Consider the following 56,728-nt stretch of genomic DNA (forward strand, 5'->3'; position numbering starts at 1 on the left):
GCTACCCAGTCTGTCTATCTGCATCATAACTCTCGGCCGGCTTGAGACAGACGGTCGCTGGGTCGCCGCGGGCCTGATCGGTGGTTTGGTGTCCATGACGTTTGTTGTCGCCATGGTTTTTGCCACAGCCAAGCTGCTGACGATGGCTTTTGGCGGATGACACTTACCTGGACAGCGCAAAATATGGCGCATAGATGAAATTTACGGTTTTTCGCAAAGGGGCATGGAATGACATCACGTAGGGTCTGGCTGATCAGACCGCCCAAGGTTGGAAACTACGACGAGCGCGCGATCGACAGCGGTGTGGTCACGGGTGAGTTCAGTGTGCGCGAAGACCTTTCCGATCATCTTGATTATGAGATGATCCTTGAAGAGGTCGTCGCTGCCAACCCACGTGAAAAGACAGGCCGCATCGAGAACCTCGGCAAACAGCTGCATTTGCTGCTCAACGAAATCCAGGCCGGTGATCTGGTGATGCATCCCCACAACCAAAGGAAATGCGTTGCGATCGGCATTTTCAGGTCAGGTTCTGTTGCTGATGATGACGGACGCCCCGGCCGAGAGGTCGAATGGCTTCGCAAAGGAATTAGCAAGACAGATCTGCATCCCGACTTTCACCATTCTATGTCGGCCGGAAACCAGATCTGCGAACTCTCCCGCAACAATGCTCTTGCCCGGGTTGAGGCGCTGGTTGCAGATGGCAAGGATCCCGGTCCAGCGGGCACGCGCGACAGCGCCGCGGCGCAGAGCATGGATCCCGACAGCATCTTGCCCATGCTGGAAGCACGTATGCGTGCTCAAGTGGGCTCAACCTTCGCGGGCCATGATCTTGCACGCCTGGTGGGCGCACTACTGGAGATCGAAGGCTATAAGGTTACTGTCGCCCCGCCCGGACCAGACGGGGGGTGTGATCTTCTGGCAGCCCGTGGAGGTCTCGGTATTGAAGGCCCCACAATTGCCGGTCAGGTCAAGTCTGGGGACATCGTGGTAGATGAACCCACGCTACAGGGTCTCAGAGGCGTTATACAGGCCCGTGGGGCCGATAAAGGCCTTCTGGTATCCTGGTCTGGCGTAACACGGCCTGTGGCACGTGAGCTCTCTAATTTGCAGCTTCAGATCGCATATTGGGACGCCACAGAGATTTGCAGTCGCCTGATCCAGAACTATGACAGTCTCCCCCTGTGGATCCGCGACCGGCTCCTCATTCGGATGGTGCCCCTTCTGGAAGCTGTCTGATTACATTGTGAGTGCGAGATCATCTTCTGGGACAACGTCCATCTGACGTCGAATTGCCTCCGCCGTGAAGCTCCAGCGCTTCTGGTTGTCGATATTGCGCACGGACTTCTCCAAAGCATCCATTGAGCCCACCATGATCCCGAGCTTTTTCGCACGCGTCAGGCCCGTATAGATTAGATTGCGCTGCAGCATGTGATTGAATTGGTCCACGACAGGCATGATCAAGACCTTCGATTCAGCCCCTTGAGCCTTATGAACCGTTGTCGCATAGGCCAGCTGGAGATCACGGATCTGCTTTCCCTCCATTTCCACGTGATGCCCATCGAAGTCCACCAGCAATCTGCCATCGGGGTCCAGATCAATGATCAGACCGATATCGCCGTTCACGATTTCTGCATCGGTATCATTGACCGTGTTCATGACTTTATCACCAATACCGTACGCCACGCGGAGTTTTCCGGAGCCATCCAGCACATCGAGACGCTTGTTTGAACCGACCTCAGGGAGGGGGTTAAGTCTCTGCCGCAGCTTGAGGTTCAGTGTATTCACCCCCGCCTCACCTTCTTTCATTGCGGAGATCACCATCACATCGCGGATTGGATCAAACCCGTCGGACAGCAAAGGATGGTGTTGCAGTCTTTCACAGACCATCTCAATGATGGCTTCCTGCGTGGCCCGGGGGTTCGACTTTCTCAAGAAGAGATAGTCCTGCTCTGCCTTTGGGATGTCGCTCGGCGCCGGCGGCGGCAGTTCGCCGCGGTTCATCGCATGGGCCGCCTGGATGATCATCGATTCCTTGCCTTGCCGGAATACTTCCGTCAGCCGTGAAACGGGCATCGCGTTGGACATGATCAGGTCATGCAATACCCGGCCGGGCCCAACAGATGGAAGCTGGTCGACGTCCCCCACGAAGAGCACCGATGTGCCATCGTCGACGGCCTTGAGCAGACTCTCTGCCAAGTTGATATCAGTCATCGAGAACTCATCGGCGACAATGAGGTCTGCCTCGATCGGGTTGCTTGCGTTGCGCCTGAACCCTCCGGTTTCCCCTGAGACCTCCAGCAAGCTGTGGATCGTCGTAGCTTTGCGGCCTGTCATTTCCGACATGCGCTTGGCGGCCATATTCGTCGGCGCACAGAGGGCGATTTTGACGCCGTAGTTAGAGAGGATATCAAGCGCGGTCTTGAGGGTCGTGGTCTTGCCCACGCCTGGCCCACCAGTCATGACAGACATACGGCTGTTAAGGATCGTCCGGACGGCCCCGCGCTGCTCTCCGCCCAAGCGGAAGCCAGTCATTGCGGATTGCTCGTCAATCTCGGCATCCGCATCGATTTGCCGCCAGGCCGGGGCGCCATTTGAGATATCAGAAATATGCTCCGCAAGGCGCCGCTCGGTCGCGATCACATGTGGCAGGTAGATGACGGCTGTGTCTTCGACTTCCTCGCAAACGAAGTGGCCTTGATCGATAAGACCATCAACGAACCCGATAACTTCTTGGGCCGGCAGTTTCAGCTTATCGATCGACTTTTCCAAAAGCTCGACCCGCGGCACCCCGCAAATACCCTGAGACAGGGCATTGGACAGGATCAGGTCTACCAGCGCTCTTTTTCGCACGTCGCTCTGCGGGTCGATCCCAAAGCGCCGCGCGATTGCATCTGCGCGATCAAAACCAAAGCCACTCACAGCCCGGCACAACACATAGGGGTCCTTTCGGATCCTTGCTTCCGCAGCAAACCCGAGCGCTTCGCGGATTTCATGCACTTTTTTGACCTGGATGCCTGCGTCGATCAAAAAGAGAACAAGCTCGCGGTGGGCGCCAATGCCCTTCCAATTCTCCTTCAGATAATCGATCGTCTCCTCTTTGACCCGTGGCACTTCACGCAGTCTCTCTGGGGTGCGATCAATGACACCCAGCGTGGTTGGACCAAAGCGGTCGGTGATATGCCGTGCGATCGCTGGTCCGATCCCCGGAATGCCCAAGGCTCCCAGGTAGGATGCGATCCGATGTGGATGTGTCGGGCGATCCGGCTCGATATAAGCCGCCCTGAACTGCTCGCCATGGGTCTCATTATGCTCATAGACCCCATGCACGATGACATCTTGTCCTTTGGGGTTCTCATGATAATTGCCGAGGATCTTCACCTCTTCCCCAATGATCGATTCAGCGCGCATAATTGCGAAGCCGTCTTCTTCGTTGTAATGCATCACCGCCGTGACGGTGACCTGAAGTGTCTCGCTCTGAGCGGCGTTATCTTTGGGCATGGCAATATTCCTGTGGGAAACTTCGTTCCAGAACGATCATTCAAGCTCACAGGATAGAAACCGTTTGCGAAAAACCCTAGTGTAAGGAAATCTTATCACCAACCAGGTATGCGTTATCGTGACTATGGAATTTCAGAAAACAGCAGCCACTCCGGCCACCGGTGGCACCCTTCATGACAAGGGGTCTTTGCATGCGAAATATGTAACGCCTGTCCTCTTTACCCTCTCCATCTTGCTCTCTGCAGGGCTTTTGTTTTTTGTGCAGCCTTTGCTGACTCGACTGGTCACGCCGAAGATTGGGGGCGCAGCTGGAGTTTGGACAACGGCCACCCTCTTCTTCCAATGCGTCATGATCGGCGGATACCTCTATGCGCATCTTCTGACCCGCCTGCCGAGGATCAGACACCAAATCGGCATCCATCTTCTGTTGTGGCTGGTCGCAACGACATTCCTGCCAATGGAGGTCGCGGCCGACTGGGCGTTGCAGACCGGAACTGCGATCCAGACGCAGACTCTGATCCTCTATGGGATCACTGTCGGAGCCCCGTTCTTCTTCCTCTCGGCCAACGCACCCTTGATCCAGACCTGGTATGGGCGGACCCGCGGTCAGTCCTCACATGACCCCTACTTCTTATATGGCGCCTCCAATGTCGGTGCCCTCATTGCCTTGATCGGCTTTCCGCTGGTTGCTGAGCCCTTCTTTGGCATCTCGGCCATCTCCATGGGTTGGAGCATGGGGTTCATCCTTCTTGGGGCGCTGCTGTTCATCTCCGCCTTCTGGACGACACATGATCACCCAGATGCCAAGACAGTCCTGAGGATCAGCGACAAGAAGTCTGATATGCGTATCATGATGCGTTGGGCGGCGATCGCCTTCGTGCCCTCCTCCCTGATGCTGGCGCTGACCACAAAGGTCACCACGGATTTTGGCTCTTTCCCTTTGCTTTGGGTCATCCCGCTTGCGCTCTATCTCATGACATATGTGGCCGGCTTCCAAAGCAAGGCCCTGCTTTCAGACAAGACCATGGTCTGGCTCTACCCCTGTGCGATCGCCGTTCTTGGTGTCACGGGCATCGCATCCTTCGCCAATCTGCTGACGCTGGAAGTGGCTGTGGTCATGGCTCTGGCCTTCACGGTGGTCAGCCTGCATCTCCATCGTCGCCTCTACAAGCTGCGCCCGGATCCATCTCGATTGACCGTCTTCTATCTTACGATCTCGATCGGTGGCGCAGCTGGTGGTTTTTTCAATGCGATCATGGCGCCCGGCCTGATGGGCGGCATGTATGAGTTTGCGCTGACCGTCCTGGCCGCCGCGGCCGTATTGCTTCTGCGCCTTGATGGTGAGCTGCGCAGCGCCAGCCCGTTTATCTCGGCCGCATTGGTGACAGCGATCATCTTCATCCTGGCGGTTGATGGGCAATATCTGCAGATGGTCGCCACACCCTACAACCTTACGGTGGTGACTTTGATCTCTTGCATCCTCTTGGCCCTGGTAAAATACCGGACTGTCGGAGTGCTCCTGCTCAGCGCTGTAACTGTTGCCACAGTGGCGCTCGATGGCAGAGGTGTTTCCATTTATGAGGAACGCAATTTCTTCGGTCTGCACCGGGTCGCGGATAATGGTGAGCTTCGCGTTTATATGAACGGCACCACAATCCACGGTGGGCAGATCTCTGGCGATACGATTGATCCCGAGCCGATCTATTACTACCGTCGGGATGGCGCTCTGGGCGAGATCGCCTCTTCCGCTTCCTGGAAGGATGCAGATCAGGTCGGCATCATGGGTCTCGGCGTCGGTGCCATGCTGGCTTATCGCGCGCCAGACCAGAAAATCGATGTTTTTGAGATCGATCCGGGTGTGGTGCAGATCGCGAAAGATCCCAAGCTGTTCAACTTCATGTCCAGCTATGGTGAAGATGCGCGCATCTTTGTCGGAGACGGGCGTATCCAGCTTGAGAAGCGCAAATCCGACTATGGTGTCCTTCTGATCGATGCCTACAGCTCGGATGCCGTGCCGATGCATCTGTCGACCGTAGAGGCGATGGAGGTCTTCATGGAGGATGTGTCAGAGGATGGAGTCCTAGCCTACCATATTTCGAACCGATATTTCGATCTGCGTAAGCCGCTCGGCGCCGCCGCCGCCCATCTGGGGCATCGCGCTTTCTATATCTACGATGAGCCTGCAATGGGTGCGGCCGCGCATGAGGTCGCCATCCTGGCTTTGGTGGTTGTACGCAACGGTCAGATGCCAGACTTCTTGCAGGATCCTGATACAAGATGGGAAGAGATCAAAGTTGATCCAGCGCACGCCTGGACAGACGATCGATCAAGCCCGTTCACCTCGCTGAAGTAACCTCTACCCCACCAGACAAAGTGGTGGGGTATTGCCTGCAATGATGCTCGGGCTGGTGATAGAGACAGGGGCCTGATTGAGCATGGTCACCCGTTCTCCGTCACGCGTGAACAAGGCGCGCTGTGTAGAGACAACAAGGTCACCCTCTGATTGCCAGGCGTTCATGCTGGAGCGCACCATGCTCTGCTGATCCGGGCAGTGGTGCCCTTCGATGATGAAGTTCGTGCCCGGTCCCACGGCCTCAATCAGAAAATCTTCAACATCGCTAGAGGGGGCCTCCAGACCCTCCTCATCAAGGAAATACCCCTTAACGCCCTCCCCGGCGCAAGAAATCATCACCCCAAGCATTGTTGTCGAGCAAACTCCGCGCTCATTCGAGGCGCCTAAGTGAAGTCCATAGCGGGCCAGAAGGCGTGCGATTTCCTCAGGTCCAGTTAAAAAAGGACCAACGCGCAGACGCCCATCAGGGTACTGGGCAAAGTTACTGACTTCCTCGAGAATCGTTACCAATTAAAAAGCTCCCCTCATCTAAGTAATGTCGGTCCGAGGTAGCATGTTCTGCTTTTGTTCTCAACTGTTCTCACGGCAGGGCAGCCATGCAAAATAAATGGGGCCGCCAATCGACAGCCCCATTCTTCTAAGTCTGTTCCAGGTTTACTGAACCGGATCTTCCGGGAAGAAAATGGCCCGATAGCCTTCCCCTGCGGTCTCGATGAGCTGGAACCCCCCATCTGGGAGTTTATAGACAGAGGGATGGGTGAAGGACCAACCGCTGTGAATAATCTCACCAGAGGCCGTCGTAAGCACATATGGCGTCGCACCGTCATCCCCCCGCCAGTAGTGCTCCCCCATCAAAGAGATAAGAACCTCATCCCCAGGATGCTGCGAGATGTTCATAGTCAGGCGCGCCATGTCTTCGAGGTAGACCTCACCCACGCCGGAACCATCAAACAATGGGGTATCAAGAGCCGAGCCGGGGTGGATGGTATCAACGCGCGCGGCCACCATATCACCAAAGGGCCGCATCTTCCCTTTGTAGATAAACCAAAGGCTGCCATCAGACATGACCGCGCTGATATCCTGATCACCGGTAAGCTGCGTCCGGGTGCGAACCACCTCGATGTCGGTCCCATACCAGGTCCCCAATTGCACCCCCATGCCGTCTTGCATGTCGATGACGCGCCACTCACGGAATTCCGGGTCGTTCGCATCGGGGCCCATCATGGTTTTCACGACAGCTTCAGCCGTACCATCCCCATCCAGATCGCCATAATGCACCCAGTCGACCAGCTTCTCTTTTTCAAGCCCGGCGATGACGGCAAGGATGCTGTCATTTACCTCTACGAACTCGGGATCGCCCTCGGCGCCAAATGCCGAAGTGGCCAGTCCTGTGACAGTCATCGCCATAATCAGGCTTCGAATGGTCTTCATCTTGATCTCCCATGTGTGGGCCGCGGGGCGGCGATACGCGATTATAGGTCGGGGCAATATTTTTCGCAAACCGTCATGTGTCGCTAAGCGATGGTGGTGAAATCAAGACGCGCCTGATCGAGGATATAGCCGAACTCCGGGTGAAGATGGGAGATCCAGATCTCTTTCTTGCCCTCGACAATGGCATCCCTGAACCTCAATTCGGTGGCGAGCATTTTGGGAACCGGCCCTTTGATCCGAATGATCAGCGCCATATCCGTTGTGAAGAGCTCAGCCTCGTACACACTACGTGTGATATGGGCGTCGAATTCACCAGGTGGAACAAAGATCGTCACGCGATCTTCTGATGTTACGCCCTGGAAGTAGGTTACATTCTGTGCTGCCATTTTATGTCTCCGCATTTTTTGTTCTTCGTTCCCTCCTCATCTAGGCGCTCAAGAATAGTCCGTTCGGTTTTTCGTGAAGAAAGGCGATGATTATCCACAATAAAGGAGACATCCATGCCACAGATATCGGTGCCGAAGGAATTCTTCCGCTCAGAGCGCGATACCGTCTATGCCGACTGGCGCAGCGCCTTCTGGCGGGAGTTCATTTCGAACTCGGTGGACGCAGGCGCCAAGTCGATCAAGATCCGCACCCGCTACGCCGATAATGGAGACCTGCGCGTCGATTTTGCCGATGATGGTTGCGGGATGGACCGGGATCTCATCGAGAACGTCTATATGCGCCTGGGCAGCTCAACCAAAGCCGGGACCGACAGTGTCGGCGGTTTTGGCCGGGCGCGTCTCCTGACGTGCTTTTCGCATGAACGCTACAAAATCCGCAGCTGCAATATCGTGGTGGAAGGCGAAGGGGCGGATTATACAATCCGGGAGACCCAGACCCATGTGCGCGGCACCGCTGTCAGCGTCGACCTTGAGGCCAAGCACAGCTACGGCCTTATGCGCGGTCTGCGCAATGTGCTTAAACAGTCCTCGATCCGCCTACCCATCGTAATGGACCTTATTGGATCTGATCCTTCTGGCGCGCCTCTTAACCCTTTTCAGGATGACGAGATCCAAGCGCGTGACAGCGGCGCCTTCCGCTTCACAGGATGGTCCCGCAAAGGCAAACATTTCGCCGATCTTGCTGACGATAAGGGTCCTTGGGCCCATCTTCATGTCTCCCGGGGCGCTACGGCGGTGAAAAGCCGGGCCGTGGTCCGGGTCGACGGGATCGCCATGTATGACGAGCATATCTCGGCCCCCGTGCAGGTCACCGTTGATCTTGTGCCAGACCGGTCGCGCGAAGTGCTGACAGCTTCACGGGATTCCATTCGAGGTGAGTTCCGCACAGAGCTCATGAAATTCTTCTCGCAAGCGGCCGCGGATCATGAAACGGTTTTCCGCGAGAAGTCCAAGACCCCGGAGACGCATCTGCTTGGTGTGGCCGGCATCGGTGCTGGTTTTGCGATCCCAAAACGTAAAAGCCGCGAAACGCCTACGGATGTGGCCGAAACGCTGCCGGGTAATCAGCTCGACCGAACTGCCCGTATGCAGCGCAGGGAGGTGGCGCCCAGCACCTCAGCGCAAGCACGGGAGCAACGTCCCGAAGAGCGCCTGCGCTTGCCGGTCGCGCTTTATATCGATAACCCTTCCTCCGCACAGCGTGCCACCATCGCCAGGTATAGACCGGATACATGGTCAGAGCCCGGCGGCACCGGCCGCAATGCCGAGCTGCTCCATGCAGCCTGGACTGGCGCTTGCCGCTACATGCTGGAAAAGCTTTCCGAGCTCGATCCTACCTTCGGGGCATATGGGGAGGAGAAATGGGTCACTGGTTTCATTTTCGACGAGAACCTGCGGGGACTGCATAAGGCTTTCGATGGGGTCCGTCACGGCATTCTGATGTCTCCCGTCGATCGGGATGGACGACAGGCCTACAAGCTCTCAGATCCCGCATCTCTGAAACGTCTTGGGATACTCGCCGCGCATGAGGTCGTGCATTGCGTCAACGACTGGCATGACGAGCGCTATGCCACCCTCTTCACCAATCTGGTGGCGGAAACATCTGATCGCGACATGCTCAAGGCAATGGGTGATGAAATGTCACTAACCCGGGATTGGCAGAAGGCTCGATCTGAACCGCAACAGCAAAAAACCGACCCAGAACAAACCGGGCCGGTTGAGATGCAGCTTCCTTGAAAAGGGCGGCAAGTCAGAAGTCTTGCAGCTTCCGCGCGTGCGTGGGTCGGCGTTAGCCGCGCATCTTGCCTGCTTCACGCGCGATGCGCGCGATGTCGCCGCGGTAGATACCGATGTCATTCAGCTCATGATCAGACAAGCGTGCAAGATCGAGGTAGGTGGTGCGCTCAATTTTGCGCGCTTCGAAAGCGCGACGCATTTTCGAGAAGATGTGGCTGAAGCGACCGCCCTCGGACGGGACGTTGATTGTAGTTACTGACATTGTGGGTTCCTTTGGTTTCCCACCTATCAATACAACGGCGGGCACGTTTCTGCAGTGCAGCGAATATAGGATTCGAGTGCGAAACTTGGTAGCGCACAGATCGCAACACGGATCTGCGCTGTCGGCATAGCTCATTTTTCGCAAGACTTCCTGTCGCGCTGTTTTAGAACGTTATCTACCTTTGGCAGACTTCAAGCTTCACCTTCGCCATCTCGATCAGATGCTCTGTCAGATCATCGAACCGTTCCGGCGCGAGCAAGCGCGTGGCCAGCTCATGACCAAATCCAAGACAATTGGATTCCTCTTCGGTCAACATTGTTGGCGCGCTGACCTCAGTGGCAAAGTTAATTAGAATGCGCGACAGACGGGGATGATCCATGCTGATGCTTTCACCCCACCGACGCACAGGCTCACAGCGTGCCACATGCCGCGCACGGGACTGCCTTTCGGTCTCTTGGTGGGATACCTCAGCCGCAACCCCCCGGACGGCCTCTGAGGTCACCTGCATCAACAATTCAATGCTCTCCATGGCGTCACTTAGGCTGGCACCATCGGGCCCGTGGGGATCCCGGATCATATGAGGATGTGGAGTTCGAATGATCTTGAGGCGCTCACGGCGGCAATCGTAGACCTCAGCCAGAATATCGCTGGCTCTACCGCTGCCCTCAAAGCGCAGTGCGAGCAACTCGGCAAACAGCTCTCGAGCTTTCTCGAGGTTAGCGGCGTTCAGCGCACCAGCTTCAGGGTCATTCAAGAAGACACGAAGCCGGTCGATAAACCTGGCAATTCTGATGTCAGGTACGGTCATTCAGACCTCCCGGCGGCGCGAAGTGCCAAGACCCGCGGGTGGACACCCCGACTATAAGGCTCTCGCGCAGCAATCGCTTTTTCGTTCTGTTCGCACAGCTGGGCGCGCAGCGCTTCCGTTGACGGGGCGTTGTCCTGGCTCACGGTCATTCGACTGAACTCCACATAAATACCGATTATCTCTATCTTCTACGCTTTTCGCACATCTTTCCTATGCTATGCTTTCAACAAAAATGGGCAAACCTTAATCGAGCGTGATCAACATGAAATTTCCCTTTAAAGAACTGGGGCTACTTGCCGGGATGGCTCTTTCCGTTTTTGGGGTCATCAAAGCCGTCGATTACTTCGAGCCTAGCGACATTGACATCATGGCCGACACGAAGGGCGCTCTGGTTTACCAAGAACCCCTTCAGAAGGAGATTGAGACCGCCCTCTTTACCTTCGAGGCAGATGGAGCACAGCTAATCCCTCAGGCCCTCTTCGACGTAACCGGTGTGGTGCTGGGCAAGAAGAGGTATCTCCCTTGGGGGGCGTATCACATGGCACCCTGGGACATCGGTATCGGCTGGAATGAGATGTCAGATCCAGCAAACCTGTCTGAAGTTTCATTCTGGCAACGCAACAGGTTCATGCATTACCGATATGGTGCCGGGGCCTCGGTGAATAAATACATGATCATTCCGAACTCAGCGAACATCCATATCATTCCAGCCAATGACGAAGTGAAACGTCAGATGTCCGAGGTAAAGGAAGGTAATCTGGTCAGGCTGACGGGGTTCCTCGTCGATATCTCAGACGGTGAGACCTACCTCAAGACGTCCCTTGAGCGCGGCGACACTGGCGCTGGCGCCTGCGAAATCCTCTATGTGCAAGCCATCGATCTCGACCCGATCAGTTGATCAGGCTTCACCGGGACCTTCAGAGTCATGCTCCGAGATTGACCAAAGGGGATTGATGGGCAACTTGTTGCCGCGCTTCATCGCTTCGCGCAGTTTGATCGGCCGAAACCCCCAGACATCCACACCGACATTGATGCAATTGAGATTGCCCAGATGCTTCTCGTGTACATGCCCGAATAGCATGATCGACCCTTTGCGCGACCGGTACCATGTAACCATCTGATAATGGCACAGGGTCACATGGCGTGTCCCGTCCTTGATCTCTGCCAAGGGGTGGATTGAATCCCAGGGCAGCGCCAGCACGCGCTCCTCATCGTGATTGCCTTTGACAAGATGGGTGCGGCAATTGATGCGCGCATGGATGTCTTCCAGATAGGTGTCGTCACCCCCTACCCCGCCGAAACCGAAGTCCCCGACAATCCAGAGATCATCGTCGGGCTTCACCGCCGCGTTGATATTGCCCAGGATCGTTTCATCCATATGGCGCGCGGAGTTGAACGGCCGCTTGGAATATTCGATGATTTTGCTGTGCCCGAAATGCGGGTCGGCCATATACCAATTTGCCATCAGCTGTGCTCCATTTCCGCGCGGGCTTCGTCAATGAGCTCTTTGACAGAAAGCTCCATCAGAGGCAGGTGATGCTCACGGATGGGGCCTTCCAAGATCGTCGCTGTAGATCCATCTGAAATCTCATCGCAGACATAAGTGTCGGTCAGCTCATGCAGGCAGGCCTGCCGCATGCAGATGTCCCCCGCAATCAGCTGATCCATGACCTGAGGCGCTGGCACTGCAAGGGAGAAGTAGTGCCCTGCATCTTGCTCATCGAGGCGCATCAATACAGCTTTGCGGCCTTCGGCATCTGCCAAAGCCAGCAAGGGACCGTCGTATTTCATCAAGGTCTCGGTAATGCTGAACTGCGTTGTTGGACGGCGTCCGCAGCTCCCGCGCATGCTCGTGAACTCGCGGGCTAGATCAGCGCGCAGTGTGGGGTTGAACGCGATGGTGTTGGAGATCGGGAGGATGCGCCGCAGGATGCTTTCAAGCCGATCCTCGCGCTCGGAGCTTTCAGGCGGTTTGCGCAGGTTCACGCTGCGCGCGGCCAGCGGGTAGATTACCTGCAGAATATCTTGGATCGCACCTGTGAATGCCTCGTAGGCAAAGTGCTGTTCGCTTCCTTCGAGAAGGTCATCCGTCACATGCACCGATCCGTCCGGGTGAACCAGGACTTCGAATGCGTCATCCTCCAGCTGGACGCCACCTTCCAGGGTTGGGAAAATGCCAACCACGGTTCTGAGATCGGGGGACAGATTCAGCAGCCGCTCCGCAACCGCCAAAGATCGCTCAGTGAGCTCCTCTCCTTCCCCGTTCATCCACCCTGCCCTTAGAGCGCGTAGCGTCATAAGGCGCTTTTTGGGGGATCTCGTTTTCTTTTCAATCATTGCTCAATTTGCCTTTTTGCGGCCCCGGGGGCCGATAATCTTTTTGCCCCATCAGGAAAGCTTGCACTATATTTAGGTAATACTTTGTATTTTCGCAAGGCGAAGCTGAACCTCTATTTGAGGATGGTCCGCACCGTGATCTTGCCGGACGCCCCGGCAGGAAGGATGCCATTTTCGAGCCTGACGGTGCAGGTCGCCGCTCCGCAGTCCGTTAGGGCTGCGGGGGTCACGAATGCATAGTTTGGATCTGTCTGGGTAAAACCAGACACAGTGGCGCCCGCGAAGATCATATCAGAACTCAGCACATCGGATATCGTGGTATTGTTTGAGGTGCCGTCGCCTGTATTTGCGATGTCGATGTCATACTGAAAGCATGTGCCTGGTACGGCGGCGCGCGCTTCCGGTTCGCTTGTGCCGGGAATGGTCCCACATCCAGTTGGCAAGGAAGAGTGAATCTTCACCGACTTATCAAAGGTGAGGTTGGGATTTTTCCTCGGGATACAGAAGTCCAAATCATAGAGAGCGATGCCCTGCATCTGCGGATTGGTAGAGTTGAAATAATCGCTACGCGTTGAATAATCGATTGTTACACGCACCACCGGATCGGAGAAACGCACGATCATATTGCCAAGGTTCTGGTCATTGTTGGAGGCGCCGTTGCCATTACTGGGATTCCCGACACCCCTGTTCGATGCAATCGGATTTCCGACATAGACTGTCGACGGCACAACCTGACCCTGTGAACCGGAATTATATGGCGTCGTAAGGGCAGGCAATACGGTGCTGCCGTCGGCCGCATAGCCCGTTACGATCACGGAGTCGCGGAAGCCCCCGGTGCCATTCCTAGTCGCAAGATAGTCGATATCGAACACCTCAAACTGAAGATCTTCTACGGCCCGGTCGAAGTTCACCGTTGTGCGCAGATTCTCATTCATGGCGTTCAGGTCTACGACCAGAGAAAGTGAATTAGCTCCCGATCCGTAGCCGCCCTGAAGGAAGTTCGAATTGACGGGATAGTTTGGCACGATCCTATTCGTTGCCCCCGACATAGACAGGCTCACGCCAACAGGCTCTGCATCCGGATCTCCAGAAGAGGTTCCGTCACGACGTACTGAGGTAGAAAAGCTGCGGGACCCACGGGCATAGCTCTGCTGGTTCCAATCCATGTAGTAGCCTTCGGTGGACGCATTGCAGGCCTGCTGAGCCACCCCTGGCGAAGCCACGGCGCAAAGGAGGGCCGCACATACGGCCCATGCTTTAATTTTCGCAATACTCAACGGAAGAGCTCCCGGAAACTGTTCTGATCGACTTTGATCTTGAATTCGATATATGCGCCTTTGTCAGTATATCCATTGCTGGAGAAGTCAGGATCCCTGAAACCCGCAAAGTTATACCCGACATTGATCCTGCCATTCTTGAAGGGCGTCGCCCCGACAGAAACGCCGTAGCTGGAGGTGGTTTGCCCCTTTCTGGCGGAGTTCATCAAAGATCCATGAACGCCGAAGTCGAATTTCTCGTTCAGATCCCGGCGGTACTCTGCGCCGAGGAAGGTTGTCGTGTCCTCAAACGCAAATCCCGAAAAGTTCTGGCGCTGCCATTTTGCGGCCGCGCGCAGGTTCAGACTGGCATCATCACCGATGTAGCGATGGTGGTTTACCGACCCATAGACCTTGCGATCTCCATCTTTGTCAAAATCTGTCTCAATTTGCAGAATGGTGATCGGCGCCCGGTCTTCGCCGCGGTGCGCAGCACCGACACGGATCCGCAGATCTTGCTCCTCGACACCATCTTCCTCGGTGAAGCCCAAAAGAGCTTCGCCCCCGATTGACCATTCTTCAGTCAGCTCACCGTCTGCCGAAACGCGCAGCGATCCTCCCCTGCTGGTCTCGCTCACTGAATAAGCGAGCTCTGCGCCCGCAGACCATGTGTCCGCTGTTTTTCGCAAGCCCACAGATGCGCTGGTGAATGCCTCCTGAATAAACGGGTTGCCGACAGCAGCGCCCAAAGGAAGTTCGCCAGAGCCGAGGTCTTGCTGGGCATCCATTCCAAATGTCAGAACCGTGCCCTCAGAGACCGTGAACTGCTGACGGGCACCCAGAAATGCGGCTGATCCCGAGCGGCCCTCTGACTGCGCCCGTACGAGCCCTGCGGTGATCTCTCCGCCCTCCCAAGGGGCCAGGGTAAAGCCCAAGCTTGCCGCGGTGCTTTGATCACTCTCTCCCGCTTCGCTGGCAACGCCAAAAGAAGCAAAGAGGGAAAGCGTGTCATTCACTTCATGGGACGCATCGATCAGCAGCGCGTCGGTCAGCACCCCTTCACCCTCAACCTTGAGGCTTTTGGAAAGCGAGGCTTCGATCTCGGTCTTGCCGTTCTCGGAGGTCCAGCCCAGCTTGACCAGTCCATTCAGCGCGCGTCCCATCTTGTCGGTGCCATCGAAGGCATTGTATTCAAAGCCAGCACCATAGCTCAGACCATTGCGTTTGCGCGTCATCAAGAGATTGGCCCGCTGCCGGTCTTCATCAAGCGTGTGGTTGCGCTCGAGAGCGACCTCGCTTTCGATGTAGAGACCATCATCCGTGGCTTCTCCCTCGATATCGACATCCCCGATACGGTGGCTGAGCGTTGCCGCAGTAATGTCCACATTATCACCCGTGAGCGCGGCATCGAGAGCTGTCGCTCCACGCCGGGTTTTCACATAGGCCTCAAAGGATGTACCCTCGACTTCATAGGTAAGACGCAATTCGCCCGCGCGCCCGGTGGAGCGACCCATTGGAGAAGACTTCTCCACCTGCATGGCCTCGGCGCTCAGCGTGAGATTTTCAGTTGCCCGATATGTGATGTCGGCTTGGACAACATTGGCATCCACATTGTTGCCGTCGAGGCTTTCTGCCCGCAGCAGGCTTGCGCCAATGGTGAGATCTTCGACCACATCGACTTCGGCACGCGCACCGAGCAAGAGCCCCTTTTCGACGTCCCGGTCGGTCTCGTATTCCACAACAAGCACATTCCGATCGAACTCTGCTGTGAAAGCCGGCACCGGCCTGCGCAGAAAGATCTTGCCGCTGTTTTGATCCAGCACATAGTCGACACCGGCAGACAGCGCCTCCTCGTTGAGCTCCTCTGTGGCATCGTTGCGGTCCACGGTAAGCACGCGCACGGTCTCGGAATTCTTAACAATCCCGCCCGATGTCAGCTTGAAGGGCCCGGAGGTCCCGTTCAGCGCAATGCGGTCAACTACGAATTGTTGCTCAACCTCGGCCCCAAAAGCCATCACACGGAAATTCTCGCCTTCATATTCGACACGCATGCCCGACACGCGCCGGTCCACGTCCAGCAGCCGCGTGTTGATGCGCGCCTGAAAATCACCGATCAGCAGTTCTGCATCTTCGCGCTTCAGGCGAAGATAGAGCGGGAAACGGCTTTCTGCTGCATTCCCTTGCGTGCTTCGGTCGCCATAAACGATGTAGTCCTTGTCGGGGTCGATCCCGAAGAATTCATCGGTGCCGCCGGCCGCGCTGTCGTAGCGGAGCGTCAAGAGCCACTCGCCTTTGATGATCCCTTCGGCAAAGAAGGCCGCACGCCCACGCAGATTGTCATCAAGTGTCCCCAGATCGCCAGGGCGACGCATGTGTTTCGCAATCTGTCCCTGCGCATAGCTGCCCTCTGCGATCCCCACGAGAACCCAGGGCCGCTCAGCCGCGGTGATCCGTGCCTCAACGACCGCGGGGTCTTCGCTCGAGCGACGTGGGAAGGTCAGCACTGCCGTGTCGGGATAGAGCACCGGTGACAGAACCAGTGTGGCGATACCGTCCTGGCCCACTGTCACGGATGTGGTGCGCGACGGCGCCTTTTCAGTGCCGTCCATAGAGCGCCGGCGCCCGCCTTCAGGTTCGAACGTGAAGGGATCGTTTACAGAAACGCTGACCTTCGTACCAGGCCGCAGAGGGATCCCGTCATGTCCTGTCATCTGAACCTTCACCATGGGAGTGGAGCGGCCATCGGTTTCAAGGCGTGAGCTTTCTGCCACTATGCTGACCTCATCGAAGGAGGTCGCATAAAGCACTTCACGGGTCTGGCGGACTACTGTCCCATCGGGCGCCGTGATCTCCAACTCTACCGAGTTGCGGCCTTCATTGATGCCGACACCCTTCCACCGATCTACGTTCAGTGCAGTCGTGCTGCTGGAGAGCGACTTCTCGCGGTGTACGGAAGGCACGAGCTCACCATTTACCCGCAAAGCCACGCGATGCGCATCTTTGCGCAGAACACGGATCTCAATGGACGAACGCTCTGGGAGTTCACCGTCCCGCGGGGACAAAAGACCCTGAGGCGAGGAAGCAGGTTGCAGTTCAAGCCATGCTTGATCAAAGTCCGGGACGCGCGCCGCGATCGGCATGAAATCATCATCGACCCTGGCTTTGACGATGCCGTCCTTTGCGGGGTGTCCTGTAACCTCGGACAACGAGGGCAGACCGCGCTGTTCTTCGGCCTGTTCCTGCAGAACAGGATCATCAAATACGATCCTGAACTCGGCGCGGCCAAGCATGCCGGGAGCCACATCTATGAACTGGCTGATGGGGTTGCCTGCATTGCGCACATTGCTCTCGCAGAGCACAGCGCGCGCGCCCAAGGGCAGGGTTAGCTCATCAATCTGCACGACATGATCGCGGTAGCTGATATCCCGAAAAGAGAACCGGCCATCTGCATCGGTGATGGCATAATCGCCCGTTTCGAGGAAAATGCGGATACCGGATAGGTTCATTGTTTCAGGCTCTTTGCCACAGGCGCCGACAGTCACATCACCGACAATAGCCATATCATCGAGGTCAAAGGGCGCTTCGATTTCAAGATCATGGGTGTCATACGCACTAAGCAGGCGCTCTGAGGACACATCGGTACGGGTGGTGATCCTATCCCCAGGCACCGCGCCGATACTGCTCTGCGCCACATAGGTGAGCGTGATTTTCCGCCCGGCAGTCGCTGGGAAATCATCAATCCGAAAGCTGCGGCCATTCTCCTGCAAATAGGCATCGACAGGCATCCCGTTGATGCGAAGCGAGGCATCTTCGATGTCTACGCCAAACGGCAGGCTGTCACGAATGTCGATCAGCCCGCTTTCGGTTACGGTGATTTCTGCGGTATATTCGATGAATTCGCCTGCCTCGATTACCGAAGCACTACCGAAACGCTGAACATCAATCAGCCCGCGACGGTCCCCAGCGATATCAATCTGGATCGGCGGACCTGGAACGACATCAAAGGGCATCAGCTGTGAGCCGGGCTCCAGAATAAAGGGCCCGCCGGGAAGCCCTTGCAGGGTTGCTTCATCAACCTCTGTCGGGAAGGCGTAGGCGCCTGGCTCCGAAATCTCAAAGCGGTAAGTGCCGATGTCGACAAAAGGAAAGCGATATTCACCTGGCGCCAGCGCATAGGTCTCACCGGCGCTGTCTGTGACAGTTGAACCCGTCACCACTGTGGCGGGATAAACAGAACTCAGGTCATTCCCGTAGACGCGTGCCGGTTGACCGGTGCTTTCGTCGATGATGGTGACAGCAATGCCGTCGATCGGCGCGCCGGTGGCGCTGTCGAAGATGAAGCCGTAAGGATCTACAGGCCCAACAATGACATCATCCTCAAGTCGCCGCTCAATTGAAAACGGGTCGGTGTAGACAGCCTCGATGCGAGAAAGTGGCCGGGTTTGGATGACGCCGTCACCCTGCGTGGCAGGGTTGGCGCTTGTATTGACCCATGCTGTGAAGCGACCTGAGTCTGGTTCGGTCTCGTAGAACCTGATGACTTCTCGATCCCCAGTCACGACATCTGACAAAGCAACGTCCACCGTATCAATGGCGCTATTGTCATAGTTGAGGCCCTCATCATCCAAAATGTAGAAGATCGGCATGCCGGGATAAATGCGATCCGCATCGGTCACGGGTATCTGCCCTGGAATTGGCACAACACCCCCCTGGAGGCGAGAGACGTCCCGTGGTTTTGCGACCGGTGCAAAACCGCTTCGACCGTTCACGTCAAATGCAAATTCAGCCGCGGGGAAGGTGACACTCTCGGCGCTTGCACCCGCAGGTGTATAGCGAACCGCTCGAAGCGTTCCCACTGAAGGGAAAGCCTGTACGGTGATTGCCGCCTCAGCGGTGATCTGATCCTGCGCTATCCCCTGAACTTTATAGTCCAAAGTGGCGCGGTTAACGATCCGGGTGCCGGGTGCCGTGGTGGTATTGTCATATGGGCCGGCAAGCAACTGGCCGGCGGCAAGTGCCACCGCCGCAATGCATGCAGTACGGATATATTTGAAAGTTGCCTTCCGGTCGTGCGGGATCATCGGAATTATCCTCTCGATGAAGTAAATCGGGAGAAAAGAGGGTAGTGTTTTTATTTTTATGAGCTTTTCATGCTGCGCGGGGATCGCTCCCCGCGCTTTTTTCGCAAATCTTCGGGTGAAGATCAGTCAACCAGAACGCGCAAGGTGAAGCTGGCGCTGTCACCTGCGGCGAGGGTCGACAATGTGCCGGTCACTGTACCCTTCGGACCGGTACCAGCATCATAAGTCACGTCATCGAAATCGCCCGTGGCCGTACCGGCAAAGGTTTCCTCACCAGGGATCGTATCGCTGATAACGATGGTTGACGCTGGCGAAGTCGCAGACCCGCCATTGCTGATCGAGATCGTGTACTCGAGGCAAGCGCCCGGAACGGCGGCAGTTGCTGTTGCATCGATTGCAGCAGTACCACATGCAGCGGCCGACAAAGCCCCGTCGAGGTTCTCGTCCACGATCGCAACGGTCTTGCTGTAGGTCAGCTGCGGCGCTGTCACGACCAATGTCTCGAGGTCGCTTTCAACACCATCATTGTCCGTGTCCGCAAATACGGTGTCTTCGGCTGCCAATGTCATGCTGGCATCAGGCGTCTGCTGGGAAACTGTATTGGTACCCGCATTGAGCGCAGTCGCAGTCACGGTGAACTCATCTTCAAGTCCGTCCGCCGTCGACGCTGCAACGTTTGCCACAACAAGAATGTAGGACTGACCATCGGCTGCCAAATCCAGAGTATTGTTGTCCCCGGTCAGATCAACCACGGTATCGCCGGCATCGAAAGAATTGTCCGCAGAGAGAACCGTGTAGAAGCTCCCGTCGGTGCCTGCACCGGTGGGGTCATAGGTCAGCCCCAGATCACCGGTCCTGGCGATATCGACATCATAGCCCGACGCATCGTTGCCTTCGTTGGTCAGCAGGAACGAAAGCACCTGATCATTGGCACCAGCCGCTGCTGTGACGGTCTTGCCGCCGTCCTGGCCTTCGAGCGAAAGGTCGACGCGACGGTCAACCACGAAGGTTGCGGTGTCCGCGTCTTCGATGAGGATCGTTTCGCCGCCAGAGCTATAGGACACGTCAATGCTGTTGGACACCGATGTACCAGCCTCGGTGCCCGCCGCAAAAGCGGCCGGTGCGGCACTGGTGAGAAGGATGGCGCCAAGTGTGGCCATCCCTTTGTAGAAGTTGTTCATGGAATTCTCCTGATTTCCTGGGGTTTGGAGGGGGCCGTGTTAACGGATCGTTGCTGAATACTCGAATACTGCGTTTTTCGCAGCGCCAATCTCAGCAAGATTGACCTGAATGGCACCGATGTCGTCCGCAGTCGCGGCGCGTTCAGCCCCATCTTCAGAAGGGACCGTCAGATCATCGAGAGCCGCAAAATGGGCCGGTTTCTGACGGGTTGAAAAGGTGTAGCCGATCGCATCATATTCCGTAATGCTATCTGCAACGAGGCTCAAAGAGGGGTCGACATCCAACTTGAAGGTGATGTCGCTCAACGCTTCATCGGTCATGTTGTTCAGATTTGCACTGATAACAACGACATCCTGTGGGACAAGATTGTCAGATGCCACACGCTGTTTGATCTCTTTGCCGTCATCATCAATCGATGTCACGACCTCGAAGACGGACATTTCAACGGCAAGGGCCGCGTCCTGGGCCACAGCGGGGAAGGCCGAAGTTGCGATAATGGCCGCGCCGTAAATGTAAGACTTCATAGATATGGTCTCCGTTGAGAAAAGTTGTTTGCGCTGTTAAGAGTTTTTTGGTACACTCTGTTTTTCGCAAAATTTATATTAATCGGCCGATCAAGATCGCACAAGGTCAATAGCGCAAAAAACACATTGTTGCCTTATTTCGCACAATCCAAGCAGAATTGCTTAGATTGGTATGTAACCCCTCTTAAGCTTCGTTTTTTCCAGCTTTAAGGCTAGAGCCTCGATCTCCTGATATGGACCGGTGCAGGCGATACGTTGCCGTGCTCGCTTCCCAATCCGACCCCAGCAAATAAACAAGGCATGCTCATCAAACAGCGTTGGCTCGACGCGAATTTCGTAGAACCTGAACATGTTGCGATCTGGATTTATACATTCGAGACGCATGGTGACCTCCCCTGAAATCGTGGGGATTCTGCGCCTTTAGCTCTGCTTTGCCAAATGTTTTATGTAATACTTGGCTCGATTTCGCTCAGATTTCAGGTCCGCTGTCGATCGCGCCGGTCTTTAGCGGCACTGGATCGCGATTGTCTTCGCAGATGCGCAGGACGCGCGCAGAACGGGTCAGGTACTCCCAGACCTGTTCGTTGTGATGCGGTACCCCATTCCAATAAGCCTGCGCTGCGGCAACAACACGAGGATCAGATGCCGTAGCTCCACCCCCCAAAAGACAGGAAATTTCGCTGGACCAGTTCATGTCGTGTCTTGTGACATTGCCCAGAGGTTCAAGCTCGTAGATGATATCCAGCGACCCGCCGCAGCTGTCGATGTCCTCATCGGCACACATGAAGACCGCTTCTTTATGCGGGATGCAGGCAGCCGGTCGATAGGCCTCCAGCACGGCATAGAAATCCGTGCCGCCCCATTCCTCTTCATAGGCGTGCCCCCTGCCCTGCAGAACTGTGCCAGAAGCTGTAAGGAAAGATGAGCCGTGATAATAACGCATTGAGGGCCTTAGTAGCTGAAGTCGGGGTCTTCTCGATCCCGCGCAATCATCATCGGCAACTCCGTCCCGTGGTGCTCGAGGACATATTCATTGATAGCCTTGAGGGCGCCTTGGTTCATCTCCTGCACGAGATGGTTCATCGCCCCGGCCCGGCCCTGCACATCGCGCAGCTCCACTTCGCTGAACGTCTCCATGGTGAGATCGATGCGTTCGATAAGATCTGTGAGCTCTTTTCGGTCCGCAGCACGTTTGGCGCCGTCCTGGATGATCGCATTCGCCTGACTGATCAGCGTCTCCAGGGACCTTCGCGCTTCTGCAACATCGCCTCTGGCAGGATCTGATTGGATGACAGCTTCAATTTCGCTTTCCAGCTTGTGCCGCGGCAGTGAGATGCCCCCGACATTGTCGATGCTGCATGGGATGTCTGCGCCTGTGGGATGGCCGCGCAGTGCCGTCATCATGTCCTCAGGGCTCAGACCCAGTTCGACGACTCTTGATCCATCCCGGATTTTCTCATTGCCAAAGCTGTTCTCTACATGGGCCGTCTCAATGCGCAGCGTGAAATACCCCCCATCGGTCGCGGGAAAGCTGGAGTGCAAATCAGCCTCACCGCCCCCGATAAAGGCGGTGGAGGCCGTGAGAGCAAAACCATCGGCCGCGGCGCGGCGCTCATTGGTGTGAGGGTTGCTTAGACTTGCCGCCAGGCTGGCGAGGCCTTCCAGCTTTTTGACTGCTGCGCGATCTTCATCCCGCAATGCATTTCGAAGTTTTTGCCCATGTGGATCATCTGGACCCGGCACATAGGTGCAATCGGGGTGATCCTGCGCAAGAATATGCCGCATGTAGGAAATCGTCGCCTCATAGGCGAGCTCTGCCTCCGGCAATCTGTAGCGCTCCATTGCCGCATCGAGCAGCCCGTTTCGATCTCTGGCAAGCTCCGGGTCTGTGATGTCCGATCCCCCCTCCAGCGACAGAGGATCCTCTTGGGCCGCGCGTGCGATCCCCGGCAGGTTCAAAGCAGCTGTTGAGGCCTCTACACGGTTCTGAACCAAGGTGCGTTGAAGGTTGTCCTTATGGCGCTCAAGGCGGAACGCTGCATCCCCTTTTGCCAGAACTTGATCCAACAAGATCTTCATATCCTGCTGTTTTGCCTTTGAAATGCCGGACTTCATGTCTGCGGCCATCTTCTTGAGCGCATCAGCGGCGCGGCGGCGACTGCGAAGGGTCTTCTCCATCGCTGCATCCAGCAAATCATCAGGTCTGATCTTTTTCCCCTCCCAATTTGGCATGGTTTCCCCCAGCCAAGATTCCGCGGTCAGAGCCACATGGGCATTTGATCGATTGGGAGACATCATCAGCTGGGCAAGGCTCTCTTCGGAGATCAGTGCCGTCATCAAGGGTGCCCCGGGAGCCGTCGTACCATCGTCTCCCTCGGTGCCGAAGTGAACAACGATACGGTTGTGCGCAAAGGATCCGACAGACTGTCCGAACAATGAAACAGGTTTTGCTTGTGCCACACGTTCAATGCGCATGAAGCCACGGCTCGCATGGACTGTCTGGGGGATCATGTCCTCTCGCGCATGCGCCCTTGAGAGCAAGCGGTTCAGAATACGTTTATCGTCGGGCCCAAGTTCAGCGGTCTTGGCATGATGGTTGAGAATATCTTTCATGATCGCACCCTAGCCCCTATTTGCGAAAAACATTGCATCGAGTTAAACAGCGATTAGATTGGGAGCAACTGAAATATCTGATCAAGGTGATCTAAATGGAGAAGAATACGTGAAACCTGAAAAACTGTCCCGGAAAGCTCTGCTGCTCATGGCGAACATGCATGGCATGAACCGCCCCGTGACATCTGCCGATCTGGCCTTCCTTGCCCCGCAGCCCAGTGGTGCCCGCGAATGGGCGTTGAGCGCCCTGAAGCGGCTCCAGATGATCGGCTTTATGGAAAATGGTCCGCGTATCGACAATGCGCAGAGCTTTGCTCTTACCTCAGCCGGACGCGAGGCGCTCCATGCACAGCTTCCAGCGGAAGACGTGGTCCCGGAAACCGTTCTTTCCGAGCATGATGGGCCTACGCTTTTCTCTGTCGAAATCTTTGGCGCACGTCGCCTTATCCTGGTTCAGGACAGCCATAGCGACACTCTGATGGTATCGACCCCGACTGCTGAGATCCTCGATGATGTGATCGAAAGCCGGAGCGAAGTCGCGGAAGGCATGTGCTGCGAACCCTGCTTCTATCTTGAGCATGTCGACGGGACCGCATACGCGCTCAGTGAGAAGATTGGCTCGGCAGAAAACTTCCGCACTTTCTGTGAAGAGGCCGCCCATATCGACCCGCAGCCTGAAGATCTGCAGGCCGAAGCCATCTAGGTCACTTCGCAAGCGTGCGAATAATATAAGTTGCGGGCTATAGGGAGGTGGCGATTGATAAAATCGTCACCTCTTTCTTGGCTCTAGGGAATACTTGCTGAAATCACAGCAGGGTGAAGGACAGAACATGCCTAAAATGAAGAGCTATGGCGAGATTTCAGAAATCCTGCGCGAGGCTGAGGCCGGCAGCGAAGATCTTGATCGCCTTTTCTGGTCACGAACCTACGCCTGCGACTACCCCCTCACCTATTACGATGAAGAGACCTTCGATCAATGCCGCGCCGAGGGTCAGTCATCCGCATCAATGACGACCAATGCTCAAATGGCTTTGCAAATGATTGAAGAGGCCCTTCCAAAGGCAACTATAGAGATCCAGACGCGCGCCGGGGAAATCTCAGTCAGAACGACGATCTCGAACCTGGATTTTGGCGGACCCATCACTGGCAAATTCACCGGAAAATTGCCGATCAGCCAAATGGCCTTGGCGATCACCGCCTCGTTTAGCGAGATGCTTGGAAAATACCTCAAGATCGAGCAAGACAATTTTGCCGTATTTGGTGTAAAAGACCGTGTGGAACGCGCCAATCACTGGCCCGTGGAGGAAACCGCGCACAATCAGTTCCGCTGTGTTCACCATGGTGAAAAACTGGCCACAGAGGCGTATCTGACGGAAGAGAAAGCACGAGAATACGGTGCTCTACTGCACCACTCGGACCACAACATGCTCAAACATCGCAACCGTTATATCGATCTCGGCCTGGAGCCAGTCGATGACCCCTGCCCAAGCTGAAGTCAGGATAGCTGATATGGAATATGAAGATCTGGATGGGCATCTGAAGTCCTGGCTCAAGGCGGCGCAAAAAAATCTGAACAGCCATGGAGCCCTCGAGCGTCAAGATCGGGCTCCTGTGCAGATCATCATCGGCTCTATGTCCGAGGCCATTAACGGGCAAAATGCCGTCACTAACGCGCTAAAACCGCTCTTAAACGATGTAAAAGATGTCATTCGGGCTCATTGTCCCTCTAATGCTTGGCCGCTGTCACTGACCTTTCAGATCAATGCGAGGGACAAGCTCGTGGTTGATAAGATCGGGGTCTGCAACATCACGCTGGAAGGTCTTTTCCACAAACGGAAGGGGATCGTTGAGACGCGTTGGTTGGATTATGGCACTGAAAGCCTCTTCGGACTCAATCAGATTGCCGCCGATATGCGTCTTTTGCAAAGAATGACACCGCCCTCTAATCAGCCTATCCAAGCCTGGTCGACCGCCCATGATCTCATGGGTATTTCTCATGTGCATTTTGAGGGCATTCATGCGCGGACCAAGTCCGAGGCTCTGCTGAAAATGATCTGGTCCGAGACCGGCCGCAAGGGCCTTGAGGACGTCCTCAAGAAGGGCAAGATCGAACTCAAGAACAACGACGAGCGAATTTGGTTTGTCGCCAGTGAACTTCAGGACCTGCATCTTCATCCGATGGGCACCGCCCCGCGCAAACTCGAAGCAATGGACGAGATCTCAAATCACCTTGAGACCCTTCAGTCGGAGTCTGCACCGGAAGATGATGAGTTCAGCCCATGAGCCTACCCTACATTCAGATCGACGAGGTCTACCATATCGGAACGATCGAGACCGAGGATCGCGGCATGCAGGCAAAGGGGTCTTTGGAAGCCTTCTGTCTTTCGGTCTCTTTGCACCCGGAGGACTGGTCGTCTATCGCAAGGCTCGGCGGAAGTCCTCTGTGGTCCATGTCGCGCCCCGGCAGCCTTTGGTTGGATGTTCTGGCGTTGGAACCTCACAGCCGTGCCGAAATCGAAAGTTGGGCGGAGCAAGCTGGATATGTTGAACCGAGCACACATTGGCGCGCCTGGTTCTCGGATGAAGAAGGCAATTGGTCCTTCATGCGCTGTGACAGCCTGGAGGCCGCTGAGCGTGAGATTGACAACCCTGAGGATGAAGGTCCCTGCCCTGATGGATCCCGCATCGATCTTGAGGAAGGGTACCGGCTTACCGAGCGCGGCATGCGCGAGTTAGAACGCTGGCAGGAGGCCAGTGACGCACAGGATGGGATGATCATCCTCTATGCGCGCGATGTTCTGGCGCCGGCCGAGCCGCGCCTTGCGGGGCTCTGGTGGGATGAGACCTATGATCCGGGGGCGTTGAGTTGCCCCCGCGGCGGCATTCTTCCTGCGCGGCTTTCAGAATTTGAGGCCGCGCTCATCGCGGAAGCGGGGATCCGGATTACAAATGATCCTTCTCCCTGATATCTACCCAACCCTCGCCCAGCGGATGTTCTCGGCCACACTGCAGCTCTCCTGCTGTACAGGCCGGTCATAGGCGCGGCCGGTGAGCGACCGCGCGAAGAGCAGTGGCAGGTTAACCCCGGCATGAATGGTCTGACCGATGCCGCCAGAGGTGCGCGAGTTCACCTCAAGAATATGGGGGACCCCAGCGGCATCCTCCATGGTCTGGAAATTCAAAAGACCCGAGAGACCCAGCCCTGCCGCGATTTTGCGGGCAAAGTCTTCATGCAGAGCATCTGGTGCGACCTTGCGGGATCCATCGGCATGTTTCGATCTTGTTACGCAATCGATCAGTCGGCCCTGATCACAGACAAAATCCGTGCTGCGCTCGATCCCTTCCAGCAGAGGCATGAGCATCATATTCACACGATCATCAGAGCGCGACAATGTATACCGCAGGAGGTTGATACTGATGCTGGACGCCGCACCGGATACCATAGACCGGTAATCATCCAGATCCTCGTGGATTACACGGAAACCGGCTCCGTAGATGCCTTTCGCGGGTTTGATGCAAAGCTTGTCGTGTTGTTGCCGCAGGATACCCCAAGCAATATCGAACTCCTCAAGATCCCGGAACGGCAAGTATTTTGTGCCCTTCAAGCCAAGCTCGGCGATCTTGCTCAGAAAAGCTGGCTTGTTCTCGATCATTTGCATGATCTCATGATCGCCCGCGGTCAGCAATTTGACACCGGCGGCCGCAAACCGATCCCGATGCGCAGAGAGTGCGATGCGATGCAAGAAAGGTACAAAGGCGTTGATTTTATGATTTTCGCAATACTCCAACGCCCAGTCGACGTAGCCTTCCGGCATATTGGACTTGCGCGCAAAGACCTCCGGTCCAAAATGATCTGCGACCGTGCTGATCAGAGAGTTCTCACGCTCATGGGTCACATAGAACTCAAACTCCCCCGGCTCCATCCCATCCTTGATCAAGGTGATCGTATCAAACAGGGAAGACAGGGTGTGGTTGAACCAAATACGCATCGTGGGGAACTTTCTAAGGCTCGTGGGCCGGAAACAGGGGCTATAAAAATATCATGAGATGTCTTTTCGCAGACATATAACAAATGGCTCTTTCATTTGATTTTGTCTACGTCGGAAAGCCGAAAATCAGAGCAACCTGCATATACACTGTGGATTGTGCGCTGCTGTCGTCCGACTTAGGAGCGCAACGCGCGCCGGGCCGCAACCTCTTGCAGTTCACTTAATCGGCAACCTGACGGCAATTTGGCTTTCTTGATGATGCTTGTAGGGAATACAGAGATGTCATGTAGCGAGACAATACGGGTGCCGTTGAAACGACGCGCCATAAGAACCTTATGTCCCTGGGACGCCATCTCCCTGGCGACGTCATCAATCGTATCGACGGTGATTGCAGCACCTTCAGGCGCAGAGAAACAGGTGAGATCAAAGCCATACTTTGTGTGTTTATTCTTCACACCAATAAGCTGACCCCCATCCGTGGTGATCTCGAAAATCTTGTCTTTTGACAAATTACCACCGCTGATGAAGCCAGGCACAGGTGATTGATACGCCCCTTCTCCCCTTTGGACTTCAGGGCTAAGAGGATCCGGTATCTCTTCAGCAAGTTCCTGCAGAAAATCCCGGTCAATTCCGCGTGACATGATCGAAACTGGCGTCCTGTTCTCGCCATCGGTGCCCGCGATGATCGAGATGTTCCCCTTTGACTCAATCTTCACGAGATACTCGCGGCCGTTTCGAATGAAATCCATGACAATCCCGCCATCGGGCGTTGCCGCGACAGACATACCATTGGTCAGATCAGGGCGACGGCTCAGAAAATGCATAGCCTTGTCCCGCGCGCGCGCGGAGACGGGCTCTATGTCACGCAGGTGATCATATTCCATCTCATTCAACTCGGCGATGCGCTCGACAACGACTCGGTGATGTCTGAAGGCGTGAAACAAAGAATATCCCTCCTGAAAACTCAGTGACGCAATGTGAATGAGGGCAAGCCTCGAGATAAATGAGCCGTCGTTGCTCTATGCTCCCGCCTGCTTCATCGCATCAAGAGCCTTATTTTTTAGCTGAATGTATGTGTGACCACCCTCTCCTGATGAGAGAACATCCAGTGCATGTGCTCTGTTCCGCGCACTAACCTTTATGCCAGAATCTTTTTCCCGTTGAGCAATGTCGAACATGACCTTTTGGATCAATTCTTGCCGCATATCGCCGCTTGGCGGGATAAACAAGACATTTTCATCCTCCGGGTCCATCGCTTCACTTAACGTCCGAAATCCAATGCTGTGACCATCGGCAGATGCGCTGCTATCGATGCAGAAAATCATCGCAGATCGGATGACGATAGCAGATGAGGCGCTCGATAAAGCTGCAGTGAGCTTCTTGGCGACATCAACGCCCGCCCCCTGGATGGCAATGATGGCATCACCATCAGCATCCAGCGTCATTGCAACGCGTTTCCACAGCATCTCAAAGGAGTCTGGGTACATATTTTCAAAGCGCATGTGATGTGCGCGCTTCTCGTAATATGCGGCAATCTGATCAACTGCATAGGTCTTGCCGAGACTTGAAGGCCCCGTCAGGCGGATGACTTTTCGGCTGCCCGGGTTGCGGCGCATGTCGCCGATCACTTCAGAAAGCTGACACATTGCCGCGTCTTGCCCCTTCACCTGCAACAGAAGGTGCGTTTGAAGATTGGTTTGCACAGTTTCCGAGAAATCAGCCGGCGCAATCTGGAGGTCACCTCCAAGGCGCACCACAGCATGGCGCAGATTTGCCTCGTTAATACGGTCTGATCCATCCAGTCGCGCGGCGACCGCCGCAAGATCAAGAAGGTCGAACGATCGGTCAGGATTGCGGCGGTGGGAAAGATACCGCTCGCCAAAGTCCAGCAGACGCTCGCGAACCCGCGGCGTAATCCGCACTTTATGCTCTTTCAGGAATGCCTCCGCGGCACCCTCCAAGATCTTCGCCATCTGACCGCGCCCGGGTTCATCAAGATAGATGATTTCGAACCGCCGCATCAGCGCGCGATCTTCCCGCAACAGCATGGCTTCATCCGGTGTCGTCGCCCCGATGAGGGATAACCCGTCGCGCGCAAGCGCAGGCTTGAGGATGTTCGCCCCATCCATGCCACCCCGGGACACAGCGCCAGAGCCCATAAGCATATGGATTTCGTCAATGAACAGGATGGCGCGGTCCTTTTCAGACTCACTGATCAACATCCCCATGCGGGATTCGAAATCACCTCGGAAGCGCGACCCTGCGACCATGGAGGTCAAGGAAACCTCGCGCACAGCGCGTTTTGCCAGATCTTCATCTGGACATTGATCTGACACCAACCGCGCGGCCAAACCCTCAATAAGAGCCGATTTGCCGACGCCAGGCTCGGCCACGAGAATGACGTTTGGCTTGCGCCGCCGCATCAGAACCTCGATCACATGATCGATCTCCTTGTCGCGTCCAACCACGGCGCCAAGCTGCCCATTGCGGGCAAGTTCGGATAGGTCGCGTTGGGCGGCACGAACGGCAGCCTGCGACTCTTCCATTTCTTTGGTCAGCTTTTGCTTTGCGCGGCCCTCTTGTTTCGGCTCGCTGCGTGTCGACTTCTCTGGGTCACGAAAAGCGCTCCGCATGCCGTGCGCAATCCCGCTCGACGCCCCGTCACCTTCAGGTTTGCGGTACATCCGATCAGGCGTGAGCTCGCCGTCCGAGGCCGCGTCATCGAGAAGATCGTCCAGATCTGGGAGAAACTCTTCCTCTTCTGGCATTGGATCAGAGTATTCGCGTTTCATGTCCGATTCATCGAGCGCCTTCTTTACGATCTCATCCTCGTTTTCATAGGCTTGAATGGTCTTGAAGATCGAATGCAGTCCGCTTTCATAATCTTCCATCTCATCATGGACGAGGTATGCAGAAGAGCACCGATCGAAGAGATCGGAGGGCTCGGGTGTCCCATGCGTATCGCGCACCGTGGCAGAATATGCCTTGAATTCGCGGATCATGGCGGCACGTAAAATACAGGTGTCAAAGCCACATTTCGAGATCACATCACGACCGGTTTCAACTGCGGTCATGGCGTGCAGAAGATGCGCGGGGCGTATGTACTTGTACCGGTAGAGAGACGCCATTCTCCGCGACGCGATAATAAGATCCTGTACCATGATAATTTGCCCCTGCTCGTCCTTGCCTACCTCTAAAAAGGTTCACGAGGAGAAAATTCGCAAGGCGAAAATGCAGAAAACGATGGTTTTTGGACAAGAAAAACCCCACCCGCTGCGAAAAAGCGGACGGGGTCATTTTTCACAAATCTGACCCTATGATGTGACCATCAGGACGGCGATCTTACCGATCCAAAGACCCCATCAGGTGAATCAGTTGGACTGCTTCATGACGGTAACCAAAGGGGTCATTCCCCATCGACGTGGACGCAAGAGCCGCCGCATCATCATAGCTCCAGTCGCCGAGGTAGCGGTCATCCTTCAGAAGCTGACCAAAGCCCGCGATTGCCGCCGCGAAGGAGGCATCTGTGTCTGCGGTGCCAGAGCCTGCGGTGATCGGAGTGCCGATGAGCTTGCTCTTGCTCTCGCCTGGCTCCTTGTAGCGCAGGTTCACATAGCCCAGCTCGCTGGTCATGCCCCGCGTTGCATCGGCACTCTCACTCGCCTCTTCGCCGTAACGCAGCGGATTGATCTCCCGTGCATCCGAACCCACCGGTGTGATCTCATAGAGAGCTGTTACCTGGTGCCCAGCCCCGATCTCACCAGCGTCGATCTTGTCGTTGTTGAAATCCTCACGCTTCAGCGCGCGGGTCTCATAGCCGATCAGACGGTATTCGGCGACTGTGTCCGGGTTAAACTCAACCTGGATCTTCACATCATTGGCGATCGGGAAGAGCGCACCAGAGAGCTGCTCGACCAGCACTTTGCGGGCTTCGGAGAGCGTGTCGATATAGGCCGCCTGCCCGTTGCCATTCTGTGCAAGGGTCTGCATCAGCGCGTCATTGTAGTTGCCGCGGCCGAAGCCCATCACTGACAGGTATGCCCCTTCGTCTCGTTTGCCTTCGATGAAGGTCTTCAATTCTTCTGTCGAGCTGATGCCGACATTGAAGTCCCCGTCTGTTGCCAGGATGACCCGGCCAATACGGCCCTCTTCCTTGGCATCGCCAATAAGATCATAGGCCGCGCGCAGACCTGCCGCACCTGCGGTGGAGCCGCCCGCTGCGAGGCGCTGCAAGGCATCTTCGATGTCATCTGCGTCAGAGGCCCCTGTCATCTCCAGCACAACACCGGCGGAGCCTGCATAGGTCACGATGCCCACACGGTCTTCGGGGCGCAGTTGATCGAGCATCAGCATGAAGGATTGCTTCAAAAGTCCCAGCTTGTCGGGGCTGTTCATCGAGCCAGAGGTGTCGATCAAGAAGGCCAGGTCGAGCGGCGGGCGGTCCTCGACCGCTGGTTCCTGCCCCTGGATGCCGATCCGGACCAGCTGCTTGCCGTCATGCCAAGGCGCATCGAAGACCGACACATGGGTCGCGAAAGGATCAGCGGCGTCATCGGCCGGGGCGATGTAGCCATAGTCGAAGTAGTTCACCATCTCTTCGATGCGGACCATCTCAGGGGACGGCTTTTGCCCGCTTTGAATCATCCGGCGGGCGAAGCTCCAGGAGGCGGTGTCCACATCAATCGAGAAGGTCGAGACCGGCTCTTCGGAAACCGACTTCACGCTGTTGAGATCCTTGCCATCGAAACGGTCGTTGTTTTGGACCTGCGGCGCGATGGCGTCCGGTGCCGATGCCATGAATGTCTCAAGAGCCTGGGGTGCCACTACACCGGAAGCGCCTGAGACGTCCGACATTACAGCTGGAGGCGCAGCAATCTTAGATTGGGGCGCTACAGCTTCGCGCTTGGCAGTCAAAGGTGCCGGCTGTGCGGCAATCTCTGCTGCGGGAGACTGTGCATCAGATAGCGCGTCAACGGTGCTTGGGGCGGAGACCTCAGGAGATGTGAATACCGTCTCCCCAGCAGACTGGGTCATAAGATCGGACTGGTTCACAACAAGAACCAGGGCGGCGAAGCTGGTGACGAGAGCTGTCGATCCAGCAAGAAGATATTTGGCTTTGCGCGTCATAAAAGCGATCCTTTCAGATACAGCCGAGCGGGTTCGTCCGGCTTTCTTATCCATAGGACGCACTGCCTCCCCCGTTTCTTGGTGGGATTGCGAAAAAACTGCTGTTGCCTGCGCAATATTTGCCGTCCGGCGCGCCGGATCGGGTTTTGGTGTTGTCTCGACAAGAGCCTCGGAAAGCATCTCGAAGATGTCTTCGCCCTGATCAGTCATGACATTCCTCTTTCGCGACGGCCTTCAGCCGCTTTTTGATTTCGCTCATCCGCCAAGCAATCGTGCCCGGCGCCACATCCAATGCCTGGGCCGCCTCGGCCTGTGACATCTCTCGGTCAACAAGCAGGGCCGCAGTGACCCTGAGGTCTTCAGGTAGGGCTGACATCGCCTGAGAGAGCCATTGGCTGTCTCTTGTGCGCTTTTGCCCATCAGCGGCCGCCAGAGCCAGACTGTCCGCCCAGGCGCCCTTGGAGCGTCCCGCAGCGGCATTCCGCCTCAGCATGTCGATCGCCGCATTGGAGACGATCCGGTATAGCCAGGTGGTAGGTGCGCAATCGCCGCGGTATCCCGCAAGCTTTCGTGGCAGCGCGAGACAGACCTCCTGTGTGAGGTCTTCGGCATCCGCATGATTGCCAAGCACCCGCCAGGCGTAGGCAAAGATCCTGTCGTAATGCTCGGATAGGAACTTCTCAAAGGTTTCAGGGCTCGTGCAGAACCCCTCCCCCTTTTGAGCATTGTCCTCAGCAGATCTTGCATCTCGCATCATTCATCACTTGTACCGTTCATCCATAAGACGAAACAGCACGTCCTTTTCTTGGTCAGGAAATTCAGAATTTTATAAGCTTCTCAAATCACGGGCTCATTCTCAGCCTGCTTCGCAAAGAAGTTCTCCAGGCAGGAGATGACACGTGGCAGCACTTCTTCAGGTGTGCCGCTGCCATCCACGCGCCGAACGCGCTCGGGATAGTCATGTTCCAGAGCACGAAAGCCGTCGTGAACCTTTTTCTGGAAGCTCAATCCAAAGCTCTCGAACCGCTCTTCAGCGTCAATGCGAGACAAACCGCGCCGCAGCCCCTCTTCAGGGTCAATGTCCATCAAGACGGTCAAGTCCGCCTCGACGCCAATCATCAAAGCATGCAGATCATCTACCAGTTTACGCAAGTCTCCACGCGTGAGGCCCTGATAAACCCGGGAGGAATCCACAAAACGATCGCAGATAACGACCTTACCTGCCTCGAGCGCAGGCTTGATGGTGCGCTCAAGGTGATCGCGGCGCGCAGCGTTGAAGAGCAAAAGTTCCGTCTCGGGCGACCAACGGTCTGCATCACCGGTCAGAATAAGGCTCCGGATCTCCTCGGCGCCAGAACTGCCGCCGGGCTCACGGGTATGAACGACATCATAGCCCTTTTCGCGCAGGGCCTCGACCAGCAGTTTGGCCTGGGTGCTCTTGCCGCAGCCGTCACCGCCTTCGAATGTGATGAATTTACCTTTGAAGTCCATGAGCGCTGTCCTTGGGGAGTTTGAGTATCAATCTACACAAGCCTATGCCTCACCCTTAGGGAATGCAGAGTTACATGCGCAAAGATATGTGGATAACCGCGGTGTTAGGGCGCGGGCGTATCTGGATTGTGGGTCTGGCAGCTGTCAAAGGCTTCATCCGAAAGCTCCATTGCAAGACCTTCCATATCGGTCACGATGACTTCCCCACCGGAGTCGGGCTCTGTATCTCCGGAGACATCGATATCACCCATCAAATTCATCCCGCGAGATTGGGCGACCTGTTGGCGCCAGGCTTCTGCCGTGTGCATCATTGCTTTGCCCAGCGCAGTCGCAATACCCTTCTTGCGCTCTCCTGAAGCCACAAAGACACTGGAAACAAAGAGGTCTAGGTTCGTCTGAGACTTTCCTATGAGTTCAAATGACGCACTGATATGCCCGATGGGCGCCTCATTCCGTGTCGCGATCAATGTCAGCTCGTCTGAGCAATCGCTCGAAGTCATGCCATAGGCTGGATGTATCGTATCAACGAACCTATTCATCGGCAGATCCGTAATCGCTTTTAGGTCCGTCTCGAATTCAACGACCCGAATGCTTACCCCTTCAGGGGCTTCCACCTTTGCGATGGCCTCCTGAAGGAGTGTGGCATTCTCATTGGCAAAAAAGACGGGCAGGCTAAAGTCGGGCAAGCTCATGGGATGATCTCCAAATCATGGTCTTCTGAAAATACGGGCAATGGCTCACCGGTCTCGGGATCCCTGGCCAAGCTCGGATCGAAGATATGCCATTCCATCTGCCCATGGGTGGCACCCGATCCACCGATAGCAACGGCGTCATAGCCCGCCGATTGGATTGCCTCGACCAAGGCCGGTACGCGCAATGCGAGATGGGCATCTACTGGCGGGAGCTGGGGGAGCTCATCCGGCCAGGAAGCCACCATCTCATGAAGGCTTAACCCTGTCTCTTCGTGCAGTTCTTCAAAGGCATTGCTGTTTGTGGCAGAGCTTCCCCATTCTGCGACCACTGCCTCCAGCACATCGCGGCCAAAGTCATTGCCGATCACATCAAGATCGAAGAACGGATCGCAGTCTGCCAGCGCCGTGCGACAGTAGACCTTCCGCGCCGCAAGCCGCGCCATAAAGATCTCGCCACGGATCTCCTGCCCTTTGGCCAGGATGTGGTTGTTAGGTGCGCCCGCATAGAGCTCTGCGGCCTGTCGCGTGCCGAAGGTCATGGTGGGCAGCTCGCTGCGCAGCGCGCCACCCCCGCACCATTGTCCGCGGAAAACCTCATTTTGCATCAGCCACATCGTGGCCATAGCCTCCCAGGCCGCCTTCATCTCAGCAAGGCTCCGGTGTTTCAGAGACCTCATGTGCTGGGGCTTCCCAGCCGGTCTCCAGAACGACATCAGGGTCGACGGTCAGAGGTTCCACGGAAAGCACATACTGATCTTTGCGCCACTTCGGGTAGTCGAGTTCATCCGCCCGGAACTTCTTTTTGAAACTGCCGGTGTGCAGCCCGTGACCGGTGGGCGCATAGACATGCAAGTGATCCACATCGAGCTTGGTGATTGAGGCGCCATAGCTCTCATCGACATATTCAAGCAAAGCGGCATCTGCAGACTCGCGGCTCTCATATTCGCCCGAGGCCATCAGAATATCGACGATCACGGCGCGGTCCGCGAAGATATTCGCCCAGAGATCCGTGCAGGTGGTCCAAGCCTCTCCTGGCATCACCTCACCGGTACGATTCCCATCATCGTCATAGAAATAGTCTTCGTCCACGCGGCCCATGCGCCAGACACCCGCAGTGTCGTCATAGGCAAATGGAGAACTGTTGCCGACCTGAACGATCGCAAGACCGCCTTTCGTGAAATAGTCCTGCATGCGCTCATCGAGACCGACGGCCCCATTGATGTCGTAAAAGTCATCACCACCGACGCGTGCCAGCAGGCCTTCTTTGAAGCCTTTCATGCGCAGCCAATCCGTCATGACCAGCTCACCGGTGGGCATCGGGAGTTCAAAGTGGAGAGCGGCCTTGGGTGTTTCCACCACGGGGGCGACTTCCTCTTTGTAATCTTTGGTGAATTGCGTCAAAACAGGTGCAAAGAGGGTGCCGCCAACACGCAGGTGTTTACCCGTCACCTGGCAGGTGGAGGTGTCTCGGGACATCAATGGGTCCAGTGTCTCGGAAACGAAAGCAGCGCGCGCCTTCTCGACGGTCAGGGCGATCTCCTGATCTACCTCCTCTTCGTCGAGGTCAAACTTCACGCGATCATCATAGCTGATCTTTCCGTTCGGGCTCAGCGCCTTTTCCTTGTCCATTTCGATCTCGACGCTCGCTGCGGTAAAGCACTTCTCTAACGTGTCAAAACCCGGCGCGCGGCCCAGTGTCATTTTGTCGTAGACGTCCAACTCTTTACCGGAGAGCCAGGCATTCCATTTTGACATCTCACGGATGGCGCGTGGCCCGTTGTTGGGGCATTTCTTGATATAGCCGGCGTCGCGGTAGGCTTCCATGAGCGCTTCGGACATGTCATTGATGGGACTGCGCGTGTTGTAGACAGTCTTGCGCCGGTGATTGCTCAGTTCGTCCTTGGAAATCGGGTATTCAAGCCCTTCCTTGAGGAACTGAAGTTTGCTGATATCGACAAACCTGTCAAAGATTTCGCCGATATTCTTCTCACGGGCAAGCTGGGCCGCTGCCGCAGTTTGAGCAGCAGCGAGTTGCGGCTTCCAGCTGTGACTTGAGGGATCATCGTCGCGGATGAATGCCATCTCGGCTTCAGTATACTGCGAGATGACATCACTGGCAGCGATGCCGATCTCACCCACGAAGGGCATCAATTCGGTCACATCACCCCCACCAAGAGCGGCTTTAAGCCCCGCAGGTGTGTCGGAGGACAGGCGTTTAAGTGTGACCTCCCCGCTGGGGTATTCAGCATTATCGCGACCTTCAACGCCGTGGAACCAGACCTGCCCCGCGTCATCCTGGAATACGACACCCAGATGCATATCCGGGCCGCTGATTGGCCGGCACTCCGCCATATCGTAAGAGACACCCTCTTCATCTACGAATTTCACGGAGGCGAGCATGTCGTGGCCGTAATGAAAATCTGCAGCTGCCTGGGGGTCATTTTCATCCCACGGTGTTCCGATTTGGATTTCCGAGAGCTTCTTCATCCGGCGTTCGGCTGCATGCGAGAACCGATTGAAGACATCGAAAGCCTGTTGGGGGCGTCCGCCGTCCTCTTGATGGTGCCACATCCTTGCAAGCGCAGCCTTGCGGTAGACATCCTCTCCAAGCCCATTTGCTGCTGCATGCGCTGCGAGGGCATCCGAGAGTGTGATTTTCGGAGCATCTGGAAGAGCGCCGCGCTTGAAAACTGCCATCTATTGTCTCGCTTATATATCTGGGTGTGGTTCGATCAGAAGGACGGGCGTTCAGATGCCCGCATCGACCGTCGCCTCAGCTTCAAGAGCCGCAATCCGCTCGAGGATCTGATCAACCACCTCGCGCTCGCTTTCGCGGTACTTTTGCTGCTCAGGGGTGACGCTCTCATCGGGCGTCGTGTCGGCATATGTCGACATCCAAGGAATGCCGGTCACGACACCATCGTCGCCCGCGGCAATATGGAATTCACCCTCGACCGGCAGACCTTCACTGAGATCACCATAGGAGCGCGCAACAATATCAGGCACCTCAAGCGAAAGCTTGCGCAGCACCGGAGCATCAGGCGCGGTGGTCGTGTGATCATTCGTTGGTACTTCGTCATAGCCGCAGAACCATCCCTGACCCGTCTCATCCTTGAGAATAATACCGATATACCAATGGGACTCGATCTCTCCCTTGGCAGCCTTCATCCCGGTCATGATGCCGGCATCGTCTTCGAGATAGATGTTGATGGGGGCATCGAACCTGATGGCGTCAACACCATCAATTGTCGTGTCCGCTCCCGGCACATCTTCGAAGACCTTATGGGTGAAGTGGATCTTCGCGAGCTTGTGGCTGTCGCCTTGCGGGTCGGTGTAGCGCCCCTCATGGTCGATGTTCTTATTGCCATAGACCATATTGATGATGCGGTTCTTGTGATCATCATTGAGGGTTTCGATCTCGGTCACGACCTCATAGAGCGGCGCTTGTACGGGGATGTCATTCATGAGGGGGTCTCCAAGGGGATTCTGGTTTTCATGAGAATAGGAACGCAGTGCGAAAACTCAAAGTACGCAAGCATTCCCAATATGGAGTTGGACGGTTACAGACCAACTTCTGGCGCCTCCACTTCGGGGTCGCGCTGCCCAAAGGGTTGATCGACTTTCACCTCCAGAAGGGCATCGCGCTGCGCTTCGATGATGCCGATGGCCTTTTCCGCCCGCACCAGGCGCGGATTATTCCAATGCAGTTTCGAGAGGACGTCCTCGGCTTCTTCGCGCTTCATCAGCCAAACGCCTTCTGGATCACGATCAGTCCAGAAGCCGGATACTTTGGACCGCGTGGGGGACATGCGTGCCAGAATGGTCTTGTCGTAGGGCTGGTGGCTGTCGGTCATGATGGCATAGAGACGGTTTTCTTTTTCTTCAGTCACGGCAATCTCATTTTCAGTTTTGTAGTTCGGATTGATCTCTTTCATGAAGGCCACGAATGCGGGGGTTTCTGGTTTGCTGAAGACATCCAAATCGGCGCCATCATGGCGCACCGCGGGGATGGCCATCCAAGAGAGATGCTTGATCCCTTCCGGCAGGATCCCGAAAGCCTCATGTCCCACGTTGCCTTGAATGTCTGACTGCAAACAGTCCTCCATGCTGAAGCCGTGCTGACCGCTTTGTGCGAAGCTGTCAAAGTCGGCCACCCTGTTGTGGCTTGCATAGCCCAGGCCATCTTCCGACCACCGGGCTTCGGAGAAGCTGAAATCCTCATCTGGAAGGGCGATCAGAAGCTGACCTGGCAATGTCCAGTCGGCGGGCATGAGGGTTTCACCCTCATCCGTGTAGCGCGTCGACACTGTATAGCAGCCGCGGTCATCGGCTACATATCCCATGCTGCGGATCATATCGTCAAAATCACCTTCGGTGGGCCAGCCCTTGGGAATGGTCCAGCTCCAGGCTTGCATTCCGTTCCACTCCACATCGAGATCGTCCAGCGTGACGCCAGCGCAATCAAGCGCCCAGCGCATAACGAAGCCGATGTGTTTAGAGGGCTTCAGGTAACTATCACGATCACTCTCATAGGGCTCATGCAGCCAGGTGGTGCTGCCTGAGCGCGGGATATAGGCTTGGGCGATGCTGGGACGGTCCGCGGTCCAGAATACGCCGTCATAGCCGCCGCCCTGGATGTCGCCAGTGATCTGCTCGCAGGTGCCATGAAACAGGAAGCCCCGTGCTCGGACCTCCTCGAAGCTGTTGCAGCGCGCGAGTGCATCCCGAACCCGTTCAGCGTCGCGGCCCGCGGCCAGTTTGATCTCATCCGTCATGCCGGTCTCCTTTGATGCTCTAAGGATATGACGGACTTGCGAAAAGAGTGAGCAAATCGCATATATCTGAGATGGGGGAGCATATGACGAGACAGGCAAGACGCGCCCAAGCGCGCAACAAGGCAAAGCTTACAGAGGTGGCCTGGAAGGCCTTGAAGGAAAAACGTTCATCCGGTGGTGACGGTCACTACCTCACCCGGGACGCACTTCTTCCGTATTTTTGGGACCCGTCTATCGCCGACATGGTACGCGACAACATTGAGCAGACCTTAAGGCAGGTCCTTGGTACGGATGTTATCCCAGAAAATGGATTGCGCATTCGGATACGGATTTTGCATGTCGTGGGCAAAAATGGGAATGTATCACAAGCCGTGGTCGCTGGTGCTCAACAAGGAAAGCCGGATCAAAGTAGCCATGTGGCTATTATGGGCTATTTCGATGATGGGAATGTCAGGACACCTGCTTCTGCTGACAAGTTGCAGGACCTCGCATACCTATTTGATGAGACGACAAGCGAAATTCGCCTCCCGCTCAACTTCCTTTGCGCCTCCGAAATCCCCAAGCGTCCTTTTGGGAACAATTGGCTTTATCAAATCCGCTTCAATGCCGAAGAGGCGCGTCGAAAAGAGATAATTGATCAAAGCTTCTTTGACACACTCGGGCACGGCTACATCGGGGTTACCGCCCGTCCCTTCGTAAAGCGTATGGTAGAGCATTATAAAGATATGCGCGATGGAAAGGGGCATCTCCTTCATAGCGTCTGGCGTGATCTCCGTCGGCGAGAGATCCCCCACCGGGTGATCGCACAAATCTCTGGCTACTCCGAGACGGAAGACGGTATCTACAAGATGGAAGAGAAGCTGGTCGAAAAGGTCACTCTCGCCCCTCTCGGTTTGAATATGATCCCTGGCGGCCGGAACGGGATCGCCCAGCTGCGAAATATGGGCTTCGACAATGCCAACATGGAAAACCGCGACCGTCTTTTGGCAAAGGCGCTCAAAGAGCGTTCAGTCCGGAAAACCCATTACCGCAAGGCTCACAGTCGTGAATATGCGCCAGGCAGATTTACCTTTGTCAAAGGGGCCTGGGTGAACGCAAAGGGCTATGCCCAGATCGGTTCAGTTGTTCAAAACTGAGGTTCGATCTCAGAATTCGATCTTTGTAACTGGTAAGCATCTCGATTCACCTTCGCGACCGGCTCCCCACGCTCGAATGCGCGCTCACATAGCGCGCGGTGCGCCGACTTCCGACTGGCAAAGCCGCCTTCCGAAAAATGGGTTGGCTTGAGGTTGATGCAGCGCGTCTCCTCAGCGCAGATATGAAGTGCCTGTGCGATACCGCGGCCGCGATACTCCGGGAAAACCGTCACCACGCCCCGTGCGATTCCGCCCAGCAGGTCTTCAGTTCCAGCATCGCGCACCAAAAGTGCATTGGGCGCAGAGATAAACTTCAACCCGTTTTCCTCATAGAGGTGCGCGCAGGCCAGGCCCGGAATGTCGGGGGCGTCAAAGTCCAATCGCATATTTGCGATGACCAAGGCGTCTTCGCAATCCTCGATCCACCGACGCTCAGAAGCGCCAAAATACTCCTCCCGCAGGACATATGGATCGCTGTGGCCGATCCACTTATTGAAGGGTAGCTCCGCCGCGGGGCGCCGGTCCTTTCCCGCAAGCTTGACCTTCTCGGTATAGCCAGCCTCTGCGTTCCGCCGCCCCTTATAGCAACCAAGCTCGGTAAAGACCGGCGGGCTGCCATCAGCACATTTCCCGCTCTCCTTGGGGAGGTTCAGTAAGATATAACTGTCGCGCGCTTCAGGAAAGACCCGGCGGAACTTGGCATCCGTGAAGGAATCGATCTGATCGTTGGTATAGCGCTCGAGTGCTGCCTCCAGGCTCTCCGTAGTGATGCCCTCGTAGCGGTTGAGATATACGAGCGCGTCCATCCCGCTGCGGCGCGCGCGGGTAATAGTCGCGCGTTTGTCCGACCCTTTATCTTTGATGCGCCGCATCTTGTCAGGCTGAACTTCCATCAGATGAAAATACCCGTGACCACAGCGCATGGCCGCCTGCTCAATGGACCCCAGATGCAAGACATCAGGCTTGTCGGGCGCGTCATATGTCAAGATCGGATCTTTCGATCCGTGCCAGGCGTGAAATGCCTTCATGGTTCAAAGCTCGTTTCGCTCTCGATCTCCCGATCGGAGATCGGCTCAACGATTTTGAAGTTGCCGTGCCTGGCCATGAATTCGAAGGAGGCAGCGCGCGGATAGAGCCTCCCGGCCTCAGTAAGCGCGTAGCGCCGGGCCTCTGCATACCCATTATCCGCGGGCTCTTCTGACAAGAGCCCTGCCGCGATCAGCTCATCGAATGCCACGCGGCTGCGCTCGGTAAGGCCTTTTTCCTGGTTATTCAGGACCAGCGTCGTTTTGGGTGACATGAAGCGGCCTGCGAGAATTGCACGCGCATCATTTCCTAGAACTGGCAGGCCACGGAGCTCGAAGATCAGCTCATCGCCAGGTCCGCGGTCCCACATAGTCACGCTTTGATACTCGTTAATCTTGCTGACCTGCTGGATGCTCTCCCCTACGCGCCAGAAGGAGTAGACCTCTTCAGCCGTGATCCCCAGGCGCTTGATGGAGCGCGCAAAGACTTCTTCGGCATCTGCACCGGCTCCATTGATGGTTTGGGGCTGAGAGAAAGCATAAGAGCGGAGAACGTATTTCGCGCTCACGGCTCCATCTCCTCATCGTCGAGATCTTCGTCGTAGGTAAGGGCCTCGAGGTGGTCGGCGTATTCGTTCGATAGCCCCTTCTTTTCGATGAAAACCCGAGACTCGGCCTCGAGCGCCTCAGTGCTCAGGCCCTTCTCGATCTGGGCGCGCAGAATGCGACCCGCCGGGTCGTCCATTTCAAGTTCAATATGCTCATTTTCAGCGTCGCGCACGCGCATGCGGTATTGGCTGTGTACCATGTACCAGTGGTCGTATTCTTCCTCGGTCACCTCGAGAACCTGAACGAAGTCGGCCTCGAACCCACCGCGGTATGGCATCTCTGGCGTGCGCGAGCGCTCACCCGTCGGGACGTCGTACATCAGAATCTGACCGTCACGGACTCCACCATACCAGAGGCCATTCATGACAAAGAAGTCGAAGCCCTTCTCATTGACGCTTTTGACGTTGACCATCAGCCCCGCGGCTTCTGAAAAGAGTGTCATGCCAATCTTCGGGGTGACCAAGTCGCGAGTCTTCATTTGCATTACCTCATTGCTTTTCGCAAAGATAGGCGATGCCCGTGAAAGTCGGAAACCACTTGATGGTAAGGCCCACCCAACCTGCTTTGAAGCTTGAGGCGCAGCGCCGGCCTACTCTCTTGACCGGGGAATAGTCTCGAACCCCTGTGCAACGCCCACGGAGGCGGCCATCTCGACGCAGCTCCATTTAACAATGGCCTTGCCACCAGCGGCCTGCTCAATCGGCTTTGAAAGGATTGCGGCGCCCTTTTCGCATTTGGCTTCCGTCTCGGCTCCACCAACGAGGCCCGATTGCAGCACATCACCCGGCACGTAGGAGGGATCTACGCCATCAGCTGTGGGCACAGTGGCGATGACAGTAAGCAGAACAAACCAGAGGGTTTCCATATTTTCTCCTATGGGCAGCTTCGCCCGGATTGTGAATCTCAGATCAGCTCAAGCTGATCCTTCTGAGGGATCGGCGGAACGGGGTCACCTGCTGCAATGTCACGCTGAATATGCCCATGACAGGCGTCTGGCGCGCACCAGCAAATCAGATCTTTCCCCGCCAACTCCCGACGGATCCGGTCAACGAATTCCGGGTTGTCGTGGAGCCATGCGATGTATTTGGCAATCACCTCTTCGCGCGTCCCATCTTTGCCAATCGAAAACGGATTCCCCCAAGGCGACGGGCGGCCAATATAGACCGCCCCCGCCCGGTTCTTTCCGACCTTGCGCGCATTGAGAACCGCAGGACGGCTCATGCCTCGGACGCTGCCAGAGCAGCAATACCGGTCTCGGTAATTTGCCACTTCATCTCTTTGAGGCTACCCGATTTCTTGCCAATGGGGGCAATCCAACCGCGACGCTTACAGGCGCCAATAGACTGCGGCGAAACGCCCTGCAGTACCGTGCCCGGGTTGGCGGCTGCAGCCTTAAGGACATTGGCCTGGCCGTCCGTGGGGATCTCACCACCGACAGGTGTCTCAACTTTCGCAACCTTTTCCGCTTTGTCAGGCTTGTCGGTCTTTTTGGGTTTGACCGGGGTTTCCTCGACTGTTGGCTTTGATGCCGCGGGAGCCCCAACTGTGGCGCTCTCCTCTGGCTCCGCTTCCATTTTGCTGATTTCTTGGCGTACCGCTTTCATCAAAGCCATGAAGTCCACATCAACGATGTCGGCCGGGTGCAGCTTCACGAAGCTTGTCTCAGATGCCAGGGTCGCGGGGATGGCAACAATATAGACCGTTGCGCCTTCTGGTGCGACAGCGAAGAGATGCATATCAATTCCGAAACGTGGAGCGAATTTGTCCTCGCCATTGCAGGTGATGCGGTAAACATCGGCCAAAGGATCGGAGGTGATGTCTTTGCGGTGACTGCGGTAGAGCCGCAGCCGGTCCACTTCCAGCTCCCCAATGACTGAAAGCGCCTGTTTGCGCAGCATATGGTTGAGAATGGCGCCGCGCTTATTCCAAAGCAGCAGTTTTGCGCCAATGCCTGCGGCAACGAGCGGTAGTAAAGGTCCAGCCATAAAGTATCTCCCAGAAATGTCGTGGTCTCCCACGATTTGTTGTTCTCATCTAAGATATGCCATTCTAAGTAAATTATAAGGTTGTCTTGTTGTTTTTCGCAAACCATTATCTTTAGAGAGCGGATGCGGCATCTCGCCGACAGCTGTCATTTCTAAACAAAAGCTCTGGTCATCCATGACCAAAGGTTTATGAAACCCTAGTCAAAAGGAGAGATATCACATGCCGAACTTCACCCTGCAGATGGATGACCTGGAACTCACCATGTATCTTGGTGTCCATGACTTTGAAAAGCAGACGGCACAACGTGTGATCATCTCTGCAACAATCGAAACCCAGATTGATAGTTACAACGACCACGGGTTCTATGACTACGACGATCTGGCGCGTTTCGTGCGGGACTTTAACGGCGAGCATATCGAAACCCAGGAAGAGCTTGTTGAGCGGATCCATGGGTTCATCATGTCCTCGGATAAGGTCGTCTCTGCCATCGTTCACAGCCGCAAGCCGGATGTTTATCCTGATGCGGAGGGTGTTGGCCTGGTATATGGTCAGGCACCGATTTCCCACGGCCGCGCGCCCCATGTGGTCCAGCTCGACAATCTGGCGATTGACATGCATCTCGGCATCCATGCCCATGAGAAGGCCACCGCTCAGCGCGTATTGGTCTCCGCAACTATCGTGACCCAGATCGACAGCTATGAGGACCGGGGCTTCTACGACTATGACGATCTCGTGGACTTCATCCGCGACCTCAGCGGCTCATCGATTGAGACCCAAGAGGAGCTGCTTGTTCGGGTGCATGAATTCATCATGTCATCGTCAAAGGTATCGGATGCGATCGTTCACACCCGCAAGCCGGACATCTATGACGACGCCAAAAGCATCGGCATCGTCTATGGCGCCCTGCCCTTCCCCTATCAGCAGACCAAACTGGGCGCCAGACAAGCCGGGTCGGGTTTTGAGCGGCGCAAGGCTGCTTGAACTCAACTCATAGCTCAGGCAGGGCCTCATCCTCTGCCTGGGGTTCGACCTCGGCACGGAGGCGATCTGTACTGGGCAGGCCAATGCCAAGCTGTAGCTCAGCGTAGACATCCTCATGCGCCTCGACATGATCCGATAGGCCCGGCCAAATTTCTTCGAGGTCTTCATAGATCCAGTTATCGAACCTGATCCTACCGGCCACCGGATGATCCAGATGCAGGAAGAGGTCTCCATTGCCGGCAATGAATTCTGGATTGGACCCAGGCCAACGCGCCTCGATCTCATTGACCCATTGCTGCGAGAGCGAGGTGAAGCGATCTGAAAGCTCATCCTGAATGCGCTCCACCTCGCGGTAGAGCCAGGCGCGCAGCTCCGCGGGGGTTTTCGTGCGCACGGGCTGATCCCAAATCTTCCCACCCGGGCCATTCATCTCAACAGTCAGGCCATAGCTGGTTTCGATTTTCAAATCGAGGTCGATGACCACATCATCTGTCGTGGCATAGATGAAGGCCACGATATTCTCCATGATCTTGGTTGCGGCGGCCTGCAGACTGTCATCATCAGCCCCATAACCATGAACACGCAAAGAAGGCTGCTGCGCATCATCCATGTCGATCGAGATGGATGCGGGTACGGGACCGATGGACAGGACATCGCCTGAGAGCATGGAGCCGGTTCCATTCAAGAAGCCCACCCTGGAAAGACCAAACCCATCGGCACTGCTGTAGGAGGCTTTCGCATTCTGGAAGCCAAAGCCCTTCATACGCTCCTGCAAAGCGGCCATCTGATCCAAGATCATGCCCCAGGCTTCGCGCGCAACTCCATTTTTCACTGTGGGTGCCATTAGGATGGGCCATCGCTGTCAGCCGTAGATGAAGCATCATCAAGCGACGCGCTTGGTTCAAGGGCGCCCATCTCGACGAGAGCCCGGCGCGCCTCTTCAATGCCCTGTGCATCGATACTCCAGACATCAACGCCGCCGTCGAGGTTCAAACCGCTCTTCCCATCGAAGATGCTCTTACTTAAACCATCTTCGCCGCAGAGTGTGGACAGATAGTACCGACCCACAAATTGGCCCAATACCTCTCCTTCAGGCGACGTATCGAAGTCATAGGTTGCGTCATAGAACTCCACCAATGGATCAGGCTTATCATGGGTCAGCTTCATGCCGAGCCCATAGGCGTCACCTTGATTAACAAGACGGATACGAAATTCGCGTCCCGTTTCATGATTCTTGATAAGTTGGTTATTCACAGCTGCCTCTTTCACATTTCCATCTCGAGGGTCTCGCCATCGAGATCGATTTCCTCCTCATCCTCGGCTTCAAAGGGCGAGAACCCTACGAAGCCGCTCAATTCCTCTCGCAGAGGCCCCCAGACATTATCGCGATAGTCGATCACGCGTTTCGTGGGGCTGAATCGGATCATGTGATGACAATCGTCGAGCTGCATTGAATGTCGCATGGCAGATACCAGCATTGAGCAGGCAACATCATCATCGCCGTCATAGAGCACCATGGTACGCTTCACGATATCAGTGAGGTCCGCTACGACTTCATCTTCCATGCCGTAATTCGCATAGTCATGCATCTGTGCATAGATGGATGCCACCGTCTTCAGGAAATCAGGTGTCCTGCCGCCATCACCGAAGATCTTGCCCTTGATGTAATCCCAGTCCAACGCGTCGAAGAACTCGATCGGCTCCGCACCCTCTCCGATGTTGTTGAAGTGGATTGTATTGCTCGTGCCATCGACTTCTTTGATCACGACCTTGAGCCGGGCGGTCTCGGCTTCATGGGAAAAGGTTGCAACGATGCCCCCTGTGGTGGTGAAGTCGTATTCTCTGATCTTTGACATTCAAACTTCCTCGATGTGTCACTCGGTATGGCAGCAAGCTATGCAGGGGTGGTGAAAATACCTATGATTGCGTCCATTAAGGCACGCGGCACCTTTAGGGCTCTGGATCTGGCTCCGCCAGTTTGGGGGGCTCCATGCCAAAGAAACCCTGATACATCTCTTCCATGCTGAGCTGACGGACCTGATGCATGCCCTCCGCGCTGTAAACAGTCACGGTGCCATCGGCGTCCACGCTGACCGGCAAGGCATAGGCTTTCTCTTCAGCATCTTCCATGTCGCCGCTTGCCACGGCATCAATCACCATCGCATGGTCCTCATCTGCCGCGGCATTTGCCTCTTCGAGGGTGGAATATAGGCAATAGGACTCTGCAAACCCTTCCGCGTTGAAAGCGGGAAGCTCTTCCTGCGGCGCGTTGTCAGGGTGGAATTCGTTTTCCGCGAATTCTGCCTTGAACAGCATGAAGCCTTTTACGCTCATGATCACATCTCCATTTCAGGGGTGGTTTCATCATCCGACACCGCGGCCTCGATGAAGGCTGTCTGATCTTCCATATAGAGGAAGGCATCATCGGCCACGTCAAGCTGACCCAGCCGGTGCTGGAAAAATGCATGCATCTTTTCGTGCAGGTCGAAAACCACACCGGCGTGTTTCACCTCGGTGATTTCCATGCGCGGATCATATCCCGCGACCGAGACTTCATCCTGCTTGAGGTAGTCATGGTAAGCGAGCCCGATTGAGCGACGCACATAGGCCTCGGCATCTGTGCTGGAGATACCTTCATCCTGAAGATAAGCCACAGCTGCATCCGCGACAGAAACGAAACGCTGATCCAGCTCCATGGCTTGCTTTGCATAGGCATCGAGCGCCGAGATTGACCATTCGCCCTGGCGCGCTTCCATCTCGCCCTCAGAGCGGGCCATGTCGAAAGACATTTGCATATGTTCGTTGCCCTCATACTGGGCATATTTCATCTCAGCGATCTTTGAGGCGTAGCGGACCCGCATCTCGGTGGCCGGGGAGAAGGTAGCGCCGTTTTCCAGCAATATGTCTGCGATCCCGCGGATCTTTGAGAAATGCGCCATGGTCATGCCGTCGCGGAATTCCTGAATGGTCATCACCGAGACTTCCGGTGGAAGATCAAACGTCGAGACATCCGATTGCTCGTTCATATAGGAAGAAAGGCTGAACCCGCCGGCCACAGCGAGCGCGCCGATGCTGGCGTAGTTTTTCCAGGAATTGCGAGCCATGATCATTCTCCGTGTGAGGTTGCTTTATCGGAGCATATGGCGTCCTTGCGAAAACAAGAACGCCAATACATTTCAAGGCTCGCCGATGGCGTTTTCTTCATCCGCAAAGACCTGCTCGTATACTGACGGGTTCACCTCTTTCAGAAAGGCTTTCGCCGCATCTGGATCCTCTACACGAACAGAGATGCCAACCTGCTCTCTCATCGAGCTTTCGGCATCCAATTCAAGGAAGTTCGAAAGCCGCACCGCGCTTGGATGTCCATGTTCATCCAGGTCGTGGTAGATCGCATCGGCGCCATATCCATAGGCCCAATCGTCTTCGACGAGAGCCTCCAAATCTTCCACATCAGCTTTGGCAAGCCATTCAGAGATATCGACCTGCTCGACGATCATGGCCAGATCGTCCTTGAGGGTCGCCAATACCGGTGTGCCAAAGATGTCTTCGGGTTTCGACCAGATCGCACCCTCGCCCAGATCACCGATATTTACCGCTTCTGCCAAGCGCATCGTATCAGCGGGATCGATGTCAGTGCTTTTGACTGTCACCCAGCTGCCATCTGCCTTGCGGATCGAGTTGGATTTGTAGGCCGAGCGCACCACCCAGCGGTCCTCAACCTCGCTGAAACCTGCATCACCAAACACAGATTTCAAAGTTTGCGGTTCCGCGCGCAGCTGGGCGGCCAGAGCCTCCAGAGCCGCGGCCGCCTTCTCAGCCGTCAGGTCGACGCCATCGGCATCGATAAGCCCTGGTACGTTTACCGTGACTTTATAGGGGATTTCATAGCTCATTTTGTTCTCCAGTTTACAATTCAGGCATATCTTGGGGGTTTGGTTCTTCTTCAGGATCATAAGGCAGCCCACTCAGCACGCCGTAGTCCCAAATGACATGGAAAGTCTCATCGCCTGATGTGACCAGCCAGCCTCCATTGTGCAGTCCAACGCAGGCGTCGACTTTACGAATATCCTCGTAAGACACTTCGATCCGCTCGCCCGCGACGGGGGTTCCGGCCTCGTAATCCTGCGGACCCCAGAGCCCCACGACCATTTCGGGGGTGATGCGGGCGCCGCCGCGCAGGATGACCTCCTGCTCAAGGCCCGCATATTGGTGCCAGGAGGGGCCACTATCCTTCAGCCCCAGCGTGATAAAAAGTGCCTCGACATCAATGCCCCTCTCTGCGGCTGTTACCTCTTGGCGCATAAGGAGAAGTTCTTCATCTTCAGCCATGCCTATTTGGCGGTGGCGCAGGATGCGCATTAGCGAGGCCTGGGACTTCGACCAACATGAATAGGGACGCGGTTCTAGCTCGACCACCCGACCTTCCCTTAGTGCCTCTGCCTTATCTTTTCCGATTGTCACAACACGCCAAAGTATGCCGCCCGCGTAACGACAACCTTGAGGCAATCGTGCATCGATCTCGGCAATGTTCGACATGTCCTTCGAGCCAAGTTCACCAACCCCCACATGACTGGTCGCGAGCTCGCAAAGTCGAAGGCCTGCAGTTCTCATGGGCTGGGCATATCGTCGATGGCAGTCTCGGGCTCGACAACCTCGAAGCGGTGCCCCTGGCTGCGAAGGTATTCACCGAAGATACATTCATCCTGTTTGGTGAGGTGAATATCTGGGCGCTGGCCTGTTGACGTGATCATCTCAGAGAACACCGCGCCCGGTTGCGACCGGGTGCCCTTGCCCGGCAGGATATCTGCACGCATTACGTCCGTGCCGTTTATGTCCATAAGAGCACTGACAGTCTGAGTTGGTAAGAAGACAAGGCTCGAGGCGTTTTCTGAGAATTCCTCAGCCAGTAGAACTGCAAGATCCTCAAGCCCCCAGTCTTGGGGTAATTTCTTAAAATGCATATCGCCTGCGATGAGCTTGCCGGTGATGGTTGGAATATCGCCGGTTACCACTGCTGTCCAATCTGGATCAGAGGTCTTGAAGATGCCCAGAGCTGCTCTCTGGTTCCCCCAGAACTCACCAGACCTCAAGAGCTCGCCAGGTACAAGGTCAGGGACCGGGTCGACAGTTTCGAAATAACCGATGTCGAGATCTTCGACGCCGAAAAGCTCGATGCCAGCCATGAAGTCCTTGTGGCGCACATAAATCGTGGCGCTATCCGTAGCATCGTCAGGCATGGCAAAAGTAAGCTTAAGCACGTCACCATCTGAAGTGAAATCGCTGGAGACCAGGCGGCGCGGGTCGCTCAAAGAAGCAATCAACGCGCGCGCCTCGCGGTTCAGTGCGGCCGCTTCCTTTTTCCAGGCAGAGATGCCACGCTCACCGATATCCAGCCGCGCGCCGTGTACGGTCATCAAAGCTCCGCGATAGCCGGTCATATTGTAGTAGAGTTCATCCACCTTGGCGCCGTTGACCTTCACATCATAGCGCTTCTCACGCTCCATGATGTGTCTGGATCTGCTCTCTTCGATGGTCAATTTGAACGTCATGGTCTCTCTCACTCTATGCCTATGCGCAGCATGCCACTATCTTGCGAAAATGGTCAGCGATCCTTTTTACATATCGAGTGTATCGAGCACTGACATCTTCTCCTCGACTAAATCCTCCGGCCGGTGGCCGGCGCGGGTTGTGTCCCAGATCGTTTCAAGGATGAATCCGAGTTTGGTCTTGCGCGCGTGTGTAAGCTTCTGACCCAAATCGTATTCCATAGACGATGTGGTGCCGTAATTGTCATAGGCGCCGGTAAGAACGGTCCGGCCGTCGACGGTGACGACAAAGCTCCCACGGCCGAATTCTTCTTCTCGGCTGCTCTCGAAGCCCAAACGATCACCGTAGGAATCCTGCAGCTCCTGACGGATGACCACGGGGTCCTTGGCGCATATTGCATCAATCACTTGCGGGCTGTGGTCATCCAAAGAAATGCCGCGCTCTTCTACGAAGATATTCCTCTCCCTTTCGAGTTCAGGTTCGAGTGTGGCCTCCAGCTCGGCTGCCTGGCGGCGAAGGTCTGCCGCCTTCAGGCGCGTTAGGGTGTCCTCGATCGTCTTAATGTGCTCTTCCGTGACATTGATCTCCACATCGGCCCCAATGCTCTGCAGGTCGTGGATCATCCCCTCTGAGACATAGCAGATCAACTCCGGATCGCTGCCCTCTTTGACGAGGTGCATGATGAAGTTTCGGGTATTCAACTGCGGGTCTGGCCGCGGCACGATGGTAAGGCGGCCCGGCGCAGCTTCCCTATCAAACTGCCCATCGGGAAAATGACTACCGATTGCAGAGAGTCTATTGCCGCCCCGGGTCCCCGCCAAAACGGAAGCAGCCTGGTCCAGGCTGAGCCGCGCAACGCGTTCATAGTCTACCCCACCCATGTCGTGGCTGCGGATGCACAGAAGCGCCATTACCTCTGATTGATACGTTTGGGGGCGAAGGATAAGCGTGCGCATGGAAGCCTCTCAGATGTCAAAGGAGGCCTGCGCCTTACGCACAGGCTCAGGGGTGAATGTCGCGACCTCACGGCCGCAAAGGATAAGATCAGAGATCTTGGGCGCTGCGACCTCGAACGGCGTCGTGGGATCGTGATCCGCCACCTCTTGGCGCAGCTCCATCCAGAGCCGGCCGAGGACATTCTCGCCGCGCAGGATGCCGTTCTCGTTTAATGTGCCCCAGAAATTGTCGCGACTGGAAATCTCGACGATAGGCATACCATTTGTTTTCGCAAAGAGAGCCGACATCTCTTCTGGATGATGACCGTAGCGCAACCGCAGGGAGTGACGCATCAGCGATACGTTTACATCATACCAATCGACACGTGTCTCATTGCTGCGCGTATAGGCCAGACGCTTTGCTTTGACCGGATGCGGTTCCGCCAGGATCTTGGCCTGAAAGTCGGGCAGATGCGGAAAGCGCATCGCCTGATAGTAGTTTTCGGTGGCCGGCACGCCGAGATCGACAACACGCAGAGAGAAGCCCGCATGCATGTTGCTGAGCGCGCCATATGGATCGGTCGTGCGCAAGAAGGCTGCGACTTCATTTTGGATATAGGTCCGGCTCACGGGCTAACCTCCGGCCCGGAAAGATCGTAGTCAAAGAGGCTCTGATAGATCGGGTCATGGATGGCATGCGCCGTAACCCACTCTTCGAGCATCTCGGTGTTCCCGTCCCCGGCCGCGGCGCCGACGATCGCGTCGACGGTTGCCTGTGGTGCTGCCTCGAGTTTGAAGCCATTCATGCTGAGCACCATGGACATGGCACCATAGGCCGCGCGCTTATTCCCATCTGCAAAACCATGCGCTTTGGCAATGGACACACAGAAGGTGGCGGCGACGGCTGGCACCGACATGTCGGGCTCGTAGTGCATACGGCTTTCCGTGCGCCCCCAGGCCCCTGCGATGGCATCGATCGAGCGGATGCCGGAGGCGCCCCCAGTCTGATCGATGATGCGGTCATGAAGGTCGATAATCAATTCGACGCTGGGGATCTGGATCTTGGACATGGTCTTCTTTCGATAGGAATACTGGAAACCGTGGTGCCAAATTAGAACATCACACTGAAAATGGTGAGGGCCTTATTCGCAGGAATAGGTCAGTGTAAGGTCGCCTATAGGTTGCGGCACTGGCACCTGGACCATGGGCAGGGTTGCCCCTTTGATCTCGACCTGCAGATCATCCCCAGCCCATTCCAGTAGGCCATCATCGGATCGTGCATAGGAAAAGATCGCATCGCCCACGGTCGCCGCGGGCAAGATTATGCGTGAGTTTGCAGGCACACGTTTGGCGATGTCGCGCCAGCTCTCACGGTCCAGATCGAGCCAGAAGACGCCCTGATGGATATCGACGTCACAGGTGTTCAGTACATCCACGGCCGAGAAGGTCACGATCGGCAGAGCCGTTGCCGCTGCGGTCTCTACGGGCTCCAGCCCCGCGCGCGGAAGCAGTTGATATGCCGCGCCGTCAGGGCTGCTTGGATCTTGGATGACACCGACAGGTGCGCCGCCCAAGAGAACCGGCGCTCCTTTTGCCAGTTCGGGCAAAATACAATCCAGTCGGCCAGAGGTATTTCCAGCCTCAAGAACCACACATCGCGTGAAAGCCTGTACCGGCTGGCTGCCACCTGCATAGTGCAGCACTTCAAGAGTTTGCCCAATCACGGGATCCAGCGTCCGCTCAGCAATCTTCATATAGTCCGCAGGAGGTTTCCGCCCTTCGATCAACCCCAGGCGTAGGGTGGAAATCTCAGGGCCCTGAGCATAGGCCGCAATGCCAAATTCCCTATAACCAGGCTTTGAAGCACTGGGCCCTGCCCCTTCAGCCATATTCAATCCGGGCAAAGCCGAGACTGATCCTCTTGGGGTGCCTGATGCATCGAGCAGACAATCAGCTGCGGTGACGATCATATCAGGGGCAACCAGCATGCCCGTGCAGACAGGCAACTCACCGTCGATCTGTAGGGTGCTCAGCTCCATACGACCTTCAGACAAGACCTGGATGTTCTCCGACAGAACCATCTGAGGCGCTGCAACAAGAAGTGAGAAGAAGAGATGGCGCATGGTTACGGAGCAGACCAGTCGCGATAGTTCTCTACGAAAGTCTCCTGAAGCTCGTTCTCAATCGCACCCGGCCGCAGCTTGCGGATTTCCGTGACCGCCTCATCAGCAGCCATCCCCATGTCCTGGAGCAGCATTGCTGCAACCGTTCCGGTCCGGCCAAGGCCGCCAAGGCAGTGAATCAGTACCCCACCGAAATTTCCGATGTCGCGCTGCAGCTTGGCGGAAAGATTGCGCCACTCGGGCAGTTGCTCACGATCGGGGACATTACCATCAATGATGGAGAAGTGATGCCAGTCGATCCCCGCATCACGCGCTTCGAGCTTGATATGCGGAATGTTGTAATACCGCATCTCGTTCCACTCCATGAGCGTCAAGATGGATTTGTAGCCGGCTTCGGCGATGTCGTTCAGATCGACACGCAGGTCCCGGTTCCAGGATGGTCCAGTCTTGGATTTCCCCTTCTTACCGGGGCAGATGGTCATCCCAATCGCGCCACGCCCAACGCGCAGCTTCGCAATCCGCAGGGGATCACTTTGGGATGTCCGAAAATCAAGCATTGGCTGGCGCCATGCGGCTCAGCGCTTCATTTAGATAGGTGGTGACTTCATCACGCTGTGGCATCGTGTCGTCCTGCCAGTCCGTCACACCGGTGCCCGGCTCTGTGACGCAGGTACAGGTGACCTGAACATCCCAGTCTGTGCCATCATCAGCGCGCACGTCGGACATGGCCACCGCTTTCTGCCATTTCTCGGCGAGCTCGCTTTGCAGAAGATCGTCTTCGCGATCGGCAGAAACCGCACCCTGGAATACAGGATCCTCACGGCCCTCGTTATTGGTAAGGGTTATGCAAAAGTCGAACTTGAAAGACATGGCCACTCCGCGGTTCCGGTTATGCGAAAATACTCATATTGAATTTCTGCGTAACCGAACCTTTTTACAAGGGCAATTCTTTTGTGTCCCAATTTTTCGCAAAGTCTGTGGATTGTGGGTCACGGGGTATCAGGTCGATGCGGTTCGGTTCGCCGTCGATCAAAACCCGCAAGAGAAATCCTCTTCCTCAACTTTTAGCTCAGGCGCGCGTGATGCAATCATCTCTTGTGCCCGGTCAATCTGTGCCACGCAGGCGGCGTGGTAGGTTTCGAGAGACCCCAGCTCAATGGCTTTGTCGAAGGCCATGCCTGGCAACCAGGTCTCCATGTCAGTGCGGAAGGTGTCATAGCTCTCTGGAAGCGTCGCAAGATAATCGCGTTGCAGGCCGGTCCGGATTGCCCCCATGCTGCTGCGATAAGAAGCACATGCGACCTCAAGGCGCTCGTAAAGCGCATCATCCGAGACAGGCTCCATATGTGCCATCACGTAACCCATGTCATAGACGTCCCGCCACTTCATGGCCGGTCGGGCGGACATCGCCATGATCTTGTCGGCCCAGATGGTATCAAGCGTGGCCGCGGGGATCGCATGGTAGGCTTCGATACCAACGGCTTCGGCAATTGCGTCCTCAGCTTTGTACTGGGCTGTGATATCTGGCTCGGCGATATAGAATTCGGTTTTGATCTTTACGGCGCCGATCCGGCTGGGGTGCTCCCAGCGTCCAGTCCAACGCATCACCGTGCCAGGATCTGCATCGCGCACTTTGCCGCGCGCCTTGCCTTTGTCGATCAGCTCGAACTTCGCACCCGGTGTCACCTCATCGATCCGCTCAGCAGCCTGGCGCTCCACCTCGGCGCGCACCGCATCGAGATCTTTTGACATTTCGGGGCTGATGACGAAATCGAGGTCCTCTGACCAGCGGGGGGATCCGTGGATCGTTGAGATGGACGTCCCGCCATGAAACATGATCCTTCCCTTCATGTCGTCAAGTGAGCCAGCGATGCCATCCAGAGTGAAAATCTGGAGTGTCTGCGAGACCATGGTTTTTTCGGCTGGGGTCAGGTGACCACGTTTGGAGAGATCCATGTTGTTATTATCCTTGAAGGTGTTTTCCCTAATCTATTTCTCGCAGATGAAAGCTGAAAGCCCTCAAATTCGGCACGCTCCGCCTGTAACAGCGTAACATATTGATTTTAAACCGAACTTACGCCTGCTGCAGTCCAATATTACAGCGAAAAACCCCTCTGTTACAAACATATTGTTTAAAATCAATAGCTTAGACTTTGTAACGCATTACGCCCGGATATGTCTTTATATTGGCGCGATCTGAGAGTAGGTCTGTGTATCTCGTATATACACTATTTCTATATTTCTGTTACATACATATATATATCTATAAAGAGTAGATACTTCAGTAACTTACGGGCGTTACTTAAAGTTGGATTTCATGTTACGCTGTTACAGCATTGTTTTTAATGGATAATTCCCAATACCTCACAAAAATTGCCCGGATTCCTGTTACAAAAGATGGAATTTAGGCGATTCATATAAACGATTAGCGACAGTATCACATAAAGATTTTCCGCTCCGAACGCAGCCTGGGAAATAATTTATCTATGATTATCTGCCGGTTCCGTAACGAGTTCGAGGAGGCGTGAGCCAATTGCCGGACTTGAATTGGACCCGATTGAGGACATCGTGAGGTCGGATTTCTCCATATGGGCATCTGAAGAATGCCGGATCCCTGATCGTTATGTACCATCGTTTAATAAGGGGAAGCACATAATGAGAACAGTTAAACGATAACCGAACTCAGCCCATCCACACTCACAAAACGCACACCTCAATCAGCCTCGACGGCCCCGAAACCATCGGGCCCGTCGCCATATATACCGTGTTGAGGAACACCTGAAA

At 55.7% G+C, this 56,728-nt stretch carries 58 protein-coding genes (1 of these 58 cut by a window edge); 11 read left to right on the plus strand and 47 right to left on the minus strand.

The features are described from left to right. Together ACGYLO_RS12050 and ACGYLO_RS12055 are read left to right on the plus strand one after the other, a co-directional pair. A protein-coding gene (locus ACGYLO_RS12050) for an exopolysaccharide biosynthesis protein (RefSeq protein ID WP_394376677.1) crosses the window boundary here: on the plus strand, window positions 1–160 show its 3' end. It extends 464 nt beyond the left edge of the window; only the last 160 of its 624 coding nucleotides appear in the window; its start codon lies beyond the left edge, outside the window; it ends in the stop codon at window positions 158–160. Window positions 161–228: 68 nt separating this feature from the next. After that, entirely contained in the window at window positions 229–1,236 is a 1,008-nt protein-coding gene (locus ACGYLO_RS12055; RefSeq protein ID WP_394376678.1) for a restriction endonuclease, read from the plus strand. Here ACGYLO_RS12055 and ACGYLO_RS12060 read toward each other — a convergent pair whose 3' ends face one another. Beyond that, window positions 1,237–3,498: an ATP-dependent RecD-like DNA helicase gene (locus ACGYLO_RS12060; RefSeq protein WP_394376679.1), complete on the minus strand. Its 2,262-nt coding sequence runs from the start codon at window positions 3,496–3,498 to the stop codon at window positions 1,237–1,239. Window positions 3,499–3,622: 124 nt separating this feature from the next. On the opposite strand from ACGYLO_RS12060, the gene ACGYLO_RS12065 reads away from it, so the two are divergent. Then, complete coding sequence (locus tag ACGYLO_RS12065; protein WP_394376680.1) at window positions 3,623–5,851, plus strand: fused MFS/spermidine synthase; 2,229 nt, start codon at window positions 3,623–3,625, stop codon at window positions 5,849–5,851. A 3-nt stretch (window positions 5,852–5,854) separates the two neighbouring features. On the opposite strand, the gene ACGYLO_RS12070 is transcribed toward ACGYLO_RS12065, so the two are convergent. From ACGYLO_RS12070 to ACGYLO_RS12080, 3 genes are all read right to left on the minus strand, one after another. Next, window positions 5,855–6,361 carry a hypothetical protein gene (locus tag ACGYLO_RS12070; protein ID WP_394376681.1) on the minus strand — a complete coding sequence of 169 codons (507 nt, stop codon included), beginning with the start codon at window positions 6,359–6,361 and terminating at the stop codon, window positions 5,855–5,857. A gap of 144 nt (window positions 6,362–6,505) precedes the next feature. Beyond that, window positions 6,506–7,282 (minus strand): hypothetical protein, encoded by a 777-nt coding sequence (locus tag ACGYLO_RS12075; RefSeq protein WP_394376682.1) that lies wholly within the window; start codon window positions 7,280–7,282, stop codon window positions 6,506–6,508. Window positions 7,283–7,365: 83 nt separating this feature from the next. Then, entirely contained in the window at window positions 7,366–7,668 is a 303-nt protein-coding gene (locus tag ACGYLO_RS12080) for a hypothetical protein (RefSeq protein WP_394376683.1), read from the minus strand. 114 nt (window positions 7,669–7,782) lie between these two features. Here ACGYLO_RS12080 and ACGYLO_RS12085 point away from each other — a divergent pair, with 114 nt between their 5' ends. Further along, entirely contained in the window at window positions 7,783–9,465 is a 1,683-nt protein-coding gene (locus ACGYLO_RS12085; RefSeq protein WP_394376684.1) for an ATP-binding protein, read from the plus strand. A 52-nt stretch (window positions 9,466–9,517) separates the two neighbouring features. Here ACGYLO_RS12085 and ACGYLO_RS12090 read toward each other — a convergent pair whose 3' ends face one another. After that, window positions 9,518–9,727 (minus strand): DUF1127 domain-containing protein, encoded by a 210-nt coding sequence (locus ACGYLO_RS12090; RefSeq protein WP_394376685.1) that lies wholly within the window; start codon window positions 9,725–9,727, stop codon window positions 9,518–9,520. A gap of 175 nt (window positions 9,728–9,902) precedes the next feature. Further along, window positions 9,903–10,535 carry a hypothetical protein gene (locus ACGYLO_RS12095; RefSeq protein ID WP_394376686.1) on the minus strand — a complete coding sequence of 211 codons (633 nt, stop codon included), beginning with the start codon at window positions 10,533–10,535 and terminating at the stop codon, window positions 9,903–9,905. Window positions 10,536–10,797: 262 nt separating this feature from the next. Here ACGYLO_RS12095 and ACGYLO_RS12100 point away from each other — a divergent pair, with 262 nt between their 5' ends. Then, window positions 10,798–11,433: a hypothetical protein gene (locus ACGYLO_RS12100; RefSeq protein WP_394376687.1), complete on the plus strand. Its 636-nt coding sequence runs from the start codon at window positions 10,798–10,800 to the stop codon at window positions 11,431–11,433. On the opposite strand, the gene ACGYLO_RS12105 is transcribed toward ACGYLO_RS12100, so the two are convergent. The 9 genes from ACGYLO_RS12105 to ACGYLO_RS12145 all read right to left on the minus strand — a co-directional run bounded on the left by ACGYLO_RS12105 (window position 11,434) and on the right by ACGYLO_RS12145 (window position 23,528). After that, entirely contained in the window at window positions 11,434–11,985 is a 552-nt protein-coding gene (locus ACGYLO_RS12105) for a metallophosphoesterase (RefSeq protein WP_394376688.1), read from the minus strand. It lies immediately after the preceding gene. A gap of 14 nt (window positions 11,986–11,999) precedes the next feature. Then, a complete protein-coding gene (locus tag ACGYLO_RS12110; protein ID WP_394376689.1) occupies window positions 12,000–12,872 on the minus strand; it encodes a hypothetical protein in 873 nt (290 codons plus the stop codon). A gap of 113 nt (window positions 12,873–12,985) precedes the next feature. Then, window positions 12,986–14,149, minus strand: a complete 1,164-nt coding sequence (locus ACGYLO_RS12115; RefSeq protein ID WP_394376690.1) for a hypothetical protein — start codon at window positions 14,147–14,149, stop codon at window positions 12,986–12,988. Beyond that, entirely contained in the window at window positions 14,146–19,209 is a 5,064-nt protein-coding gene (locus tag ACGYLO_RS12120) for a carboxypeptidase-like regulatory domain-containing protein (RefSeq protein ID WP_394376691.1), read from the minus strand. Before ACGYLO_RS12120 ends, ACGYLO_RS12115 begins: the two co-directional genes overlap by 4 nt. A gap of 122 nt (window positions 19,210–19,331) precedes the next feature. Then, the gene (locus tag ACGYLO_RS12125) at window positions 19,332–20,390 is read right to left on the minus strand and encodes a hypothetical protein (RefSeq protein ID WP_394376692.1); all 1,059 of its coding nucleotides are present in this window, start codon (window positions 20,388–20,390) and stop codon (window positions 19,332–19,334) included. 39 nt (window positions 20,391–20,429) lie between these two features. After that, a complete protein-coding gene (locus ACGYLO_RS12130; protein WP_394376693.1) occupies window positions 20,430–20,915 on the minus strand; it encodes a hypothetical protein in 486 nt (161 codons plus the stop codon). Between the two features lie 162 nt (window positions 20,916–21,077). After that, entirely contained in the window at window positions 21,078–21,299 is a 222-nt protein-coding gene (locus ACGYLO_RS12135) for a WGR domain-containing protein (protein ID WP_394376694.1), read from the minus strand. Between the two features lie 85 nt (window positions 21,300–21,384). Beyond that, window positions 21,385–21,858, minus strand: a complete 474-nt coding sequence (locus tag ACGYLO_RS12140; protein WP_394376695.1) for a hypothetical protein — start codon at window positions 21,856–21,858, stop codon at window positions 21,385–21,387. Window positions 21,859–21,866: 8 nt separating this feature from the next. After that, window positions 21,867–23,528, minus strand: a complete 1,662-nt coding sequence (locus ACGYLO_RS12145) for a hypothetical protein (RefSeq protein ID WP_394376696.1) — start codon at window positions 23,526–23,528, stop codon at window positions 21,867–21,869. Between the two features lie 109 nt (window positions 23,529–23,637). On the opposite strand from ACGYLO_RS12145, the gene ACGYLO_RS12150 reads away from it, so the two are divergent. The 4 genes from ACGYLO_RS12150 to ACGYLO_RS12165 all read left to right on the plus strand — a co-directional run bounded on the left by ACGYLO_RS12150 (window position 23,638) and on the right by ACGYLO_RS12165 (window position 26,494). Continuing rightward, a complete protein-coding gene (locus ACGYLO_RS12150) occupies window positions 23,638–24,231 on the plus strand; it encodes a hypothetical protein (RefSeq protein WP_394376697.1) in 594 nt (197 codons plus the stop codon). Between the two features lie 127 nt (window positions 24,232–24,358). Further along, window positions 24,359–25,021: a hypothetical protein gene (locus tag ACGYLO_RS12155; protein ID WP_394376698.1), complete on the plus strand. Its 663-nt coding sequence runs from the start codon at window positions 24,359–24,361 to the stop codon at window positions 25,019–25,021. Window positions 25,022–25,037: 16 nt separating this feature from the next. Then, the gene (locus ACGYLO_RS12160; protein ID WP_394376699.1) at window positions 25,038–25,811 is read left to right on the plus strand and encodes a hypothetical protein; all 774 of its coding nucleotides are present in this window, start codon (window positions 25,038–25,040) and stop codon (window positions 25,809–25,811) included. After that, window positions 25,808–26,494 carry a hypothetical protein gene (locus tag ACGYLO_RS12165; RefSeq protein WP_394376700.1) on the plus strand — a complete coding sequence of 229 codons (687 nt, stop codon included), beginning with the start codon at window positions 25,808–25,810 and terminating at the stop codon, window positions 26,492–26,494. The genes ACGYLO_RS12160 and ACGYLO_RS12165 overlap by 4 nt, the downstream gene beginning before the upstream one ends. 3 nt (window positions 26,495–26,497) lie before the next feature. Here ACGYLO_RS12165 and ACGYLO_RS12170 read toward each other — a convergent pair whose 3' ends face one another. The 11 genes from ACGYLO_RS12170 to ACGYLO_RS12220 all read right to left on the minus strand — a co-directional run bounded on the left by ACGYLO_RS12170 (window position 26,498) and on the right by ACGYLO_RS12220 (window position 39,602). Continuing rightward, the gene (locus ACGYLO_RS12170) at window positions 26,498–27,451 is read right to left on the minus strand and encodes an ATP-grasp domain-containing protein (protein ID WP_394376701.1); all 954 of its coding nucleotides are present in this window, start codon (window positions 27,449–27,451) and stop codon (window positions 26,498–26,500) included. Window positions 27,452–27,693: 242 nt separating this feature from the next. Continuing rightward, a complete protein-coding gene (locus ACGYLO_RS12175; RefSeq protein WP_394376702.1) occupies window positions 27,694–28,461 on the minus strand; it encodes a hypothetical protein in 768 nt (255 codons plus the stop codon). A gap of 75 nt (window positions 28,462–28,536) precedes the next feature. Then, window positions 28,537–30,678: an AAA family ATPase gene (locus ACGYLO_RS12180; protein ID WP_394376703.1), complete on the minus strand. Its 2,142-nt coding sequence runs from the start codon at window positions 30,676–30,678 to the stop codon at window positions 28,537–28,539. 181 nt (window positions 30,679–30,859) lie between these two features. Further along, window positions 30,860–32,314: a von Willebrand factor type A domain-containing protein gene (locus ACGYLO_RS12185; RefSeq protein ID WP_394376704.1), complete on the minus strand. Its 1,455-nt coding sequence runs from the start codon at window positions 32,312–32,314 to the stop codon at window positions 30,860–30,862. A gap of 532 nt (window positions 32,315–32,846) precedes the next feature. Next, on the minus strand, window positions 32,847–33,398 hold the full coding sequence (locus ACGYLO_RS12190) for an RNA polymerase sigma factor (RefSeq protein WP_394376705.1): 552 nt from the start codon (window positions 33,396–33,398) through the stop codon (window positions 32,847–32,849). 83 nt (window positions 33,399–33,481) lie between these two features. Then, window positions 33,482–34,135, minus strand: a complete 654-nt coding sequence (tmk, locus tag ACGYLO_RS12195) for a dTMP kinase (protein ID WP_394376706.1) — start codon at window positions 34,133–34,135, stop codon at window positions 33,482–33,484. Window positions 34,136–34,239: 104 nt separating this feature from the next. Beyond that, window positions 34,240–34,827, minus strand: coding sequence for a GNAT family N-acetyltransferase (locus tag ACGYLO_RS12200; protein ID WP_394376707.1), 588 nt, complete (start codon window positions 34,825–34,827; stop codon window positions 34,240–34,242). Further along, a complete protein-coding gene (locus ACGYLO_RS12205) occupies window positions 34,824–35,504 on the minus strand; it encodes a hypothetical protein (protein WP_394376708.1) in 681 nt (226 codons plus the stop codon). Before ACGYLO_RS12205 ends, ACGYLO_RS12200 begins: the two co-directional genes overlap by 4 nt. Next, window positions 35,473–37,524, minus strand: a complete 2,052-nt coding sequence (locus ACGYLO_RS12210) for a hypothetical protein (RefSeq protein ID WP_394376709.1) — start codon at window positions 37,522–37,524, stop codon at window positions 35,473–35,475. Before ACGYLO_RS12210 ends, ACGYLO_RS12205 begins: the two co-directional genes overlap by 32 nt. Window positions 37,525–37,575: 51 nt before the next feature. Beyond that, window positions 37,576–38,292, minus strand: coding sequence for a hypothetical protein (locus ACGYLO_RS12215; protein ID WP_394376710.1), 717 nt, complete (start codon window positions 38,290–38,292; stop codon window positions 37,576–37,578). 95 nt (window positions 38,293–38,387) lie between these two features. Continuing rightward, window positions 38,388–39,602 (minus strand): hypothetical protein, encoded by a 1,215-nt coding sequence (locus ACGYLO_RS12220; protein WP_394376711.1) that lies wholly within the window; start codon window positions 39,600–39,602, stop codon window positions 38,388–38,390. A gap of 83 nt (window positions 39,603–39,685) precedes the next feature. Here ACGYLO_RS12220 and ACGYLO_RS12225 point away from each other — a divergent pair, with 83 nt between their 5' ends. Continuing rightward, a complete protein-coding gene (locus ACGYLO_RS12225; protein ID WP_394376712.1) occupies window positions 39,686–40,738 on the plus strand; it encodes a hypothetical protein in 1,053 nt (350 codons plus the stop codon). Here the strand turns inward: ACGYLO_RS12225 and ACGYLO_RS12230 are convergent. The 6 genes from ACGYLO_RS12230 to ACGYLO_RS12255 form a co-directional block, all read right to left on the minus strand. Next, entirely contained in the window at window positions 40,729–41,766 is a 1,038-nt protein-coding gene (locus ACGYLO_RS12230) for a hypothetical protein (protein ID WP_394376713.1), read from the minus strand. The two genes, ACGYLO_RS12225 and ACGYLO_RS12230, sit on opposite strands and share 10 nt — an antisense overlap. Continuing rightward, window positions 41,763–42,332, minus strand: a complete 570-nt coding sequence (locus ACGYLO_RS12235) for a hypothetical protein (RefSeq protein ID WP_394376714.1) — start codon at window positions 42,330–42,332, stop codon at window positions 41,763–41,765. Before ACGYLO_RS12235 ends, ACGYLO_RS12230 begins: the two co-directional genes overlap by 4 nt. Then, window positions 42,329–42,850, minus strand: a complete 522-nt coding sequence (locus tag ACGYLO_RS12240) for a hypothetical protein (protein ID WP_394376715.1) — start codon at window positions 42,848–42,850, stop codon at window positions 42,329–42,331. Before ACGYLO_RS12240 ends, ACGYLO_RS12235 begins: the two co-directional genes overlap by 4 nt. Before the next feature lie 111 nt (window positions 42,851–42,961). Then, on the minus strand, window positions 42,962–43,237 hold the full coding sequence (locus tag ACGYLO_RS12245) for a hypothetical protein (RefSeq protein ID WP_394376716.1): 276 nt from the start codon (window positions 43,235–43,237) through the stop codon (window positions 42,962–42,964). A 38-nt stretch (window positions 43,238–43,275) separates the two neighbouring features. Continuing rightward, window positions 43,276–43,593: a DUF4326 domain-containing protein gene (locus ACGYLO_RS12250; protein ID WP_394376717.1), complete on the minus strand. Its 318-nt coding sequence runs from the start codon at window positions 43,591–43,593 to the stop codon at window positions 43,276–43,278. Further along, window positions 43,590–44,357, minus strand: a complete 768-nt coding sequence (locus tag ACGYLO_RS12255) for a hypothetical protein (protein ID WP_394376718.1) — start codon at window positions 44,355–44,357, stop codon at window positions 43,590–43,592. Before ACGYLO_RS12255 ends, ACGYLO_RS12250 begins: the two co-directional genes overlap by 4 nt. A gap of 220 nt (window positions 44,358–44,577) precedes the next feature. On the opposite strand from ACGYLO_RS12255, the gene ACGYLO_RS12260 reads away from it, so the two are divergent. Beyond that, the gene (locus tag ACGYLO_RS12260) at window positions 44,578–45,339 is read left to right on the plus strand and encodes a dihydroneopterin aldolase (protein ID WP_394376719.1); all 762 of its coding nucleotides are present in this window, start codon (window positions 44,578–44,580) and stop codon (window positions 45,337–45,339) included. 7 nt (window positions 45,340–45,346) lie between these two features. Here ACGYLO_RS12260 and ACGYLO_RS12265 read toward each other — a convergent pair whose 3' ends face one another. From ACGYLO_RS12265 to ACGYLO_RS12335, 15 genes are all read right to left on the minus strand, one after another. Further along, window positions 45,347–46,171, minus strand: coding sequence for a hypothetical protein (locus ACGYLO_RS12265; RefSeq protein WP_394376720.1), 825 nt, complete (start codon window positions 46,169–46,171; stop codon window positions 45,347–45,349). 11 nt (window positions 46,172–46,182) lie between these two features. Next, window positions 46,183–46,593, minus strand: coding sequence for a hypothetical protein (locus ACGYLO_RS12270; RefSeq protein ID WP_394376721.1), 411 nt, complete (start codon window positions 46,591–46,593; stop codon window positions 46,183–46,185). A gap of 11 nt (window positions 46,594–46,604) precedes the next feature. Next, entirely contained in the window at window positions 46,605–47,195 is a 591-nt protein-coding gene (locus tag ACGYLO_RS12275) for a hypothetical protein (protein ID WP_394376722.1), read from the minus strand. A 94-nt stretch (window positions 47,196–47,289) separates the two neighbouring features. Continuing rightward, a complete protein-coding gene (locus ACGYLO_RS12280; RefSeq protein WP_394376723.1) occupies window positions 47,290–47,673 on the minus strand; it encodes a hypothetical protein in 384 nt (127 codons plus the stop codon). A gap of 2 nt (window positions 47,674–47,675) precedes the next feature. Next, complete coding sequence (locus ACGYLO_RS12285; protein ID WP_394376724.1) at window positions 47,676–48,443, minus strand: hypothetical protein; 768 nt, start codon at window positions 48,441–48,443, stop codon at window positions 47,676–47,678. 72 nt (window positions 48,444–48,515) lie between these two features. Beyond that, entirely contained in the window at window positions 48,516–49,292 is a 777-nt protein-coding gene (locus tag ACGYLO_RS12290; RefSeq protein ID WP_394376725.1) for a hypothetical protein, read from the minus strand. After that, a complete protein-coding gene (locus ACGYLO_RS12295) occupies window positions 49,246–49,875 on the minus strand; it encodes a hypothetical protein (RefSeq protein ID WP_394376726.1) in 630 nt (209 codons plus the stop codon). The genes ACGYLO_RS12290 and ACGYLO_RS12295 overlap by 47 nt, the downstream gene beginning before the upstream one ends. Window positions 49,876–49,946: 71 nt before the next feature. Next, complete coding sequence (locus tag ACGYLO_RS12300) at window positions 49,947–50,888, minus strand: hypothetical protein (protein ID WP_394376727.1); 942 nt, start codon at window positions 50,886–50,888, stop codon at window positions 49,947–49,949. A gap of 66 nt (window positions 50,889–50,954) precedes the next feature. Further along, complete coding sequence (locus ACGYLO_RS12305) at window positions 50,955–51,842, minus strand: hypothetical protein (protein ID WP_394376728.1); 888 nt, start codon at window positions 51,840–51,842, stop codon at window positions 50,955–50,957. A 9-nt stretch (window positions 51,843–51,851) separates the two neighbouring features. Beyond that, a complete protein-coding gene (locus ACGYLO_RS12310; protein WP_394376729.1) occupies window positions 51,852–52,451 on the minus strand; it encodes an NADAR family protein in 600 nt (199 codons plus the stop codon). Further along, a complete protein-coding gene (locus ACGYLO_RS12315) occupies window positions 52,448–52,891 on the minus strand; it encodes a type II toxin-antitoxin system death-on-curing family toxin (RefSeq protein WP_394376730.1) in 444 nt (147 codons plus the stop codon). Before ACGYLO_RS12315 ends, ACGYLO_RS12310 begins: the two co-directional genes overlap by 4 nt. A gap of 72 nt (window positions 52,892–52,963) precedes the next feature. Then, entirely contained in the window at window positions 52,964–53,860 is an 897-nt protein-coding gene (locus ACGYLO_RS12320; RefSeq protein ID WP_394376731.1) for a trypsin-like serine peptidase, read from the minus strand. Between the two features lie 86 nt (window positions 53,861–53,946). Further along, window positions 53,947–54,501 (minus strand): cyclin-dependent kinase inhibitor 3 family protein, encoded by a 555-nt coding sequence (locus ACGYLO_RS12325; RefSeq protein WP_394376732.1) that lies wholly within the window; start codon window positions 54,499–54,501, stop codon window positions 53,947–53,949. Further along, window positions 54,494–54,814 carry a hypothetical protein gene (locus tag ACGYLO_RS12330; protein WP_394376733.1) on the minus strand — a complete coding sequence of 107 codons (321 nt, stop codon included), beginning with the start codon at window positions 54,812–54,814 and terminating at the stop codon, window positions 54,494–54,496. The genes ACGYLO_RS12325 and ACGYLO_RS12330 overlap by 8 nt, the downstream gene beginning before the upstream one ends. 159 nt (window positions 54,815–54,973) lie before the next feature. Continuing rightward, the gene (locus ACGYLO_RS12335; protein ID WP_394376734.1) at window positions 54,974–55,900 is read right to left on the minus strand and encodes a nucleotidyl transferase AbiEii/AbiGii toxin family protein; all 927 of its coding nucleotides are present in this window, start codon (window positions 55,898–55,900) and stop codon (window positions 54,974–54,976) included. Window positions 55,901–56,728 lie beyond the last annotated feature (828 nt).

It is taken from the genome of Sulfitobacter sp. 1A13353, assembly GCF_043557255.1.
Taxonomy (GTDB): Bacteria; Pseudomonadota; Alphaproteobacteria; order Rhodobacterales; family Rhodobacteraceae; genus Sulfitobacter; species Sulfitobacter faviae.

Bases quoted from the DNA above. Each gene is read 5' to 3' on its own strand.
- ACGYLO_RS12055 (WP_394376678.1), top strand. From the start codon at position 229: ATGACATCACGTAGGGTCTGGCTGATCAGACCGCCCAAGGTTGGAAAC.
- ACGYLO_RS12060 (WP_394376679.1), bottom strand. From the start codon at position 3,498: ATGCCCAAAGATAACGCCGCTCAGAGCGAGACACTTCAGGTCACCGTC.
- ACGYLO_RS12065 (WP_394376680.1), top strand. From the start codon at position 3,623: ATGGAATTTCAGAAAACAGCAGCCACTCCGGCCACCGGTGGCACCCTT.
- ACGYLO_RS12075 (WP_394376682.1), bottom strand. From the start codon at position 7,282: ATGAAGACCATTCGAAGCCTGATTATGGCGATGACTGTCACAGGACTG.
- ACGYLO_RS12080 (WP_394376683.1), bottom strand. From the start codon at position 7,668: ATGGCAGCACAGAATGTAACCTACTTCCAGGGCGTAACATCAGAAGAT.
- ACGYLO_RS12085 (WP_394376684.1), top strand. From the start codon at position 7,783: ATGCCACAGATATCGGTGCCGAAGGAATTCTTCCGCTCAGAGCGCGAT.
- ACGYLO_RS12090 (WP_394376685.1), bottom strand. From the start codon at position 9,727: ATGTCAGTAACTACAATCAACGTCCCGTCCGAGGGCGGTCGCTTCAGC.
- ACGYLO_RS12095 (WP_394376686.1), bottom strand. From the start codon at position 10,535: ATGACCGTACCTGACATCAGAATTGCCAGGTTTATCGACCGGCTTCGT.
- ACGYLO_RS12100 (WP_394376687.1), top strand. From the start codon at position 10,798: ATGAAATTTCCCTTTAAAGAACTGGGGCTACTTGCCGGGATGGCTCTT.
- ACGYLO_RS12105 (WP_394376688.1), bottom strand. From the start codon at position 11,985: ATGGCCGACCCGCATTTCGGGCACAGCAAAATCATCGAATATTCCAAG.
- ACGYLO_RS12110 (WP_394376689.1), bottom strand. From the start codon at position 12,872: ATGATTGAAAAGAAAACGAGATCCCCCAAAAAGCGCCTTATGACGCTA.
- ACGYLO_RS12120 (WP_394376691.1), bottom strand. From the start codon at position 19,209: ATGATCCCGCACGACCGGAAGGCAACTTTCAAATATATCCGTACTGCA.
- ACGYLO_RS12125 (WP_394376692.1), bottom strand. From the start codon at position 20,390: ATGAACAACTTCTACAAAGGGATGGCCACACTTGGCGCCATCCTTCTC.
- ACGYLO_RS12130 (WP_394376693.1), bottom strand. From the start codon at position 20,915: ATGAAGTCTTACATTTACGGCGCGGCCATTATCGCAACTTCGGCCTTC.
- ACGYLO_RS12135 (WP_394376694.1), bottom strand. From the start codon at position 21,299: ATGCGTCTCGAATGTATAAATCCAGATCGCAACATGTTCAGGTTCTAC.
- ACGYLO_RS12140 (WP_394376695.1), bottom strand. From the start codon at position 21,858: ATGCGTTATTATCACGGCTCATCTTTCCTTACAGCTTCTGGCACAGTT.
- ACGYLO_RS12145 (WP_394376696.1), bottom strand. From the start codon at position 23,528: ATGAAAGATATTCTCAACCATCATGCCAAGACCGCTGAACTTGGGCCC.
- ACGYLO_RS12155 (WP_394376698.1), top strand. From the start codon at position 24,359: ATGCCTAAAATGAAGAGCTATGGCGAGATTTCAGAAATCCTGCGCGAG.
- ACGYLO_RS12160 (WP_394376699.1), top strand. From the start codon at position 25,038: ATGGAATATGAAGATCTGGATGGGCATCTGAAGTCCTGGCTCAAGGCG.
- ACGYLO_RS12165 (WP_394376700.1), top strand. From the start codon at position 25,808: ATGAGCCTACCCTACATTCAGATCGACGAGGTCTACCATATCGGAACG.
- ACGYLO_RS12170 (WP_394376701.1), bottom strand. From the start codon at position 27,451: ATGGAGCCGGGGGAGTTTGAGTTCTATGTGACCCATGAGCGTGAGAAC.
- ACGYLO_RS12180 (WP_394376703.1), bottom strand. From the start codon at position 30,678: ATGGTACAGGATCTTATTATCGCGTCGCGGAGAATGGCGTCTCTCTAC.
- ACGYLO_RS12185 (WP_394376704.1), bottom strand. From the start codon at position 32,314: ATGGCATCGGCACCGGACGCCATCGCGCCGCAGGTCCAAAACAACGAC.
- ACGYLO_RS12190 (WP_394376705.1), bottom strand. From the start codon at position 33,398: ATGCGAGATGCAAGATCTGCTGAGGACAATGCTCAAAAGGGGGAGGGG.
- tmk (WP_394376706.1), bottom strand. From the start codon at position 34,135: ATGGACTTCAAAGGTAAATTCATCACATTCGAAGGCGGTGACGGCTGC.
- ACGYLO_RS12200 (WP_394376707.1), bottom strand. From the start codon at position 34,827: ATGAGCTTGCCCGACTTTAGCCTGCCCGTCTTTTTTGCCAATGAGAAT.
- ACGYLO_RS12205 (WP_394376708.1), bottom strand. From the start codon at position 35,504: ATGAGGTCTCTGAAACACCGGAGCCTTGCTGAGATGAAGGCGGCCTGG.
- ACGYLO_RS12210 (WP_394376709.1), bottom strand. From the start codon at position 37,524: ATGGCAGTTTTCAAGCGCGGCGCTCTTCCAGATGCTCCGAAAATCACA.
- ACGYLO_RS12215 (WP_394376710.1), bottom strand. From the start codon at position 38,292: ATGAATGACATCCCCGTACAAGCGCCGCTCTATGAGGTCGTGACCGAG.
- ACGYLO_RS12220 (WP_394376711.1), bottom strand. From the start codon at position 39,602: ATGACGGATGAGATCAAACTGGCCGCGGGCCGCGACGCTGAACGGGTT.
- ACGYLO_RS12225 (WP_394376712.1), top strand. From the start codon at position 39,686: ATGACGAGACAGGCAAGACGCGCCCAAGCGCGCAACAAGGCAAAGCTT.
- ACGYLO_RS12230 (WP_394376713.1), bottom strand. From the start codon at position 41,766: ATGAAGGCATTTCACGCCTGGCACGGATCGAAAGATCCGATCTTGACA.
- ACGYLO_RS12240 (WP_394376715.1), bottom strand. From the start codon at position 42,850: ATGAAGACTCGCGACTTGGTCACCCCGAAGATTGGCATGACACTCTTT.
- ACGYLO_RS12245 (WP_394376716.1), bottom strand. From the start codon at position 43,237: ATGGAAACCCTCTGGTTTGTTCTGCTTACTGTCATCGCCACTGTGCCC.
- ACGYLO_RS12250 (WP_394376717.1), bottom strand. From the start codon at position 43,593: ATGAGCCGTCCTGCGGTTCTCAATGCGCGCAAGGTCGGAAAGAACCGG.
- ACGYLO_RS12255 (WP_394376718.1), bottom strand. From the start codon at position 44,357: ATGGCTGGACCTTTACTACCGCTCGTTGCCGCAGGCATTGGCGCAAAA.
- ACGYLO_RS12260 (WP_394376719.1), top strand. From the start codon at position 44,578: ATGCCGAACTTCACCCTGCAGATGGATGACCTGGAACTCACCATGTAT.
- ACGYLO_RS12275 (WP_394376722.1), bottom strand. From the start codon at position 47,195: ATGTCAAAGATCAGAGAATACGACTTCACCACCACAGGGGGCATCGTT.
- ACGYLO_RS12280 (WP_394376723.1), bottom strand. From the start codon at position 47,673: ATGAGCGTAAAAGGCTTCATGCTGTTCAAGGCAGAATTCGCGGAAAAC.
- ACGYLO_RS12285 (WP_394376724.1), bottom strand. From the start codon at position 48,443: ATGGCTCGCAATTCCTGGAAAAACTACGCCAGCATCGGCGCGCTCGCT.
- ACGYLO_RS12290 (WP_394376725.1), bottom strand. From the start codon at position 49,292: ATGATCCTGAAGAAGAACCAAACCCCCAAGATATGCCTGAATTGTAAA.
- ACGYLO_RS12295 (WP_394376726.1), bottom strand. From the start codon at position 49,875: ATGTCGAACATTGCCGAGATCGATGCACGATTGCCTCAAGGTTGTCGT.
- ACGYLO_RS12300 (WP_394376727.1), bottom strand. From the start codon at position 50,888: ATGACGTTCAAATTGACCATCGAAGAGAGCAGATCCAGACACATCATG.
- ACGYLO_RS12305 (WP_394376728.1), bottom strand. From the start codon at position 51,842: ATGCGCACGCTTATCCTTCGCCCCCAAACGTATCAATCAGAGGTAATG.
- ACGYLO_RS12315 (WP_394376730.1), bottom strand. From the start codon at position 52,891: ATGTCCAAGATCCAGATCCCCAGCGTCGAATTGATTATCGACCTTCAT.
- ACGYLO_RS12320 (WP_394376731.1), bottom strand. From the start codon at position 53,860: ATGGAGCTGAGCACCCTACAGATCGACGGTGAGTTGCCTGTCTGCACG.
- ACGYLO_RS12325 (WP_394376732.1), bottom strand. From the start codon at position 54,501: ATGCTTGATTTTCGGACATCCCAAAGTGATCCCCTGCGGATTGCGAAG.
- ACGYLO_RS12330 (WP_394376733.1), bottom strand. From the start codon at position 54,814: ATGTCTTTCAAGTTCGACTTTTGCATAACCCTTACCAATAACGAGGGC.
- ACGYLO_RS12335 (WP_394376734.1), bottom strand. From the start codon at position 55,900: ATGGATCTCTCCAAACGTGGTCACCTGACCCCAGCCGAAAAAACCATG.